The 55,251-nt window shown below is 67.3% G+C and carries 54 protein-coding genes and 3 pseudogenes (2 of these 57 running past the window's edge); 33 read left to right on the plus strand and 24 right to left on the minus strand.

Translation table 11 applies throughout. The features are described 5' to 3' along the window. The 4 genes and pseudogenes from J7024_RS37475 to J7024_RS09635 form a co-directional block, all read right to left on the minus strand. Positions 1 to 410 (minus strand): annotated as a pseudogene (locus tag J7024_RS37475) (TolC family protein); it reaches 1,114 nt to the left of the window's first position. Beyond that, complete coding sequence (locus tag J7024_RS09625; RefSeq protein WP_234745008.1) at positions 397 to 2,481, minus strand: FUSC family protein; 2,085 nt, start codon at positions 2,479 to 2,481, stop codon at positions 397 to 399. Before J7024_RS09625 ends, J7024_RS37475 begins: the two are co-directional and overlap by 14 nt. After that, a complete protein-coding gene (gene mdtN, locus J7024_RS09630; protein WP_124828377.1) occupies positions 2,462 to 3,511 on the minus strand; it encodes a multidrug transporter subunit MdtN in 1,050 nt (349 codons plus the stop codon). The genes J7024_RS09625 and mdtN overlap by 20 nt, the downstream gene beginning before the upstream one ends. Further along, on the minus strand, positions 3,508 to 3,801 hold the full coding sequence (locus J7024_RS09635) for a hypothetical protein (RefSeq protein ID WP_124828376.1): 294 nt from the start codon (positions 3,799 to 3,801) through the stop codon (positions 3,508 to 3,510). Before J7024_RS09635 ends, mdtN begins: the two co-directional genes overlap by 4 nt. Before the next feature lie 596 nt (positions 3,802 to 4,397). Here J7024_RS09635 and J7024_RS09640 point away from each other — a divergent pair. Next, positions 4,398 to 5,546 (plus strand): metallophosphoesterase, encoded by a 1,149-nt coding sequence (locus J7024_RS09640; protein ID WP_175750401.1) that lies wholly within the window; start codon positions 4,398 to 4,400, stop codon positions 5,544 to 5,546. A gap of 6 nt (positions 5,547 to 5,552) precedes the next feature. Here J7024_RS09640 and J7024_RS09645 read toward each other — a convergent pair whose 3' ends face one another. Next, on the minus strand, positions 5,553 to 6,155 hold the full coding sequence (locus J7024_RS09645) for a malonic semialdehyde reductase (protein ID WP_234745009.1): 603 nt from the start codon (positions 6,153 to 6,155) through the stop codon (positions 5,553 to 5,555). 241 nt (positions 6,156 to 6,396) lie between these two features. Between J7024_RS09645 and J7024_RS09650 the strand changes: the two genes are divergently transcribed. The 3 genes from J7024_RS09650 to J7024_RS09660 all read left to right on the plus strand — a co-directional run bounded on the left by J7024_RS09650 (position 6,397) and on the right by J7024_RS09660 (position 8,863). Continuing rightward, on the plus strand, positions 6,397 to 6,993 hold the full coding sequence (locus J7024_RS09650) for an alpha-ketoglutarate-dependent dioxygenase AlkB family protein (RefSeq protein ID WP_124828373.1): 597 nt from the start codon (positions 6,397 to 6,399) through the stop codon (positions 6,991 to 6,993). Positions 6,994 to 7,324: 331 nt separating this feature from the next. Further along, positions 7,325 to 7,531 (plus strand): hypothetical protein, encoded by a 207-nt coding sequence (locus tag J7024_RS09655; RefSeq protein WP_124828372.1) that lies wholly within the window; start codon positions 7,325 to 7,327, stop codon positions 7,529 to 7,531. Between the two features lie 387 nt (positions 7,532 to 7,918). Further along, positions 7,919 to 8,863 carry an IclR family transcriptional regulator gene (locus tag J7024_RS09660; protein WP_175759919.1) on the plus strand — a complete coding sequence of 315 codons (945 nt, stop codon included), beginning with the start codon at positions 7,919 to 7,921 and terminating at the stop codon, positions 8,861 to 8,863. Positions 8,864 to 8,963: 100 nt separating this feature from the next. On the opposite strand, the gene J7024_RS09665 is transcribed toward J7024_RS09660, so the two are convergent. Next, on the minus strand, positions 8,964 to 10,043 hold the full coding sequence (locus tag J7024_RS09665) for a porin (protein WP_124828370.1): 1,080 nt from the start codon (positions 10,041 to 10,043) through the stop codon (positions 8,964 to 8,966). Positions 10,044 to 10,490: 447 nt separating this feature from the next. Between J7024_RS09665 and J7024_RS09670 the strand changes: the two genes are divergently transcribed. From J7024_RS09670 to J7024_RS09740, 15 genes and pseudogenes are all read left to right on the plus strand, one after another. Continuing rightward, positions 10,491 to 10,808: a non-heme iron oxygenase ferredoxin subunit gene (locus J7024_RS09670; protein WP_014898924.1), complete on the plus strand. Its 318-nt coding sequence runs from the start codon at positions 10,491 to 10,493 to the stop codon at positions 10,806 to 10,808. Between the two features lies 1 nt (position 10,809). Then, entirely contained in the window at positions 10,810 to 11,121 is a 312-nt protein-coding gene (locus tag J7024_RS09675) for a recombinase-like helix-turn-helix domain-containing protein (protein WP_124828369.1), read from the plus strand. A 54-nt stretch (positions 11,122 to 11,175) separates the two neighbouring features. After that, positions 11,176 to 12,246: an aromatic ring-hydroxylating dioxygenase subunit alpha gene (locus tag J7024_RS09680; protein WP_124828368.1), complete on the plus strand. Its 1,071-nt coding sequence runs from the start codon at positions 11,176 to 11,178 to the stop codon at positions 12,244 to 12,246. Beyond that, complete coding sequence (locus tag J7024_RS09685) at positions 12,239 to 13,009, plus strand: SDR family oxidoreductase (RefSeq protein WP_124828367.1); 771 nt, start codon at positions 12,239 to 12,241, stop codon at positions 13,007 to 13,009. The genes J7024_RS09680 and J7024_RS09685 overlap by 8 nt, the downstream gene beginning before the upstream one ends. A 34-nt stretch (positions 13,010 to 13,043) precedes the next feature. After that, positions 13,044 to 13,571 carry a cupin domain-containing protein gene (locus J7024_RS09690; protein WP_124828366.1) on the plus strand — a complete coding sequence of 176 codons (528 nt, stop codon included), beginning with the start codon at positions 13,044 to 13,046 and terminating at the stop codon, positions 13,569 to 13,571. Between the two features lie 18 nt (positions 13,572 to 13,589). Beyond that, positions 13,590 to 14,487, plus strand: a pseudogene (locus tag J7024_RS09695) (alpha/beta fold hydrolase). Next, positions 14,484 to 15,341 (plus strand): IclR family transcriptional regulator, encoded by an 858-nt coding sequence (locus tag J7024_RS09700; protein ID WP_124828364.1) that lies wholly within the window; start codon positions 14,484 to 14,486, stop codon positions 15,339 to 15,341. Before J7024_RS09695 ends, J7024_RS09700 begins: the two are co-directional and overlap by 4 nt. Further along, on the plus strand, positions 15,338 to 16,135 hold the full coding sequence (locus J7024_RS09705; protein WP_124828363.1) for an SDR family oxidoreductase: 798 nt from the start codon (positions 15,338 to 15,340) through the stop codon (positions 16,133 to 16,135). Before J7024_RS09700 ends, J7024_RS09705 begins: the two co-directional genes overlap by 4 nt. Continuing rightward, positions 16,128 to 17,798: a thiamine pyrophosphate-binding protein gene (locus J7024_RS09710; RefSeq protein ID WP_124828362.1), complete on the plus strand. Its 1,671-nt coding sequence runs from the start codon at positions 16,128 to 16,130 to the stop codon at positions 17,796 to 17,798. Before J7024_RS09705 ends, J7024_RS09710 begins: the two co-directional genes overlap by 8 nt. Beyond that, on the plus strand, positions 17,791 to 18,630 hold the full coding sequence (locus J7024_RS09715) for an aspartate dehydrogenase (RefSeq protein WP_234745010.1): 840 nt from the start codon (positions 17,791 to 17,793) through the stop codon (positions 18,628 to 18,630). The genes J7024_RS09710 and J7024_RS09715 overlap by 8 nt, the downstream gene beginning before the upstream one ends. Before the next feature lie 97 nt (positions 18,631 to 18,727). Then, complete coding sequence (locus J7024_RS09720; RefSeq protein WP_124828360.1) at positions 18,728 to 20,218, plus strand: aldehyde dehydrogenase; 1,491 nt, start codon at positions 18,728 to 18,730, stop codon at positions 20,216 to 20,218. An 18-nt stretch (positions 20,219 to 20,236) separates the two neighbouring features. Beyond that, a complete protein-coding gene (locus J7024_RS09725; protein ID WP_124828359.1) occupies positions 20,237 to 21,199 on the plus strand; it encodes a VOC family protein in 963 nt (320 codons plus the stop codon). Beyond that, positions 21,196 to 22,440, plus strand: coding sequence for an NAD(P)/FAD-dependent oxidoreductase (locus tag J7024_RS09730; protein WP_124828358.1), 1,245 nt, complete (start codon positions 21,196 to 21,198; stop codon positions 22,438 to 22,440). Before J7024_RS09725 ends, J7024_RS09730 begins: the two co-directional genes overlap by 4 nt. Positions 22,441 to 22,478: 38 nt before the next feature. Further along, positions 22,479 to 23,879, plus strand: coding sequence for an MFS transporter (locus tag J7024_RS09735; protein ID WP_124828357.1), 1,401 nt, complete (start codon positions 22,479 to 22,481; stop codon positions 23,877 to 23,879). 146 nt (positions 23,880 to 24,025) lie between these two features. Continuing rightward, positions 24,026 to 24,577: a GNAT family N-acetyltransferase gene (locus J7024_RS09740; RefSeq protein WP_124828356.1), complete on the plus strand. Its 552-nt coding sequence runs from the start codon at positions 24,026 to 24,028 to the stop codon at positions 24,575 to 24,577. A gap of 98 nt (positions 24,578 to 24,675) precedes the next feature. Here the strand turns inward: J7024_RS09740 and J7024_RS09745 are convergent, their stop codons facing one another. Continuing rightward, the gene (locus J7024_RS09745; protein WP_124828355.1) at positions 24,676 to 25,602 is read right to left on the minus strand and encodes an ADP-ribosylglycohydrolase family protein; all 927 of its coding nucleotides are present in this window, start codon (positions 25,600 to 25,602) and stop codon (positions 24,676 to 24,678) included. A gap of 275 nt (positions 25,603 to 25,877) precedes the next feature. Here J7024_RS09745 and J7024_RS09750 point away from each other — a divergent pair. The 3 genes and pseudogenes from J7024_RS09750 to J7024_RS09765 all read left to right on the plus strand — a co-directional run. Next, positions 25,878 to 26,048 (plus strand): annotated as a pseudogene (locus J7024_RS09750) (hydroxylamine reductase); the annotation flags it as partial. A 170-nt stretch (positions 26,049 to 26,218) separates the two neighbouring features. Continuing rightward, a complete protein-coding gene (locus tag J7024_RS37480; protein WP_233410117.1) occupies positions 26,219 to 26,362 on the plus strand; it encodes a hypothetical protein in 144 nt (47 codons plus the stop codon). A gap of 93 nt (positions 26,363 to 26,455) precedes the next feature. Then, the gene (locus J7024_RS09765) at positions 26,456 to 26,857 is read left to right on the plus strand and encodes a PPC domain-containing DNA-binding protein (protein ID WP_124828354.1); all 402 of its coding nucleotides are present in this window, start codon (positions 26,456 to 26,458) and stop codon (positions 26,855 to 26,857) included. Between the two features lie 348 nt (positions 26,858 to 27,205). On the opposite strand, the gene J7024_RS09770 is transcribed toward J7024_RS09765, so the two are convergent. Both J7024_RS09770 and J7024_RS09775 read right to left on the minus strand, forming a co-directional pair. After that, on the minus strand, positions 27,206 to 27,454 hold the full coding sequence (locus tag J7024_RS09770) for an adhesin (RefSeq protein ID WP_124828353.1): 249 nt from the start codon (positions 27,452 to 27,454) through the stop codon (positions 27,206 to 27,208). Between the two features lie 608 nt (positions 27,455 to 28,062). Beyond that, positions 28,063 to 28,497: a universal stress protein gene (locus tag J7024_RS09775; RefSeq protein WP_124828352.1), complete on the minus strand. Its 435-nt coding sequence runs from the start codon at positions 28,495 to 28,497 to the stop codon at positions 28,063 to 28,065. A 393-nt stretch (positions 28,498 to 28,890) separates the two neighbouring features. Between J7024_RS09775 and J7024_RS09780 the strand changes: the two genes are divergently transcribed. Continuing rightward, positions 28,891 to 30,375, plus strand: coding sequence for an amidase (locus J7024_RS09780; RefSeq protein WP_124828351.1), 1,485 nt, complete (start codon positions 28,891 to 28,893; stop codon positions 30,373 to 30,375). A gap of 72 nt (positions 30,376 to 30,447) precedes the next feature. Here J7024_RS09780 and J7024_RS09785 read toward each other — a convergent pair whose 3' ends face one another. Then, on the minus strand, positions 30,448 to 31,941 hold the full coding sequence (locus tag J7024_RS09785; RefSeq protein WP_124828350.1) for a carbohydrate porin: 1,494 nt from the start codon (positions 31,939 to 31,941) through the stop codon (positions 30,448 to 30,450). On the opposite strand from J7024_RS09785, the gene J7024_RS09790 reads away from it, so the two are divergent. The 6 genes from J7024_RS09790 (at position 31,940) to J7024_RS09815 (ending at position 35,445) form a co-directional block, all read left to right on the plus strand. After that, entirely contained in the window at positions 31,940 to 32,107 is a 168-nt protein-coding gene (locus J7024_RS09790) for a hypothetical protein (protein WP_175750402.1), read from the plus strand. The genes J7024_RS09785 and J7024_RS09790 overlap by 2 nt on opposite strands. A gap of 165 nt (positions 32,108 to 32,272) precedes the next feature. Further along, positions 32,273 to 32,965, plus strand: coding sequence for a hypothetical protein (locus tag J7024_RS09795; RefSeq protein ID WP_124828349.1), 693 nt, complete (start codon positions 32,273 to 32,275; stop codon positions 32,963 to 32,965). A gap of 124 nt (positions 32,966 to 33,089) precedes the next feature. Next, complete coding sequence (locus J7024_RS09800; RefSeq protein WP_124828348.1) at positions 33,090 to 33,923, plus strand: arylamine N-acetyltransferase family protein; 834 nt, start codon at positions 33,090 to 33,092, stop codon at positions 33,921 to 33,923. Between the two features lie 113 nt (positions 33,924 to 34,036). Then, positions 34,037 to 34,213: a ribbon-helix-helix protein, CopG family gene (locus J7024_RS09805; protein ID WP_175786449.1), complete on the plus strand. Its 177-nt coding sequence runs from the start codon at positions 34,037 to 34,039 to the stop codon at positions 34,211 to 34,213. Position 34,214: 1 nt separating this feature from the next. Then, complete coding sequence (locus J7024_RS09810) at positions 34,215 to 34,565, plus strand: VOC family protein (protein WP_124828346.1); 351 nt, start codon at positions 34,215 to 34,217, stop codon at positions 34,563 to 34,565. A gap of 10 nt (positions 34,566 to 34,575) precedes the next feature. Beyond that, on the plus strand, positions 34,576 to 35,445 hold the full coding sequence (locus J7024_RS09815; RefSeq protein ID WP_124828345.1) for a class I SAM-dependent methyltransferase: 870 nt from the start codon (positions 34,576 to 34,578) through the stop codon (positions 35,443 to 35,445). A gap of 15 nt (positions 35,446 to 35,460) precedes the next feature. On the opposite strand, the gene J7024_RS09820 is transcribed toward J7024_RS09815, so the two are convergent. Next, positions 35,461 to 40,311, minus strand: a complete 4,851-nt coding sequence (locus tag J7024_RS09820; protein WP_175759923.1) for an NAD-glutamate dehydrogenase — start codon at positions 40,309 to 40,311, stop codon at positions 35,461 to 35,463. A 263-nt stretch (positions 40,312 to 40,574) separates the two neighbouring features. Here J7024_RS09820 and J7024_RS09825 point away from each other — a divergent pair, with 263 nt between their 5' ends. After that, a complete protein-coding gene (locus tag J7024_RS09825; RefSeq protein WP_233410019.1) occupies positions 40,575 to 41,633 on the plus strand; it encodes an SAM-dependent methyltransferase in 1,059 nt (352 codons plus the stop codon). A gap of 143 nt (positions 41,634 to 41,776) precedes the next feature. Here the strand turns inward: J7024_RS09825 and J7024_RS09830 are convergent, their stop codons facing one another. From J7024_RS09830 to J7024_RS09850, 5 genes are all read right to left on the minus strand, one after another. Beyond that, positions 41,777 to 41,998, minus strand: a complete 222-nt coding sequence (locus tag J7024_RS09830; protein WP_096501091.1) for a hypothetical protein — start codon at positions 41,996 to 41,998, stop codon at positions 41,777 to 41,779. 12 nt (positions 41,999 to 42,010) lie between these two features. Further along, positions 42,011 to 42,916, minus strand: coding sequence for a hypothetical protein (locus J7024_RS09835; protein ID WP_124828343.1), 906 nt, complete (start codon positions 42,914 to 42,916; stop codon positions 42,011 to 42,013). A 319-nt stretch (positions 42,917 to 43,235) separates the two neighbouring features. Next, positions 43,236 to 43,424 (minus strand): 4-oxalocrotonate tautomerase, encoded by a 189-nt coding sequence (locus tag J7024_RS09840; protein ID WP_014898956.1) that lies wholly within the window; start codon positions 43,422 to 43,424, stop codon positions 43,236 to 43,238. Between the two features lie 61 nt (positions 43,425 to 43,485). Then, positions 43,486 to 44,262: a class II aldolase/adducin family protein gene (locus J7024_RS09845; protein ID WP_124828341.1), complete on the minus strand. Its 777-nt coding sequence runs from the start codon at positions 44,260 to 44,262 to the stop codon at positions 43,486 to 43,488. Further along, positions 44,237 to 45,130, minus strand: a complete 894-nt coding sequence (locus J7024_RS09850; RefSeq protein WP_175750404.1) for an urea transporter — start codon at positions 45,128 to 45,130, stop codon at positions 44,237 to 44,239. The genes J7024_RS09845 and J7024_RS09850 overlap by 26 nt, the downstream gene beginning before the upstream one ends. A 45-nt stretch (positions 45,131 to 45,175) precedes the next feature. Here J7024_RS09850 and J7024_RS09855 point away from each other — a divergent pair, with 45 nt between their 5' ends. Both J7024_RS09855 and J7024_RS09860 read left to right on the plus strand, forming a co-directional pair. Then, a complete protein-coding gene (locus J7024_RS09855; protein ID WP_199568859.1) occupies positions 45,176 to 45,811 on the plus strand; it encodes a hypothetical protein in 636 nt (211 codons plus the stop codon). Positions 45,812 to 45,862: 51 nt separating this feature from the next. Next, a complete protein-coding gene (locus J7024_RS09860) occupies positions 45,863 to 46,417 on the plus strand; it encodes a putative glycolipid-binding domain-containing protein (protein WP_124828339.1) in 555 nt (184 codons plus the stop codon). Here J7024_RS09860 and J7024_RS09865 read toward each other — a convergent pair. The 8 genes from J7024_RS09865 to J7024_RS09900 all read right to left on the minus strand — a co-directional run bounded on the left by J7024_RS09865 (position 46,378) and on the right by J7024_RS09900 (position 54,321). Continuing rightward, positions 46,378 to 47,292: an alpha/beta fold hydrolase gene (locus J7024_RS09865; RefSeq protein ID WP_175750405.1), complete on the minus strand. Its 915-nt coding sequence runs from the start codon at positions 47,290 to 47,292 to the stop codon at positions 46,378 to 46,380. The genes J7024_RS09860 and J7024_RS09865 overlap by 40 nt on opposite strands. Positions 47,293 to 47,296: 4 nt before the next feature. Continuing rightward, the gene (locus J7024_RS09870) at positions 47,297 to 48,202 is read right to left on the minus strand and encodes a metal-dependent hydrolase (RefSeq protein ID WP_175750406.1); all 906 of its coding nucleotides are present in this window, start codon (positions 48,200 to 48,202) and stop codon (positions 47,297 to 47,299) included. Next, positions 48,199 to 49,137: an SDR family NAD(P)-dependent oxidoreductase gene (locus J7024_RS09875; RefSeq protein WP_175750407.1), complete on the minus strand. Its 939-nt coding sequence runs from the start codon at positions 49,135 to 49,137 to the stop codon at positions 48,199 to 48,201. Before J7024_RS09875 ends, J7024_RS09870 begins: the two co-directional genes overlap by 4 nt. A gap of 21 nt (positions 49,138 to 49,158) precedes the next feature. Beyond that, positions 49,159 to 50,736 (minus strand): flavin-containing monooxygenase, encoded by a 1,578-nt coding sequence (locus tag J7024_RS09880; protein ID WP_124828335.1) that lies wholly within the window; start codon positions 50,734 to 50,736, stop codon positions 49,159 to 49,161. Between the two features lie 246 nt (positions 50,737 to 50,982). Then, on the minus strand, positions 50,983 to 51,654 hold the full coding sequence (locus tag J7024_RS09885; protein ID WP_124828334.1) for a lysoplasmalogenase: 672 nt from the start codon (positions 51,652 to 51,654) through the stop codon (positions 50,983 to 50,985). A 233-nt stretch (positions 51,655 to 51,887) separates the two neighbouring features. Beyond that, positions 51,888 to 52,721 carry a MerR family transcriptional regulator gene (locus J7024_RS09890; RefSeq protein WP_124828333.1) on the minus strand — a complete coding sequence of 278 codons (834 nt, stop codon included), beginning with the start codon at positions 52,719 to 52,721 and terminating at the stop codon, positions 51,888 to 51,890. Between the two features lie 10 nt (positions 52,722 to 52,731). Then, positions 52,732 to 53,298 carry a GNAT family N-acetyltransferase gene (locus J7024_RS09895; RefSeq protein WP_124828420.1) on the minus strand — a complete coding sequence of 189 codons (567 nt, stop codon included), beginning with the start codon at positions 53,296 to 53,298 and terminating at the stop codon, positions 52,732 to 52,734. A 90-nt stretch (positions 53,299 to 53,388) separates the two neighbouring features. Next, on the minus strand, positions 53,389 to 54,321 hold the full coding sequence (locus J7024_RS09900) for a LysR family transcriptional regulator (protein WP_175750408.1): 933 nt from the start codon (positions 54,319 to 54,321) through the stop codon (positions 53,389 to 53,391). A gap of 131 nt (positions 54,322 to 54,452) precedes the next feature. On the opposite strand from J7024_RS09900, the gene J7024_RS09905 reads away from it, so the two are divergent. Next, positions 54,453 to 55,251 carry the 5' portion of a quinone oxidoreductase family protein gene (locus tag J7024_RS09905; RefSeq protein WP_124828331.1) on the plus strand. It continues 200 nt past the right edge of the window, so 799 of the gene's 999 nt are visible here — the first part of the coding sequence; its start codon is at positions 54,453 to 54,455; the stop codon falls past the right edge of the window.

Genomic DNA, 55,251 nt, shown 5'->3' on the forward strand with positions numbered 1-55,251 from the left:
CGTCTGGTACGCGCCCATTGCCGTCGCGGACAGGTTCGGCAGGTATGCGGCCTTCGCGATGCCGACCGCGAGCGCGGCGTTGCGCGCGACTGGATTTCCATGCGATACGGGTCAGCGGGTTCGTCGATTCGGCGAGATCGATCAGCTCGGGCAGCGTGTACGGGTGTGTCGAATCGAGAAGTGACGCGAGCGCGGGCGAGGCCGGCAGCGTGCCGTCGGCGATTGCGCGTTGCGCGGACGCCAGTAACCGGCACGATGTCGCCGGCGGCCGATGTTTGCGGCTGCCACAGGACGGTCAGGCGCTTTCCGGCGCCAGGTCGATTGACGACGTCGCGCAACCGGCCAGCGCGACGGCAGTCCTCGAGCGCTGCGGCGGCGAGCGACGGGACCGGGGGGTCAGGTACGGGCATGAGGGGGGGAGTCCTTCGAGGTGGCTTGACGGGCGGCGTCGGCGATGTGCGCGAGCCGCGTGTCGATCAGGTTCAGCAGCGCGGCGCGTGCGGGGTCGGCGGAGGTGGCGGCCGGCGGCGGAGCTGGCATGGCTGCTGTACCGGCGGTCGATGACGACGGTGCCGGCGTAGCTGCGTCGGCGGCCGGATCGTCGTCGCGCAGTTCGACCACGCGTGCGAGCCGCGCATCGATCGCCGCGTCGCCCGGTGTGCGTTCGGCGAGCAGGAACAGCGGACCTTCGAGCGCGCCGAGTTCCGCGAGCGCGCGTCGCCGGGTGCCGAGCCACGAGGCGGCCGGCCGCACCCACGACGGTTCGTAGTGGATCAGGCCGAGCTCCTGCGCGATCGCGCCATGGCGCGCGAAGGCTTCAGCGGCGAGGATGCGCCGCTCGGCCGGTTGCGCGATCTGCGCGATGCGGCGCCATTGATCGAGCAGTGCGGCCAACGCGGTATCGATCTGCTTGCCGATGCTGACCGGCCAGATGCGCGTGAACACGAGGTACACGACGATGTTGCCGAGCAGGATGCCGATCGTGCGGTCGCGCGCGAGCGTCAGGTCGAAGCCGGGGCCCGCACCCTGGATCACGCACAGGAAGAATGCGAACGCGACCTGGAAGCCCGCATATGCGATGCGCGGCGAACCGAATGCGACCCACGCCGACAGCCACGCGCCGACGAATACGAGCGCCATCAGTTCGCCGATCGACGACAGCGCCGGCACGACGAACACCAGTGCCGCGGTGCCGATCAGCGCGCCGACGATGCAGCCGGCGATGCGCAGCGTGAGCTTCTCGACGGTTTCGGCCGTCGAGCCGAGCGACACCATGTAGCACGTGATGAAGCACGTATGGATGCCCGACCAGTCGAGCTGCGAATACAGCAGGTAGCAGAACATCGCCGCGACGGTCGTTTTCAGTGCGTAGCGGACGTGGTCGGGGTTGGTGCGGGCGTCCGGCAGGAAGAAGCCGCCGCGCGGCGCGGGCGGCGCGGCGGCTGTTGAGGCCGACGAAGCAGACGTGTCGCGTGCCGCCGCGGTCGGTGCGGCAGATGCAGCGGGTGCGGCCGGCTCGGCGAATTGGGTGATCGCCGCGTGCAGGTCGGTTGCGACGACGCGTGCAAGCGGCGGCAGCGTATCGGCCGGCGGCAGCGCGAGCGTCACGTCGACCGGATAGCCGCCTCGTTCGAGGATGCCGGCCATCTCGTCGAGCGTGGCAGCGCCCGGTTCCGCGAACGCGGCGGGCAGCCGCGCATCCGGCTCGCGGTCGGCGAGGGCAATCGCGACGAGCAGCGCGGTGCTCGATGCGATGGCCTGCTTCAGTGCGGGCGCGTCGGCGGCAGACGTCGACCCTTCTAGCGTCGACAGCTTGAGCCACGTGAGCAGTTGCTTGTCGCCTTCGCGCAGGGTCGCGTCGAACGCCGTGCGCGCATCGTCGTCGCCACGCAGTCGCCGGGCCGCGAGTCGCAGCCGCTTCGCGAGTTGCCCGAGCGCGAGCTTGCGCGGCGACGGCGCGATCAGCAGGTTGACGACGATCGCGACGCCGACGGGAATCGCGACCATCAGCCATGCATAGAGCAGCGCGCGCGTTGCGGCTTCGCCGACCGGCGCGAGGCCGAGCTCGTCGAGCCCGAAGCCGACGATCATCGCGAGGATCGCGCCGACCGGGCGCAGCTTGCTCGCTGACGTGAGATACAGCAGTCCGACCGACAGCACGGCCATGCACGCGACGCGCAGTACCGAATACTCGATGCTGAAGATCGCGACGCCGATCACTAGCGCGATCACGAGCGTGACGAGCAGCAGCATCGCGACCGCGAGCACGACGCTCGTCACGCGGTCGGCACGGTTCAGGAAGAACACGACATACGCGGAGATCGCGGCTTCCGGCGTGCCGTAGCCGCTCGTCACGAGCACGACGAGCGCGCAGATCAGCGCGACCCGCGCGGCCATCGCGGTGCGTCCCGGAAACGGCGCGAGCAGTCGCAGGACTTCGCGCGGGCCCGGCGACCGAACCTCAGCGGCAGGCTGAGCCATGCCGGACCTCGACGATCGCGCTCGCGCCGACACGCACGAGCTTGCCGTCGGGTTCGTCGAGCTTCACGCGCACCGGAAAGCGCTGCGCGACGTGCACCCAGTTCACCGAGCGCTGCACGATCGGTAGCGCGCGCGGCAGGTTGATACGATCGCTGTCCGAGATGCCCGCGCCAATGCCGACAACCTTGCCTGTCAGCGGGCGGCTGCGGTCAATCATCGAATAGACGGTCGCGCAATCGCCGACTGCGATGCGGTTCAGCGACGTTTCGCGGAAATTGCCGACGGCGAACCATTCGTTCGCGTCGATCAGCGTGAAGATCGACTGGTTCGGCGCGAGGGTTTCGCCGGCGAGCACGGTCAGCCCCGTCACGAGCCCGTCGTGCGGCGCGCGCACGACCGTATCGTCGAGCGCGTGCTGCGCGCGGGCGAGTGCGGCTTCGCGCGCATGGAGCGTCGCGATCGCGTCGGCGTCGTCGCCGATCGTCCGGGCGGATGCGCGCTGCTGTTCCTGCGCCTGCGCGAGCGATACGGCCGCGTCGCGCTGGCGGACCTTCGCCTGGTCGAACTGCTGCGCGCTGACGTAGCCTTGCGCGGCGAGCGGCGCGAGCCGGTTCACGTCGCGCGTCGCGAGATCGTAGTTTTGCGTTGCACGCTTGACCTGCTCGGTGGCGACCGCCGCATTCGAACGCTCGCCGATCAGCGACCGGCGGCGCGTGTCGAGCGACGCGCGCGCGAGTTCGAGATCGGCCTGCGCCTGCGCGACCGTCAAGCGATACGGTACGGGATCGATTTCGTAGAGCAGGTCGCCTTTCGCGACGCGCTGGTTTTCGTGCACCGCAAGCTGCACGATGCGTCCGCCAACGGGCGACGCGACGTGTACGACGTCCGCGTCGATCGATGCGTCGTCGGTGGATGGATAGGCCGTCGTGCGGTGGTACGCATACGCGAGCGCCGCGATGCCGAGCGCGACGATCGCGAGCGCGATCACACGGCCTTTCGTCGAGGGGCGGGTGACGCCGGCGGCCTTCATGCGAACGGCCCCGTGCCGGTGAGCCAAACGATGACGGCAACCACGAGGCCGATCGCGGTGCATACGGCGAGCTGGTAGGGTACCGTGGCGGCCCAGCCGGTCGCGACGAACACACGATGCGCGACGATCGCGCCGACGATGCCGACGATCGCACTGACGAGCCAGAGCGGGAAATACGCGCCGAACAGCACGTACGACGGTGCGCCGCGCGATGTGCAGCCCGCGAGCGGCAGGGCGGGCGCCAGAGCGGCGGCAACGCGCAGGGGCGCGCGCGGCGTTGTTTTTCTCATGGTGTGGCGAGCTCGACGTTTGGGGTGGATGCCGGGCGCGGCGCAATGCGCATCGTCGCCGCGACGACGATGCCGTGATATGGAGCCGATGATAAATCAGCACGATGCGGACCGCCAGCCGTGCGGCGGCTGGCAGCCACCGTCGCGGCTGGCTCGGGATTTTGCCGGCGAATGCTCGTGTAGGGTTGCTAATGGACTGTGAAGGGTCGTCGGGCGAAACCGGGGCAGCGGCTTTTGTTTGCCAATGCGGCGAAATCGATGCGCGAATGCCGGATTGCTGCATCAACGCCAGTGAATCCGGTCGGCAGGGCCGGGCGAGGCGATCAACGACCTGCATTCGGCGCAGTGCCGTCGTCGCGCGGCGGCGTCGCACCGGGATGGTGCTGCCGGCCGATGCGCCGACGCTCGCCACCGTGCGGAACCGCGCGAAGCCTCCCGGCGCCGCCGGCAGCACCGCCCATCGTGACGGCCGGTATCTGTGTACCATCCTGCGTAGGTGCGCCGCGCGGCGCGGAGCGGAGCCCGGCGACACGCGATGCCACGGCCCTGCTCGCCGCGCAGCGCGGAAGCGGTATCGCCACGAGGATGAGTGTTCCATGCGCAGTTTCTTTGTCCGGTTCATTGCAATCGGCGTGCTGTTCCATCTGTATGTCGGGCTGCGGATCATTCCCGACGCGTTCGCGTCGCCGCTCGCGCGCACGGTCGCGGCGCTGGTGCTGGCGAGCTTCGTCGTGCTGATCCCGGTCGGGATGTTCTCGCGCCGCTTCGACGAAGGCTGGGCCGCGACGCTGGTCGGCTGGGCCGGCTCGCTCGTGATGGGGTTCTTCTCGTCGCTGCTCGTGCTGACCCTCCTGCGCGAACTGGTGCTGCTCGGCGTGCTCGCCTGGCGGTATCTCGGACATGACGGCGCGTGGAGCGGCGCGGCATCCGACACGGCGCTCGCCGTGCTGGCAGGCGCGGTGCTGGTCAGCGCGATCGGTTTCGTCGGTGCGCGCCGCACCGCGGCGGTCAAGCGCGTGTCGATTCCGGTCGACGGGCTGCCGGCCGCGCTCGACGGGATGACGATCGTGCAACTGTCGGATATTCACGTCGGGCCGACGATCAAGCGGCCTTATATCGAGCGGATCGTGCGGGCGGTCAATGCGCTGAATGCGGATCTCGTCGTCGTGACGGGCGACGTGGTCGACGGTTCGGTCAAGCGCCTGCGCGAACACACGGCGCCGCTCGGCCGCATGCAGTCGCGCCACGGCAGCTTTCTCGTGACGGGCAACCACGAGTACTACGCCGGCGCGCACGCGTGGATCGGCGAGTTCCGGCGCATCGGCTTGAAGGTGCTGCTCAACGAGCACGTGGTGATCGAGCACGACGGTGCGCGCGCGGTGCTCGCGGGCGTCACCGATTTCACGGCGGGCGGGTTCGATCCCGCGCATCGCAGCGACCCCGAGCAGGCGCTCGCGGGCGCGCCGCACGACGTTGCCACGAAGATCCTGCTTGCGCACCAGCCGCGCAGCGCGGAAGCGGCGAGCCGGGCCGGTTTCACGATCCAGCTGTCAGGCCATACGCACGGCGGCCAATTCCTGCCGTGGCCGCCGTTCGTGCGCCTGCAGCAGCCCGTGATCGGCGGGCTGAACCGGTTCGGCGCGATGTGGCTCTATACCAGCCGCGGCACCGGTTACTGGGGGCCGCCAAACCGCTTCGGCGTGCCGTCCGAGATCACGCTGATCCGTCTGGCACGCGGCCGGTAGCGCACGTCAGACGATGCGCGCGATATCGTCGAAATCGACGCGCGGGCTACGCGGGAACAGGCCCGCCGGGTCGCCGTAGCCCGGATTCACGAGGAAGTTGGTGGGGATCGAGGTGCCCGCGAAGAATTCGGCATCGACCTTCGCGGCGTCGAAGCCCGACATCGGGCCCGCATCGAGGCCGAGCGCACGCGCGGCGACGATTAGGTATGCGCCCCGCAGCAATGAATTGCGGAATGCGGTGGCTTCGATCAGCGCGTCGTTGCCGGCGAACCAGCTGCGCGCGTCGGCGTGCGGGAACAGGCGCGGCAGGTGCTCGTGGAACGCGAAGTCCATGCCGACGATCACGGCGACGATCACGGCCATCATCTTCGCGAGATTGCCTTCGGACAGCGCGGGCTTCAGGCGCGCCTTCGCTTCGGGCGACTTGACGAACACGAAGCGCGCGGGGCTCGCGTTCGCCGACGTCGGGCCGAATTTCGTCAGGTCGATCAGCCGGTGCAGCAGCGCGTCGTCGACGGATTTGTCCTGCCACGCGTTGTGCGTGCGCGCCGTGAGGAACAGTTGGTCGAGGGCGGAATCGGGGAGCGTCGTGGTGGGTCCGGGAAGCATTCGGCCGGATCGCGCCGGCGGGTATGGCGGAAGAAGGTCGCGCCCCGGATAAGGGCGCGCTGTGGCAGGCCATCGATGATGGCGTGGTGCGCGAAAACGCATCGGCTACGCGACCGGCGATTGGCGTTGCGCGCGCGAGCGTGTCACGCGCCGGAACGACAGCGCATGGCGGCGCGCGTCGCCGTTGGCTACCATGCAGACATGGTTCGATTGCACCGTTCATTTTCTGTCCGATCCCGACATGTCGACGCCCGATCTCTTTGCCGATACGCCCACGCCCGACGTGGACTGGTACCCGGACTGGCTCGCGCCGGCCGATGCCGATCGCGTGCTGGCCGCGCTGCTCGACGAAGTCGTGTGGCGGCAGGACACGATCCGCACGCCGCGCGGCCGCATTCCGCTGCCTCGGCTCACCGCGTGGCAGGGCGAGCCCGATGCCGTCTACGTGTATTCGGGGATCCGCAACGTGCCTGCGCCGTGGACGCCGGCCGTTCGAGACCTGAAGCGTGCGGTCGAGACGACGTGCGGCGCGGGTTTCAATAGCGTATTGCTCAATCGCTATCGCAATGGGCAGGACGGCCTCGGCTGGCATGCGGACAACGAGCCGGAGCTCGGCGACGCGCCGGTGATCGCATCGGTGAGCCTCGGCGCGATGCGCGTGTTCGACTTGCGCCATCGTGCGACCGGCGTCGTGCATGCGTACCGGCTGACGCACGGCAGCCTGCTGGTGATGCGCGGCCGCACGCAGGCCGAATGGCAGCACCGCGTGCCCAAGGCGCCGGCCGTGCAGGGCGAGCGTGTCAACCTGACGTTCCGGCGCGTGATATCGGCGGGGTGAGCTGCGCCCCATGCCGGCAGGCGAGCTTCAGTCGGGTCGTCCGATCATGCCCCGTTTTTCGGTCAATATATGCAATCGCCGCGTCCATGCGGCACGTTGCCGCACGGGAGGCGCACCGTCCGCCGGCCATGTGTCCGGGAGGCTTGTCGCATATGGGTTTCGGGTGGTTTCGATCGACCGCCTGGTTCCAATAGGCAGGTGAAAGCCCTGATGGTGCGTCGCAACATTTATTGACTAGACTAGCGAATGGCTGAAACGCGCCGCGAGCCGGCGCATCTTTTTGACATGCCCGAGCGCCGCCGATGCGACGCGCAGGGCAGGAGCACAACCCGTGACCGTACTGGACTCATCCCTCGAACCCTCGCTGCACGTCTTCGAACAAGACGGTGGATGGCAATGGGCGCTGACGGTGACACGTGCGTCCGGCGTCGGTGTAAAAGTCGTCGCATTCAGCACGGACGGCTTCCGCGGCGAAGCGGAGGCATACGCCGCCGGCCGGCTCGCCCGCGCCGAATATGACGACGCCGTAACGGCCTGACGCCGTCGCGCGCCGATCCCGCTCGCGGATCGGCGCGGCCGTTCGGTTCTCCACGTTTTCCCGCTCGTTTTCTGCCCGTGCATCGACCGCCGCTACGCGATGCGCTATCCCGCACCGGATGCACGCGTATCGGCGGAATGTGCGTCGCGCATTGCCGCAGACCGCCGTCCCCCCGGCGACGTTCCGATGGGCAGCCCCGTCTATCGCTGTTATTCTTCCGATCGCATCAGGCTATATGACAGTCCGGCTGGCCGGTCGGATGCGCCGGGCCGTCGGCCGCCCGCGCCGGATCGTGTTGATCCGGTCCGGTCGAAAATCCATAATCAAGCATTGCGGGGCTTTCGTGAACGCTTCCATTCCGTCCATGTGCGCAGGGTCAATTCAACGATGAGCGGTGCACCGAAACCGCCGGCGAAGCCGGCCAGCGCGCCGCGCGCGACAGCCAGCGACGACGCCAGCCACGACGCGTCGAAGCAGGCCGCGGGTGACGACGAATCGTCCGGGGGCGGGTCGTCGTATCTGGTGCCGGGGCTTGAACGCGGGCTGCGGATCCTCGCGGAATTCTCCGCGCGCGAGCCGGTGCTCGGCGCGCCCGAACTGTCGAAGCGCATCGGCATCCCGCGCACGACGACCTTCCGCCTGCTGCAGACGCTCGAAGCGCTCGGCTTTCTCGAGCGCGTGAACGGCGATCGCTACTTCCGGCTCGGCGTCGGCGTGCTGCGGCTCGGCTTCGAATACCTGAATTCGCTCGAACTGACCGATCTCGGCGCCCCCGTGCTCGAACGGCTGCGCGACGCGACGGGCCTGTCGACGCACCTGCTGATCCGCGACCAGCGCGATGTCGTGTTCGTCGCGAAGGCGCAGAGCAACACGTCGATGTTCGGTTCGGTGAAGGTGCACGTCGGCACGCGACTGCCCGCGCATGCGACCGTGCACGGCCACGTGCTGATGGGCGACCTCACGCGCGATGCGCTGCGCCAGCTCTACCCGGAAAAGCGCCTCGAACAGTTCACCGAGCGCACGCCGGGCACTGTCGACGAGCTGTACGAACGTGTGCGTCATTACGCGCGGCTTGGCTACGCGGTCAGCGAGGCCGCGTTCGAAAGCGGGATCTCGGCCGTGACCGCGCCCGTGCGCGACCATTCGGGCGGGATCGTCGCGGCGATCACGGCGACGGTGCCGCGCTCGGAAATCGGCGAGGCCGGCGAGAAGGAACGTCTCGTCGAAGCGGTGTGCGGTGCCGCGGTCGACCTGTCGCAGCGGCTGAACTATCGGCCGCTCGAAAGCGATCCGACGTTCGCGCATGCGCGCCACCGCGTCGCGATGTTCTGACCGGTCGCGCGGCTTCGCCGATAGCCAATGAAAAAGAGCAGCCCGCGGGCTGCTCTTTTCGTTTCCGGTGCCGGGCGCGGAGCCTGGCATCCGGCACCGTTCAGAACGAGTGGTGAATGCCGGTCAGCACGATCACCTGGTTCGCGGTGCTCGATACGCCGGCCGTGAAGAACGATGCATTCGCACCGCCCGAGCCGTGTTCGTACAGCACGTTCGCGTAGAGCTGCGTGCGCTTGGACAGTGCGTAGATGTCGCCGAGCTCGACCTGCGTCCAGCGGCGGCCGGCCAGCGTCGTCGTTGCCGCGCCGCCCGCGATCGTATTGAACGCGCTGCTCTGGTAGTTCACGCCCGCGTCGTAGCTCTGGAACGTGTCGGAGTAGCCGTTCGACTGCATCTTCACGCGCGTGTAGAGGCCGTGCAGCAGGAAGTCGCCGAACCGGTACGACGCGCCCGCGCCGATGTTCTCGACCTTGTTCGCGATGTAGCCGTTCGCGGTGTTCTGCCCCTGGAACGATGCGATGCCCGTCTGGCTGATCAGGATCGAGCGGTCGTGCTCGTTCGAGTAGACGGCCGACGCCTTGAACGGCCCGTTCGCGTAGTTCAGCGCGACGCCGACCGACTTGCCGGTCGAGAAGTTCGTCGTGTTGCCGAGCGCCATCGTCGCGGCGGCCGAGAAGCCCGCGAAGTCCGGCGAACGGTACTTGACCGAGTTGTTGTACGGCACGTTGCCGGTCGCGGCGAGCCCGTCGATGTTGCCCGGGTGGAACGCATACCAGCTCATCGCGAGGTAGGCCGTGCTGAGCGGATCGAGATAGTCGAACGTCAGCGGCGTCTGGCGGCCGAGCGTCAGCGTGCCGTAGCGATCCGAACTGAGGCCGACGAACGCCGCGCGGTTCCAGATCGTGTTCGCGGTCGCGAGCTGGCCGTTGTTCGTATAGAAGCCGTTTTCGAGCTGGAAGATCGCCGCCAGGCCGCCGCCGAGGTCTTCCTTGCCTTTCAGGCCCCATCGGTCGGGCTGCGTGTTGCCCTGGATCATCGCCCATTTTGCGTGACCGCCGACGTTGTTCACGTACGCGACGCCGGCATCCAGGCTGCCGTACAGCACCACGCTGCTCTGCGCCGATGCGCCCGACATGACGCCCATTCCGATGACTGCTGCTGCTACCGCATGCTTGACCATTTGATCTCCTGATTCTCCGAACCTGATGAAAGGTGCCGCGACGGCGGACGCGGGGACGGCCGGCCATCACGCGTTCTTCACCACCTGGCGGGCATTTTTTGTGTTCCATATAAGGAACAATGTGCCTCTGATGGAATGAAGTATAGGGGCGTCGTGGATGTGATCAAAAATAAATTTATCGGGACGGATGCATCCGACGCCACCGCGCAACACGGGGGCTGGCGTTCCGAAAAAGACGCTTAAATCCCTGCTGTAAAACAAAAATCCCCGTCCGATCAGGGGCACGACGACGCTCGCCGATCCTGCGGTCGGTGTTTTCCCTAGGGCATGCAGCTTTTTGTTTTACTCGCGGAAAGTCACTCCTATAATCACCATCCATAAACTGCCGTTCCGGATATGGAACAAATCCGGGGCAAACCCAGAGTCGATCAGAAGGAAGGGTGTGAGATGTCTGAACAATGGATTTGTGCCGGGCACGCCGGCGCGCTGTCGGAAGACACGCCGATCGAGTTCAAGCGGACCGACGGCGTCGAAATCGGGATCTACCGCGTCGGCGACGAGGTGTATGCGCTGGAGAACGTGTGCCCGCATGCATACGCGCTGCTGACGCAGGGCTTCGTCGACGAGGGCACCGTCGAATGCCCGCTGCATGAAGCCGTGTTCGACATCAAGACGGGCGAATGCCTGAAGGGCCCGGGCGGGCGCGCGCTGAAGCAGTACGCGGTGCGCCTGGCCGGTGAGGAAATCCAGATCAAGGTGGAATGACATGAAAGAAGCGACCGTCAACTTCAATCCCTTCCTGAAGCCGTGGGTGGCGCCGCAGCCGAACAACGTCGCGGGCAAGGGGCAGATCGAAATCCCGGGGCAGGTCGAGAACTGCGTGTGGCAGAACCGCAAGGCCGAGCCGACGCAGTACGAGAACGATCTCGGCGATGCGCTCGAACGCGTGTTCGAGAGCGGCGCGACCGAACTGGACGATGTCGTCGCGGGCCTGAACCGCATCGGCTTTCGCGCACCGGACGGCACGGTCTGGACGCCTGAGCGTTTCCGCGCCGAAATGGCCTCGCTGGCGGAATGAGCGCGCTTGCCGCGTGACCGCCGACCCGACGACAACCGCATCCGGAGCACACTGATGACGTCCCCCGCACAATACGAAGTCCAACACGACCCGATCCGCGACTACCTCGATCGCGGCATCAAGAACTACTGGTATCCCGTCGCTCCGAGCTGGCAGGTGTCGAACGCGCCCGTTGGCCTCACGCGCCTGTCCGAGCAGATCGTGCTGTGGCGCGATCACGAGGGCAAAGTCCACGCGCTGGAAGATCGCTGCCCGCACCGCGGCGCGCGCCTGTCGCTCGGCTGGAACCTCGGCGGCAACATCGCGTGCTGGTATCACGGCATCGAAGTCGACGGCGGCGGTACGGTCAGCCGTGTGCCGGCGGTGTCGAACTGTCCGCTCGAAGGCACGAAGTGCGTGAAGTCGTATCCGGTCGAAGAGAAGGCCGGCGCGATCTTCCTGTGGTTCGGCGACGAAGCGCACGGCGAGCCGGCGCCGCTGAACCTGCCGGAAGAACTGGTAGCCGACGAGTACGGCCACTTCCTGTGCGTGTCGAACTGGAAGTGCAATTACCAGTACGCGATCGACAACGTGATGGACCCGATGCACGGTGCGTATCTGCACGCGACTTCGCATTCGATGGCCGAAGGCGACAAGCAGGCCGACATGCGCGTGCGCAAGACGGAAACGGGCCTGATGTTCGAGAAGATCGGCCAGCGCGACGTGAACTTCGACTGGGTCGAACTCGGCGAAACCGGCTGCCTGTGGATGCGCCTCGCGATTCCGTACAAGCAGAAGTTCGGCCCGGGCGGCAACTTCGGGATCATCGGCTTCGCGACGCCGGTCGACGGCGACAACTGCCAGGTCTATTTCTGGCGTACCCGCAAGGTCAGCGGCTGGCAGCGCGACGTGTGGCGCTTCATGTACCGCAACCGCCTCGAGGGCCTGCACTGGGACGTGCTCGAGCAGGACCGCTACGTCCTCGAAAGCCTCGCGCCGCAAGCACGCGATCACGAATACCTGTACCAGCACGACGTCGGCATCACGCGCGTGCGCCGGATGCTGCGCCAGCGCGCGCAGGAACACCTGGCCGCGCTCGACGCGCACCGCGCGGCGCACGCCGCGGCGGAGCCGGCACATGGCTGAGTTCGCACCGGTCGTGTCGCTGCCGGGGCGCCGCGTGCTCGTGACGGGCGGCGCGCGTGGTCTCGGCGCGGCATTCGTGAAGGCGCTGGTCGAAGCGGGCGCGCAGGTCGCGTTCGGCGACGTGCTCGTCGAAGAGGGCCGTGCGCTGGCCGCGCAGCTCACGGAAGCCGGCCATGCCGCGCATTTCTTCACGCTCGACCTGGCCGATCCGGCGAGCATCGATGCGTTCGTCGCGCTGGGCGCCGCGGCGCTCGGCGGCATCGACGCGCTGATCAACAACGCGGCGATCACCAACTCGGGCGGCAAGCTGTCGACGGAACTCGACGTGTCGACCTGGGATGCCGTGATGAACGTGAACGTGCGCGGCGTGTGGCTCGTCAGCAATGCGGCGCTGCCGCACCTCGCGAAGTCGGGCCGCGGCGCGATCGTGAACCTCGCATCGGATACCGCGCTGTGGGGCGCGCCGAAGCTGCTCGCGTACGTCGCCAGCAAGGGCGCCGTGATCGCGATGACGCATGCGCAGGCGCGCGAGTTCGGTGCGCACGGCGTGACGGTCAACGCGATCGCGCCGGGGCTCACCGAAGTCGAGGCGACGGCCTACGTGCCGGCCGAACGCCACGCGTTCTACATGCAGGGCCGCGCGCTCACGCGTGCGCAGGTGCCGGCGGACGTGACGGGCCCGGTGCTGTTCCTGCTGTCGGACGGCGCGCGCTTCGTAACGGGCCAGCTGCTGCCGGTGAACGGCGGCTTCGTAATGAATTGAATTGTAGTTTTCACTCGGAATGAAGGAGAGGACGATGGCGGACGCAGATTTCGAACGCAAGTCGTGGGACCAGCCGGAAGACGCAAGCTTCGGCGACTGGATGGAAGGACGCGTCGCGCGCTACGCAACGCGGCGCTACGACTGGGACGCACTGAAGTTCCAGGCCGACTACGACCCGAAGTACCGTCGTGCGCAGATGCGCTACGTCGGCACGGGCGGCACGGGCGTCGCGAAGGACGTCAACACGGTGCCGGCCGGCAACTTCACGTTCTCGACGATGGTCATCCCGGCCGGCAACATCGGCCCGAGCCACATCCACATCGACGTCGAGGAAATCTTCTTCGTGCTGCGCGGCAAGATGAAGGTGATCTGCGAGCGCGACGGCGAGACCTGGGAAGCGATCCTCGGCGAGCGTGACCTGATCTCGGTGCCGCCGGGCGTGTATCGCACGGAAATCAACATCGGCGAGGAAGATGCGCTGATGTGCGTGATGCTCGGGTCGCCGAAGCCCATCACGCCGACGTATCCGCCGGATTCGCCGCTCGCGAAGATCAAGCGCTGAGACGGAGCGGAGCCAGCAATGAGTGTCATCGACAAACGTGAACGCGACCGCACCGCGGCGTTCGCCACGCTGCTCGGGCAGTTTCCCGAACAGCGCTGCGAGGCCGGCGCGGCGGGCACGATCGGTTATCGCGAGGCCGGCGCGCAGCATGCGGGCCACGCGTTGCCCGTCGTGCTGCTGCACGGGATCGGCTCGGGCGCCGCATCGTGGGTGCGCCAGCTCGACACGCTCGGCGCGTCGCGGCGCGTGCTTGCGTGGGATGCGCCGGGCTACGGCGTATCGACGCCCGTGCACGGCGCATCGCCGGCGGCTGCCGACTACGCGGCGTCGCTGAACGCGTGGCTCGAGGCACTCGGCATCGAACGCTGCGTGCTGGTCGGGCATTCGCTCGGCGCGATCGTCGCGGGCGGCTTGTCCCGTGCGGTGCCCGCGCGGATCGCCGGCCTGCTGCTGATTTCGCCCGCGGGCGGCTACGGCAGCGCGCCTGCGCAAACGCGCGACACGCGCCGCGACGCGCGCCTCGCGATGCTCGAGGAACTCGGCCCGGCCGGGCTCGCCGAGCAGCGCAGCGGCAACATGCTGTCCGGTTTCGCGAGCGACGAAGCGCGTGCATGGGTGCGCTGGAACATGGCGCGCATCGTGCCCGGCCGGCTATGCACAGGCCACGCATCTGCTCGCGAACGCCGATCTCGCTTCCGATCTCGCCGGCTTTCGCGGCCGCACGGCGGTGGCGGTCGGCGCGAACGACGCGATCACGCCGCCGGCTGCATGCGAGCGCATCGCCGCGGTCGCGCACGTCGGGCTGCAGGTGATTCCGCAGGCCGGTCATGCCGGTTACGTGGAGGCGCCGGCGGTCTATTCGTCGCTGATCGACGGCTTCTGCCGCCAATGCGATCGTCAGCGGGGGCTGGAATGAGCGAACCGTTGCAACAACAGGACGCGGAAAACGCGAAGTCCGAGGCCAACTACGTGGTGCCGGGCCTCGAACGCGGACTGCGGATCCTCGCCGAATTCTCGCCGCGCGAGCCGGTGCTCGGCGCACCGGAGCTGTCGAAGCGCCTCGGCATTCCTCGCACGACGGTGTTCCGGCTGCTGCAGACGCTCGAATCGCTCGGCTTCCTCGAGCGTGCGGACAAGGATCGCAATTACAAGCTCGGGATCGCCGTGCTGCGGCTCGGCTTCGAATACCTGAGCTCGCTGGAGCTGACCGATCTCGGCTTGCCGGTGATCGAGAGCCTGCGCGACGCAACCGGCTTCACGACGCACATCGTGATCCGCGACGGCCGCGACGTGGTGTTCGTCGCGAAGGCGCAGAGCCTGTCGCCGGTGTTCAGCTCGATTCGCGTGAATGTCGGCACGCGGCTGCCCGCGCATGCGACGACCCACGGCCACGTGCTGATGGGCGACCTGTCGCTGACGGAGCTGCGTGCGCTGTATCGGGAAGGCACGCTGAACCGGATGACGAGCGCGACGCCGGAGACGGTCGACGCGCTGTACGAAGTGATCCGCGAGGATGCGCTGCGCGGCTACGGCGTCAGCAATTCGTCGTTCGAGCGCGGGATCTCGGTGGTCACGGCGCCCGTGCGCAACGACACGCAGAAGATCGTCGCGTGCATCACGGTGACGGTGCCGCGCCCGGAGATCGACGCATCGCTGATCGCCGACGGGCTGATCGACAAGGTGCAGCGCGCGGCGGCGGAATTGTCACGGCGTCTCAATTACCGCTCGGATGACGAGCACACGTTTCTGAAGGCTTTAGGACTGCGATGATTCAGATCGATCTGACCGGGCAGGTGGCGGTGGTGACGGGCGGTTCGTCCGGCATCGGCCTCGCGACTGCCGAACGGTTCCTGCAGGCTGGCGCATCGGTCGCGATTTGCGGCCGCGACGGCGAACGCCTCGCACGCGCCGAGGCGATGCTCGGCGAAAGATATCCGGGTGCGCAACTGTTCGCCGTGCGCTGCAACGTGCTCGACGAAGCCGACGTGGCCGCGTTCGCGCAGGCCGTGTCCGACCGCTTCGGTCGCGCCGACATGCTGGTCAACAACGCGGGCCAGGGCCGCGTGTCGACCTTCGCCGACACGACCGACGACGCGTGGCGCGAAGAGCTCGAGCTCAAGTACTTCAGCATCATCCGACCGACGCGTGCGTTCCTGCCGCTGCTGCGCGACGCGGCCGCACCGTCGATCACCTGCGTGAACTCGCTGCTCGCGCTGCAGCCCGAACCGCACATGGTCGCGACGTCGTCGGCGCGTGCGGGTGTGCTGAGCCTGGTGAAGTCGCTCGCGACGGAACTGGCGCCGCAGCGCATCCGCGTGAACTCGATCCTGATCGGCATCGTCGAGTCGGGTCAGTGGCGCCGCCGCTACGAAGCGCAGGCGCAGGCCGGCGAAAGCTGGGAAGACTGGACGGGCGCGCTCGCCCGCAAGAAGAACATTCCGCTGAACCGCTTCGGCAAGCCCGACGAGGCTGCCTGGGCCCTTTTTTATCTTGCAACGCATCTGTCGTCCTATACGACGGGCAGCCATATCGACGTTTCTGGAGGTTTTGCACGCCATGTCTAAAAAAACCACGGTTGGCGAGCTGATTGCCGCCTTTCTCGAGCAGTGCGACGTCAAAACCGCATTCGGTGTCATCTCGATCCACAACATGCCGATCCTCGACGCGATCAACTCGCGCGGCAACATCCGTTATGTCGGCGCGCGCGGTGAAGCGGGCGCGGTGAACATGGCCGACGGCCTGGCCCGCGTGTCGGGCGGCCTGGGCGTCGCGTTCACGAGCACGGGCACGGCGGCGGGCAACGCAGCCGGCGCGATGGTCGAAGCGCTGACGGCCGGCACTGCGCTGCTGCACATCACGGGGCAGATCGAAACGCCGTATCTCGACCAGGACCTGGCATACATCCACGAAGCGCCCGACCAGCTGACGATGCTCGACGCGATCTCGAAGGCCGCGTTCCGCGTGCGCACGGTCGAAACCGTGCTGCCGACGATCCGCGAAGCGGTGCGCATCGCGCAGACCGCGCCGACGGGCCCCGTGTCGGTCGAGATTCCGATCGACATCCAGGCTGCCGAAATCGAATGGCCGGAAGACCTCGCGCCGGCGCACGTCGCGGTGCGCGAGCACGACGACGCACGCGTCGCGAAGCTCGCCGACGCACTGGCGGCCAAGCGCCGTCCGCTGCTGTGGCTCGGCGGCGGCGCGCGTCATGCGCGTGCGGAAGTCGAACGCCTGGTGAAGCTCGGCTTCGGTGTCGTGACGAGCGTGCAGGGCCGCGGCGTGCTGCCGGAAGATCACCCGGCGACGCTCGGCGCGTTCAACGTGCATGCGTCGGTCGAAGCGTTCTACAAGACCTGCGACGCCCTCGTCGTGGTCGGCTCGCGCCTGCGCGGCAACGAGACGCTGAAGTACAAGCTCGCGCTGCCGCAGCCGCTGTTCCGCATCGACGCCGATGCGCTCGCCGACAACCGCGGCTATCGCAACGAGCTGTTCGTGCACGGCGATTCGAAGCGCGTGCTGGCCGAGCTGGCCGACCGCCTCGAAGGCCGCCTGTCCGTCGATCCGGAATTCGCCGCCGATCTCGCCGCTGCGCGCGAGCAGGCCGTCGCGGACGTGTCGAAGGGCCTGGGGCCGTACAAGACGCTCGTCGACACGCTGCAGGCTGCAGTGGGCCGCGACTACAACTGGGTGCGCGACGTGACGATCTCGAACAGCACGTGGGGCAACCGCCTGCTGAAGATCTTCGAACCGCGCGCCGGCGTGCATGCGCTGGGCGGCGGCATCGGCCAGGGCATCCAGATGGGCATCGGCGCGGCGCTGGCCGGTTCGGCGGCGAAGACGGTGTGCCTCGTCGGCGATGGCGGCCTGATGGTCAACGTCGGCGAACTGGTGACGGCCGTGCAGGAAAACGCGAACGTGATGATCGTGCTGATGAACGATCAGTGCTATGGCGTGATCCGCAACATCCAGGACGCGCAGTATGGCGGCCGCCGCTGCTTCGTGCAGCTGCACCAGCCCGATTTCGCGCAGTTCTGCGCGAGCTTCGGCCTCACGCACTACCGGATCACGTCGCTCGACCAGGCGGAAGCGATCGTGCGCGAAGGGATCGCGAAGGAAGGGCCGGTGATGGTCGAAGTCGACATGCTGTCGGTCGGCTCGTTCGCATCGAACTTCGCGGGCCCGCCGGTCAAGAAGGAAGAAACGCCGTCGGAGCGGCAATATGCTTAACGGACGCCACCCGGGCCACGGACACGGGCATGCGCCCGTCGAAGTCGCGATGATCGGCTTCGGTGCGATCGGCGCCGCGGTGTATCACGCGGTCGAGCACGATGCGTCGCTGCGGGTTGCGCACGTGATCGTGCCCGAGCACCAGCGAGCCGCGGTGCAGGACGCGCTCGGCGGCGCGGTGGAGGTCGTGTCGTCGGTCGACGCGCTGGCCCGCCGCCCCGAGTTCGCGCTCGAATGCGCGGGCCACAGCGCGCTCGTCGATCACGTCGTGCCGCTGCTGAAGGCCGGCACCGACTGCGCGGTCGCTTCGATCGGCGCGTTGTCCGATCTCGCGCTGCTCGACGTGCTGTCGCAGGCCGCCGACGAAGGCGACGCGACGCTCACGCTGCTGTCTGGCGCGATCGGCGGGATCGATGCGCTGGCGTCGGCGAAGCAGGGCGGCCTCGACGAGGTGCTGTACGTTGGCCGCAAGCCGCCGCTCGGCTGGCTCGGCACGCCGGCCGAGGCGCTGTGCGACCTGCGCGCGATGACCGAAGAGAAGGTGATCTTCGAAGGCACCGCGCGCGATGCCGCGCGGCTGTATCCGAAGAATGCGAATGTAGCGGCGACCGTCGCGCTCGCGGGCCTCGGCCTCGATGCGACGCGCGTGCGCCTGATCGCCGATCCGGCGGTCGCGCGCAACGTGCACCGCATCACCGCACGCGGCGCGTTCGGCGAGATGTCGCTCGAAATGAGCGGCAAGCCGTTGCCCGACAACCCGAAGACATCCGCGTTGACCGCGTACAGCGCGATCCGCGCGCTGCGCAATCGCGCGGCCCGCTGCGTGATCTGAGCGGGACGGCAGGCCAACCCGGCATTCGGGCCATTGAACGCCCGCCTGCGCCACGGCGCGGGCGGCTGCGCAGAGACAGATTTGTGGGACTTGTGACATGACTCCTTTCGATACGAGCCTCGTACCCAACGGCGACATCCTGATCGGCGGCGAGTGGCGGCGCGGCCGTGGCGCGCCTTACGCGAGCATCTATCCGGCCGACCAGTCGCTGAACATGGAAGTGTCGACGGCGAACGCGGAAGACGCGGCCGACGCCGTCGTGGCCGCCGACGCCGCGTGGCGTCGCGCCGACTGGGCCGGCCTCAAGCCGCACCAGCGTGCGCTGGTGCTGTACCGGATCGCCGACCTGATCATGCAGCGTCACGAGGCGCTCGCGAACCTGCAGCGCCGCGACAATGGCAAGCCGATCGGCGAGACGCGCGTGCTGGTGGCGAGCGCGGCGAATACGTTTCGTTATTTCGCGGCGTGCCTGGAAACACTCGACGAAGAACTGACGCCGTCGCGCGGCGATTACCTGACGATGAGCGTGCACGAGCCGATCGGCGTGATCGCGGCGATCACGCCGTGGAACTCGCCGATCGCCTCCGACGCGCAGAAGCTCGCGCCGGCGCTCGCCGGCGGCAACGCGGTGGTGCTCAAGCCGGCCGAAGTCACGCCACTCGTGTCGCTCGCGCTGGCCCGCATCTGCGAGGAAGCCGGCGTGCCGAAGGGCGTGCTGAGCGTGCTGCCCGGCAAGGGCTCGGTGATCGGCGACGTGCTGGTGCGCCATCCGCTCGTGAAGAAGGTGTCGTTCACCGGCGGCACCGAAGTGGGCCGCGGCATCGCGCGCATCGCGGCGGAAAAGCTGATGCCCGTGTCGCTGGAGCTCGGCGGCAAGTCGCCGACGATCGTGTTCGACGACGCGGATCTCGATCATGCGGTGAACGGCGTGTTGTACGGGATCTTCAGCTCGTCGGGCGAGGCGTGCATCGCCGGCTCGCGCCTGTTCGTGCACCGCGCGGTGTACGACGCATTCATGCAGCGGCTGGTGGCCGGCGCGCGCAAGCTGCGCGTGGGCGACCCGACGCGTCCCGACACGCAGATGGGTCCGCTGATCACCGCGAAGCATCGCGAATCGGTGGAGCGCTACGTCGCGCTCGGGCTGGAAGAAGGCGGCCGCCTGCTGTGCGGCGGCGAGCGGCCGTCCGGCGACGGGCGCGAGAACGGCTTCTTCTATCAGCCGACGATTCTCGAAGGCTTGCCGAATAGCGCACGCATCTGCCAGGAAGAAATCTTCGGGCCGGTGCTGGTCGCGATGCCGTTCGACGACGACGCATCGCTGATCGCGCAGGCGAACGACAGCGTGTTCGGTCTTGCCGCCGGCATCTGGACGCGCGACTACAAGCGCGCATGGCGCACCGCGCGCGCGCTGGAGACGGGCACCGTCTGGATCAACACGTACAAGCTGTTCTCGATCTCCACGCCGTTCTCGGGCTGGAAGGAGAGCGGGATGGGCCGCGAGAAAGGGCGTCTCGGCATCCGCGAGTACATGCAACAGAAGAGCCTCTACTGGGGCTTGAACGACGCGCCGCTGCCGTGGGCAAACTGAGCGAAGGGGAATGACGCAATGAGCATCTTGGGTATCGAGCAGATCACGTACGGGGTCGACGACCTCGCGACGTGCAGGCGCTTTTTCGCCGACTGGGGCTTGAAGGAAATCGCGCACGACGACACGCGCGCCCGTTTCGAGACGATGAACGGCTGCACCGTGCTGGTCGTGAAAGGCGATGATCCGTCGTTGCCGCCTGCATTCGAAGCGGGTCCGACGCTGCGTGAAGTCACGTGGGGCGTCGCGACGCAGCAGGACGTCGACGCGCTGCGCACGAAGCTGGCCGGCCAGCCAGGCTATTACGCGCAGGACGATGCGGTCGGCTGCATCGATCCGAACGGCATGGCGATCCGCGTCGAAGTGACGCGCAAGCGCGCACTCGACATCACCGGCTCGCCGTCGAACGTGTGGGGCCAGACGGCGCGGGTCGACCAGCCAAGCCCGATCTATGCGCGCGCCGAGCCGGTCGAGGTCGGGCACGTGGTGTTCTTCACGAACTGCCTCGACGCGCAGGAGACGTTCTATCACGAGCTGCTCGGCTTCGAGACGTCGGATCGTTACCCGGGCCGTGGCGCGTTCATGCGCTGCGCGCCGCACGGCGGCCATCACGACCTGTTCCTGCTCGCGCTGCCCAACGGCAAGCGCGGCCTGAACCATGTCGCGTTCACCGTGCGCGACATCCACGAAGTGTTCGGCGGCGGCATGCACATCGACCGCTGCGGCTGGGAAACGCAGCTCGGCCCGGGTCGTCACCCGGTGTCGTCCGCGTACTTCTGGTACTTCCAGAATCCGGCCGGCGCGCTGATCGAGTACTACGCGGACGAAGACGTGCTGACGCCCGAATGGCAGCCGCGCGAATTCGAACCGGGCCCGACCGTGTTCGCCGAATGGGCCGTCGACGGCGGTCTCGACGGCAACACGCGCCGGCAGAAGAACGCGAAGGCGCCGGAAGGCAAGTTCATGACGGAGCGCAAATCATGACCGAAGCGAACACGCAGGCGCCGGCCGCGCCCGGCACCGTCGTCGTGATCGGCGGCGGCCAGGCGGCCGGCTGGGTGCTGAAGACGCTGCGCGCGGAAGGGTTCGCGGGCCGTCTCGTGATGATCGCCGACGAGCCGCACCTGCCGTACGAGCGTCCGCCGCTGTCGAAGGCCGTACTGGCCGGCGACGCCGACATCGAAACGGTGCGCGTGGTGCGTCCGGACGAATTCGACGCACTGAACGTCGACGCATGGCAGCCGGAGCGTGCGGCGTCGATCGACCGCGCGCGCCGCGTGGTGAAGACCGAAAGCGGCCGCGAGATCGAATATGACCGGCTCGTGATCGCGACCGGCGGCACCTCGCGTCGTTTGCCCGATGCGATCGTCAACACGCCGAACCTGCATTACCTGCGCACGCTTGACGAAGCGGCCGCACTCGGCGAGAAGCTGCGTGCGAGCCGGCGCGTGCTGGTGATCGGCGGCGGCTGGATCGGTCTCGAAGTCGCGGCCACCGCGCGCAAGCTCGGCGTCGACGCGGTCGTCGTCGAAGGCGCGCCGCGTCTGTGCGGGCGTTCGGTGCCGCAGATCGTGTCGGACTTCCTGCTCGACCTGCATCGCGCGAACGGCGTCGACGTGCGGGTCGGCGCGGCGCTCGCGTCGCTCGACGCGCAGCCGGGCGACGCGTCGAAGGTCCGCGCCACGCTCGCCGACGGCACGACGATCGACGCCGATTTCGCGGTGGCCGGCATCGGCCTCGCGCTGAACGCGACGCTCGCGAGCGATGCGGGCCTGGCGATCGACGACGGCATCGTCGTCGACGAATTCGGTGCGACCAGCGATCCGGCGATCTTCGCGTGCGGCGACGTGGCGAACCATCACAACGGCTGGCTGAAGCGGCGCGTGCGGCTTGAATCGTGGGCGAACGCGCAGAACCAGGCGATCGCGGCGGCGAAGGCCGTGCTTGGCGTGCGTGCGCCGTATGCGGAGATTCCGTGGTTCTGGTCCGATCAGTACGACGTGAATCTACAGATCCTCGGCGATCTGCCGGCCGACGCACAGGTCGTCGTGCGCGGCGATCTCGGCGCGCGACGCGCGACGCTGTTTTTCGTTGGTGAAGGGCACGTGAGAGGTGTCATCGCCGTCAACAACGCACGCGAGCTCAAGCTCGCGCGCAAGTGGATGAACCAGGGCCGGGCAGTGGATACGGAAGCCCTGGCAGACACGACCCAAGCGCTTGCCTGACCGGCCAACCCGGTAAAAAGATCCAGGAGACACCCCGCATGAGCACTTTCGACAACGTCGTGGCCGGCAGGGCCACGATGGAAGCCGCCGCCTCCACGCCCGGCGCGATCATCGCGCGGCTCGAGCGGCTTCCGGCCAACTCGATGCAGATCCGCGCGCGCGTGCTGATCGGCACCGCGACGTTCTTCGACGGCTTCGACGTGATCACGATCGCGGCGACGCTGCCGCTGCTGATTCACAAATGGGGGCTGTCGCCGACGCAGATCGGCATGTTGATCGCGTCCGGCGCGATCGGCCAGCTGATCGGCGCATTCCTGTTTCCCGCGCTGGCGGAGAAGCACGGCCGCGTGAAGGCGATTGCATGGAGCTCGGCCGTGATCGGCGTCACCAGCATCGCGTGCGGCTTCGCGCCGACGTTCGAGATATTCGTGCTGCTGCGGATCCTGCAGGGGCTCGGTCTCGGCGGCGAGTTGCCGGTGGCGGCAACGTACATCAACGAAATCACGCGCGCGCACGGCCGTGGCCGTTTCGTGCTGCTGTACGAAATCGTGTTCCCGATCGGCCTGCTGGTATCGATGGCGCTCGGCGCATGGCTCGTGCCGAGGTTCGGCTGGGAGATCATGTACTTCGTCGGCGGGTTGCCGCTGATCCTCGCGCTGCTGCTCACGCATCTCGTGCCGGAATCGCCGCGCTGGCTCGCGTCGCGCGGGCGGCTCGCGGAAGCCGGGCGTGCGGTGGGCGTGTTCGAATCGGCGGTGCGCGGCGAACTGCCGCCCGTCACGCAGGCGGCCGCGTTCGACGAGATGGTGCGCCAGCACCCGAAGCGCCGCATGAGCGACCTGTTCAGCGCCGCGTATCGCAAGCGCACGCTCGCGGTGGCGACGCTGTGGGCGACCTGCGGGTTCATCCAGTACGGGCTGTCCACGTGGCTGCCGACGATCTACAAGAACTTCTATCACGCGCCGCTGCAACTCGCGCTGAACCTCGCGGTGATCGGCTCGGTGATGGGCGTGTTCGGTTCGCTCGCGTCCGCGCTGCTGGTCGACAAGCTCGGCCGCAAGCCGGTGATCGTGTGGTCGTTCGTGTTGTGTGCGTTGTCGCTGGCGTTGGCGGGCATCTATCACGCCTCGTCGGTGTACGTCGTCGCGATCTTCTGCTCGCTGTCGCTCGGGCTGATGGCGTCGGGCTTCATCACCGCGTACGTCTATACGCCGGAACAATATCCGACGAGCATCCGCGCGTCGGGCTGCGGGCTCGGCAGCGCGTGGCTGAAGGTTGCGTCGTTCGCGGCGCCGATGATCGTGCCGCACGCGATCGTCGGCGGCAATCTCGCGCCGGCGTTCTACCTGATCGGCATCGTCCCGCTGATCGCGGCGGTGACCGTGCACTTCGTCGGGATCGAGACGAAGGGCAAGGTGCTCGAAGCGCTGGAAGCGTAAGCGCGGCTGGCAGCAACGGTCGACAGGGAAGGCCCGGACGATGTCCGGGCCTTTTTGCATTGGCGCGGATCGAACGCGCCGGGCAGCGTGCACGTGCGGCTTGCATGTTCTAATTCGCGGTCCCGTTTTTTTCGCCGGCCGTCGCCATGCCCTTGTTCCAGCCCGTCACGCTGCATACTTCCCGCCTCGTCCTGCGCCCGCTTCGCGAAACGGATGCGCATGCATTCTTCGACATCTGGTCGGATATGGAAGCCATGCGCTATTTCTCGTTTGCACCGCTCACCGATCCGGCACAGGCTGCCGAGCGCGTCGCGCGCAATCTGACTACGACCGCCAGCGGCCAGGATCTGGTTTGCGTACTCGAAGCGCGCGACACCGGCGATGTGCTTGGCGAATGCGTGCTGTTTCATGCGCATGAGCAATGCCGGCGTGCCGAGATCGGCTTCAGCCTGCGTCGTCGGTACTGGCGCGGCGGATATATGCGCGAGGCGGCAGCGGCCGTGCTCGAGCACGCGTTCGGCACGCTGCGCCTGAATCGCATCGAAGCCGACATCGATCCGCGCAACGTCGCATCGGCCGGGCTGCTCGAAAAGCTCGGATTCGTCAGGGAAGGCGTGCTGCGCGAACGCTGGATCGTCGGCGACGAGGTGTCGGACAGCGCGCTGTACGGGTTGCTCGCGAGCGATCCGCGCGGATAACGTGGCCGGGCACGCGGTATTGATCCGGCGATCGCGGACTTCGCGAATCTGCGGCCGCCGGGTTCGATTCGACACTCGGCCGGGGTGCTGCCACACGTTCATGCTTGCGTGAGCCAGCCCTCGACCATGTCCCTTCCACGCAGCATCGTGACCCATCGGTCCGGCAGCGCCTGCTCGCCATGCAGTGCGCCGGCGAGGCTGCCCGCGATCGCCGCGGTCGTGTCGGTGTCGTTGCCGAGCGCGATCGCTCGCTTCACGCAGTCTTCGTAGCTGTCCGTCGACAACAGGCAATGGATAGCCGACCAGAAGCTGTCGACCACGTAGCCCGAGCCTTGCGGTGCATCGAAGCGGCCGTCGAGCACGACCTTCAGTTCGAACGCGTCGACCGTGCCTTCGTAGCGCGTCAGGAGTTCGTCTTCCGCCGTGCGTACCGCATCGGGCGCGGGCTGGCCGTCGACGATTCCGAGTGCCGTCAACGCATACAGCGCGCAGCACAGCTGCGAGCGCGGATGCGCGTGCGTGACGACGCTCTGCTTGCGCGCAAGCCGGATCGCTTCGTCGCGTGACGCGGCGACCATGACGACCGGAAAGCAGCGCATCAGCGATCCGTTGCCGTTGTCGCGCTCATCGGCGGGGCCGGCCGCGGCCGAGGTGGTGCCGGCTGCCAGTGCGTGAAGCGCACGCTGCGTCTGCAGGCCGACGTCGAACACGCGGCCGTCCGGCGTGAACGCGCCGCGATGAAGCCAGTCCTGCAGGTTGCCGGCGAAGGTGTCGAGATTCAGGCCGCGGTCGTGCGACAGCGCATCGAGCAATGCGAGCGCCTGCGCGCCGTCGTCGCTCCAGGTGCCGGGCGGCACGCCGGCGTGCGTGCGCGCAAAGCCCGGTGGCGGCGTCATGTCGATCGCGGCGGGGGAGGGGAGTGCCGACGCGGCGTGGAATTCATACGGGACGCCCAGCGCGTCGCCGATCAGCAGGCCAAGCAGGCCGCCGCGCAGGCGGGATGGTCGGTTCGGAATGGGAGTCATCGGATCGTGTTCGGGTGGCCGGCGCGTGCCGCGCAAGATCGTGCAGACTAGACGAATCGCGTCCGCATGCCTAGGGTCAGCCCCATGCATGAATTTTCCAGAGCCGGGGGCGTGCCCTGGTCAACGCGGCGTGTGCGGTGCGAACGAATGTCGCATCGGTGCCGTTGCGCGGTGGACTGGCGTCGAACGGTAGCGTGCATGACGATACCGGGAAGACGACGAACGATGGCCATGAAATTTCCGCTGCATCCGGTACATCCGGAACGGATCCGCTCCGATTAACCATGACGGTGATGGAACTGCTTGGCAGCGCGAACACCGGGCGCTTCGTCGCGCAGCAGCCGAGCGCCGTGCATGTGACGCCGGTGGCGGGCAAGGCGATCCTCGTGTCGGGCCACGAGCTCGGCGATCTGCACGCATTGCCCGAACAGACGGCCGGCACCGGCCAACACGCGCAACTGGGACGGGTGCCTCGAATTCCTGATCCGGCTGCGGCCGGACGGCCGGTTCTCGACCTATCTGCGCGAGCACGCGCGGCCGGGCGATCCGCTGATCGTGCGCGTGCCGATGGGCGGGGGCGGATTGGGCCGGTTTTCGCGGCACACTGGTCGAGGCGTTGCGCGCGGCGCTCGCGCAGGGTTCGGTGCTGCCGGATATCTACGTGCGCAGGCCGCCGCCGCTGGCGGAGAGGGCGATGGAAGTCGCGGTCGGGGCCGGCGTGCCGGATGCGCAGTTCGCGAGCGAGCGGTTCACGGTGTGACGCGGAGGGATTCCTTCTGACCAGTGTCTTGCCGGATCGCATGGCCAAACGTACTCTTGGTTGAAACCCGGAACCGCGAGCACGTTACCGACCATGCAAGCCCATCCTCTGCGTCTTTCCACCGGCGACGATCTGCGCGCGTCGATCGAGCATGCGTTGCGCGGGCTCGACGCGCACGCGGCCTTCGTCATCCAGGGCATCGGCAGCCTGAACGTCGCGCAGTTGCGTTTTGCCGGCGTGGACGCGCCAACCGAACTGCGCGGCGACCTCGAGATCCTGACGCTCGCCGGTTCGGTATCGCCGGACGGTGCACACCTGCATATGTCGGTGTCGGATGCGCAAGGTCGCGTATCGGGCGGGCACGTCTCGAGCGGGTGCGTGGTCCGCACGACTGCCGAGATACTGCTCGTGCTGTTGCCCGCACATCGTTTCTCCCGCGAGCCCGATGCGGGCACCGGATTCAACGAGCTGGTGATTCGTCCGGAGGCGGGGTGAGCGGGCGAGAACTGTTACGGAAAGCAGACTTGTTCAGCACGTGTGGAAGCAGAGGGTGCAGGAGAGGGGGCGTGCGCAGCGCGCACGCGAACGACGTCGGCCCAAGTGCCGGGCCGCGACGGACGTTGCCGGGAGACACACACCCGGCGCTATAACGAGCGCATGCCCGACGTACTGCGGTGGCCGCTCACGTGCCGGCATTCGGGCCGATTCGACGGCGCGCTGCCGCTACCCGCATGTCAATGGTTGCGGCGGTGCACAACGGGAAAACGACGACGCGCGCTGACTGCGACCGGCTTCGATTAACCCGTTCGATGCGAGCGCAACCGACTCGGTTGTTGCTCTGCGTCAGCGGGACGCCATCGCGACATCCGGCGCACCGCGTCCGGTCACCAGGCAACCGGACATGAAGGCTTCGCTCTGGCTGCCGGCCGCCGCGTTGCCGAAGCCTCGGCTGAGCGCGTCGTACTTGATCTGTTCGGCAGCCTGCGTGCACGCCAGCGGGCTCGCGTCGCGGCCTTGCGCGTGCAGCATTGCACGGTCGCCGATCAGATAAACCAGCAGCGCGAAAAAAACGACGTGTACGGTTCGTCTCATGGTTCGTCTCCTAGTCGCTCAAGCGTAACGCGGACCGGTTCGAAGAAACACTTGGGGGTTCCCCCCGGTAAACGTCTGCTGAAACGCTGACCGTCAGCGGGGATCGTGTCCCATTTTGTTGCGTTCCAGCCGGGAAAAACAGGGGGGAGGCGGCGTAGCAGGCGCGCGATTGACGCGAATTTGACGAATATCAGAGTACGGACGGGGCGCGACGGTCGAGCTGCCGTTCAAAGCGATAGCATGAATACATGTTTTGACGGAGCGCGATGGGCGGCGAGCGATGAGCACATCGGTTCCTGGCGAAGCCGCTACGTATTGAACATCGCTATCGAAATAGTGAGGAATCCAAATGCTTGACGTGTCTTCCGTGTTGATCAGTCTGGCGCCGATGTGGGCAATTCTGCTGGTGGCGTCGTCCGCAGCGACCTATCTGGTGTTCTGGCGCAAGGTCATCAAGTAAGCGCCGCGCGACAGGAATCGCCCTGCTGTTGCGCGCTTCGATCCCGTGTCCGTTCGGGCCGGCACATCGGCGCTTCGGCAGCGTTTCAGTCGCGATGCCGCGCAGTGCGCGCCGCGACGAAACCCGCGACGCGAAGCGGGCGCACCGCTTATTGCACCGCGGTCACCGGCACATTCGAGATCCGCACGAGCCGCGCCATCATGCTGCGCCCGAACATCGACAGCAGCGAGTGAAGGGGATCGTGCCGCGGTGCGACGACGACGATTTCGTCGCATCCGGTTTCGGCCGCAACGGTCGCGATCGTATCGGCCACCGGCCCGACCTTCTTCACGACGCTGTAGCGCACGCCGGCTTCCCGCAGAATCTGCTCGGCCATCGCCAGATCGTCGCACGCGAATTTCTCCTCGATCGAGCGCAGCCGCGACAGCGGGTGAAAGGCCTCGAGCCGCGTCGCCTCGAGCGGCGCCTGTACGTTGATCAGCACGATCTCCGACGCGCAGCGTTCGCGGTACAGGAACGTCGCATGGCGGACCGCCTGAAGCGAGCGGGGTGAGTGACCGACCGGAACCAGCAGCTTGAGCATGGAGAATGCCCCGAAATCGAGATGTTTCCAGCGTAGCGGGGCGCAGGATCGCGCAATCTAAAGAGATCGGGCGGCCGCGTAAAAATGTCGTTAACGTCCCGCTGCGTCGGGCGGCGCCTATTAGAAATATAAGAAATTTAAGTTTATGCGCATAAACATTTTTATCGGCAGGCCCGGCGCGAACGGCCGCGCGATGGGGTAATCCGATCCAGCGGAGCGCCACATCGATTTAGTCGGATCCTCAATGAATCGCGACGGAAAATATCGAAGGTCGCCCGTCCGGCGTCGCGTAGAGTAGAGCATCATCGGCCGCGGCGCGGCCCGTTCCGGCCGCCGGGGCGGACTGCTGCCGTCACGCGGCCCGCCTACCATTCCGGTTTCAGGAGACCCCGCATGCCGCACGGCGCCCCGCAGCTTCTCGCCCCCGCATCCATCACCGTCGACCCGATCGTGCGCCTGTCGGCCGGCGAGCTCGCATCGGCGATCCGCAGCAAGACGGTGTCCTGCGTCGAGACGATGCGCGCGTATCTCGATCACGTCGAGCGCGTGAACGGCGCGGTGAATGCGCTGGTTTCGCTGCGCGATCGCGACACATTGCTCGCCGAAGCCGCCGAAAAGGATGCCGCGCTCGCACGCGGCGAGTATCAGGGCTGGCTGCACGGGATGCCGCAGGCGCCGAAGGATCTCGCGATGACGAAGGGGCTGCGCACGACCTACGGCTCGCCGATCTTTCGCGATAACGTGCCGCAGGCGGATTCGGTCGGCGTCGGACGGATGCGTGCGGCCGGCGCCATCTTCATCGGCAAGACCAATACGCCGGAGTTCGGTCTCGGCTCGCATACGTTCAACGAAATCCACGGCGCGACGCGCAATCCGTACGACCTGACGAAGAGTGCCGGCGGCAGCAGCGGCGGCACGGCGGCGGCGTTGGCAGCGCGGATGTTGCCGGTCGCGGATGGCAGTGACTTTGGCGGCTCGCTGCGCAATCCGGCCGCGTTCTGCAACATCTACGGTTTCCGCCCGTCGCAGGGTCGCGTGCCGCGCTGGCCGGGCGTCGACGTGTACATGCAGCAGCTCGGCATCGAAGGGCCGATGGGCCGCACGGTCGGCGACGTCGCGCAACTGCTGTCGATCCAGGCCGGCTACGATCCGAACGATCCGCTGTCGCTCGCGGAGGATCCGGCCGTGTTCGCGAAGCCGCTCGACAAGGATCTGCGCGGCGAACGCATCGCATGGGTCGGAGACTGGAACGGCTATCTGGCAACCGAACCCGGTGTGCTCGCACAGTGCGAAAAGGGCTTGGCGACGCTGCGCGAGATCGGCTGCGACGTCGATGCCGCGCTGCCGGCGTTTGCGCCCGACCGGATCTGGCGCCTGTGGCTCGCGCATCGTCACCTGCTGTCGGGCGGCGGACTGCTCGCGCACTATCGCGACCCGGCGCGGCGCGCGCTGTTGAAGCCTGAGGCGATCTACGAGGTCGAAGGGTTGCTCGCGATGCAGGGTGCGGCGGTGTTCGATGCGAGCATCGAGCGCACCGCGTGGCACCAGGCCGTGTTGAGTTTCTTCGATCGCTACGACTTCATCGCCGCGCCGACGGCGCAGGTGTTCCCGTTCGACGTCGAGCAGCGCTGGCCGACGGAGATCGCGGGCCGTGCCATGGATACGTACCATCGCTGGATGGAAACGGTTGTGCCGTGGACGCTGGCCGGCTGCCCGGTGATCAGCGTGCCGGTCGGTTTCAACGACGCGGGGCTGCCGATGGGGATGCAGCTGATCGGCCGGCCGCGCGCGGATCTCGCGGTGCTGCAACTCGCGCGTGGCTACGAACGGGCGGCCGACTGGGTCGGCCAGCGCGTGCCTGACTGGATGGCTGCCTGACGCGCGCCGCGCCGGGGTGGTCGACAAAGAGCGGCGGGCGCGCATGCCGATGCACGCTCGCCGCCGTGCACATTAGAACGCAATGTTGGTCCGCAGGCCGAGCACGAACGTATTGCGCAGCGACGCACGCGGATCCGACGGATTCTGGCCGGCGCCCGCATTGAACGTGTACTGCGCGTCGGCCTGGATCTGCCACCACGGCGCGACCTGATAGTTGTAGGTGGCTTCCAGTGCGGTCTCGCTGCCGCGCACGCCATACGGCGCGCCGTCGAATGCGAGCGCATCCCGGTCGAGCGCGCGCGCGTGACGGCCGACCTTGATGTAGGTGAGCGCGAGGCCCGCCGAGTCGTTGTCGCGGCCGGCGAACGGCGCCTTCAGCACGACGCCGACGTTGGCCGCCGCGCTGACGAGATTGCGGTCGCCCGGCGCGCCCATCACGCGCGCGAACACGCCGAGGCTGCGCGGGCTGTCGGGGCCGGCGCGCCACACCATCTGATCGGCCACCGCATATACGCTGTAGTCGCCGCGATGCGGCCGGCCGATCGCGCTCGAATCGGCGCTCGCGAGCGAGCGGCCCGTCGTGTCGTCGCGCTGGTCCGCGAAGCTGCCGCTGTGATACCAGACGCCGAGCTTGTAGGTGCCGGGCAGCCCGGCCGGCGTTTTCGTGCCGCCAGCGGCGCCTGCCTGGTTGATCGCGTATTGCAGCTCGCCGATGAAGAACGCGCCGTCGTGCAGGTTGAAGTTCGTGCCGCTGCGATTGTTCGGGTTGTTGCCGACCGGGTCGCCGTCGAACACGCCGGCGAGCGCCGTCAGCGACGGCGTGAGCTTCGCGCGCACCCGCACGCCGAGCGCGGACAGCGGATACGCGGGGCCGCCGCTCGGCAGGTCGTACGACGGCAGCGCGGGCCAGCCGAACATCGTGTTGAGGAAGAGCGACGAGTACTCGCTGGTCAGGAATTCCTGGTCGACGGCCTGCTGGCCGACCCGCACGTCGACGCGGTCGTCGAGCAGCGCCTGCTGATACCAGAGTTCCCACAGTCGCGTGGCGTCGTCGGCTTCGATGCCGCTCGCCGTGTTCAGCGTGCCGAGATAGTTCGGGCTGAATTGGCGGCCGTGGATCTGCAGTGCGCTGACGCTGAAATTGCCGCCTTTCCAGCCGAATGCCTTGTCGGTATCGACGCCGAGCGTCATCGTCGTCACGCCGTGGTACGCGACGCCGCGCTCGAGGCCGCCGCGCAGGTTGCCCAGCAACTCGCTCGTTTCGGTCAGCGCGAACGTGACGCCGTACTTGCCGAGCCACGGGCGAATGCCGCCCATGTCGCCGAGCAGCGTGTCGCGCGTCCACAGGCTGTCGGAGGCGGGCGCGTCCGCTTCGGGTTGTGGTGCGGACGCCGTCTTCGGCGCCTCTTGCGCGAAGGCCGCGCCGGCGATCAGCTGGGCGGCGCACGCGAGCGCGACGACGGACAGGCGGCGGGGCGTGCGACGGGAAATGCGGTGCGACGCGCGGCGTGACGAGCGGTCGGCCACGACGACGGGCGCGGGACCGGGCAGCGAAACAGGCGACATGAAATTCCTTGCGGGTAAGGCGATGAGCGCGTCGCGCGGCAGCGCGCGGGAAATTGAAAGCGGAAGCGGAGCGAATCGTAAGAAACACGCATCCCGTCGTCAATTGCCGGAACCCGAAATAAACGATATTGATGCGGAAAAGGAACGAATTTCGATGTGTGCTTGATATCGCGCAGCCGGTCCGGATGAATGCGCGACGCGAGGTAATGAGACGGCGGAATTGCAAGCGGCATCGACAGGCGATTTCGTTTCGATGTGTTTCAGTCGTTGCGGCGGTGCGCGACGCGCTTCGAAAATGTCGGCCTCAATCATTCCGGCACGAGGGAAACACATGGAGCACATTCGCGCGACGGGCAAGCGCCTGGCAGCGGCGGGCATCGCATTCGGCATCCTGCTTGGCGTGAACGGCACCGCGCATGCGCAACTCGACCTGCAGTCGATCGGATCGTCGCTGCTCGGTGGCGGGCAGCAACAGGCCGCGCCCGCGCAGGGCGGCGTCGCGCAATTGATGCAGGCGTACGTCGGCGCGAACCGGCAGGTGCTGGCCGGCCAGTCGTCGCTCGCATCGGCGATGGGGCTGACCGGCGCGGCCGGGCAGGCGCAGCAGGCTGCCGGCCTGCTGGGCGACGGCAACGCATTGACGCCGGCCGCGCTGTCGCGGATGGGCGGCGCGCAGCAGTCGGTCTCGCAGGCGCTCGGGCAGGCCTTCGCGAGCGGTGGCGCGACGCAAGGCCCGGTCGACAAGCAGGCTTTCAGCAGCGGCCTCGCGTCGCTCGGCCAGGGCCTCACGCAGTATTCGCAACTGCAGTCCGGGCTCGGCAATCTCGGTTCGACGAGCGCCGCGTCGCTGCTGCAGTCGGGCCTGAACCCGCAGAACATGCAGGCCGCGTCGTATATCGCGCAAAGCGCGCCGGGCCAACTGCAGTCGCTCACCTCGACGCTCAGCCAGGCCGTGCAGTTCGCGACGAGCCAGGGCATTGCGGTGCCGCCGGTCGCATCGTCCGCGCTGAAGCTGCTGCCGTAACGGCACCGCATACCGTGCGCGACGCGGTGCCGGCGTCGCGCGCGGCTCGCCAGGATGGCCCCGCGTAACATGGGGGTTTCGCTCGATGCTATCGTGGCGTGTCCCCTGTTATCGGTGCCGGTTCATGACTGACTCGTTCGACCTCCCGCGCTACTTCGCCCGCATCGGCTACGACGGCCCGGCCGAGCCGTCGCTCGACGTGCTGCGCCGATTGCATCTGCTGCACCCGCAGGCGATTCCGTTCGAAAACCTCAATCCGCTGACCGGTACGCGCGTCGCGCTGGACCTGCCCGCGATCGTCGACAAGGTGGTCCGGCACCGCCGCGGCGGCTATTGCTTCGAACTCAACAAGCTGTTCCATACCGCGCTCACGACGCTTGGCTTTCGCGTGACGCCGCTGATCGCGCGCGTGCGCTGGATGCGGCCGCCGGAGGCCGTCACCGCGCAGACGCACATGCTGCTGCGCATCGATCTCGACGGCGCGACCTGGCTCGCGGACATCGGCTTCGGCAGCGCGACGCTGACCGCGCCGCTGCGCTTCGTGCCGGGCGAGCGGCAGTCGACGCCGCACGGTGCGTTCCGCGTCGTCGACGCGCCGATCGACGGTGAGTTCGACATGCAGTTCGAGATCCCCGACGGCTGGCAGACCACCTACCGCTTTTCGCTGAAACCGGCCGAGTGGATCGATTACGAAGCCGCGAACTGGTTCACGTCGACGTATCCCGAATCGATCTTCGTAAACGACCTGATCGCGTGTCGCGTGCTGCCGGACGGCCGCGCGGCGCTGTTCAACACCACGCTGACGGTGCGCGATGCGGCGGGCGCGGGACGCACGACGACGTTCGACGATGCGGCCGGGTGGGGCGCGTGCCTGCGCGACACGATCGGCATCGATACCGCCGGCTTCGATCTCGACGCGCTGTTCGCACGGCTGGCGGCACGCGCAACCAGCATGTGAGCGCCCGGCGGTGTGGCGCCGGCGCCGGGCTGCGCGTCGTCCGTCGTGCCGTTGCGGTGGCGGGTGCCCGATTCCGGGTTTGACATTTGCTAGATTGCTAGCATACTAGTCCAATGACCGACGAAGAAGTGAGGCAATTCAACGTGTACCTGCCGCTGAGCCTGATCCGGCAGGTCAAGCATCGCGCCATTGAAACGGAGCAGTCGCTGTCCGCGCTGGTGGCCGACGCATTGCGCGCGTATCTGGCTGCCGCACAGCCGGGGGCCGGGCCGTCCACCGAGGAGGAGTGACATGTCATCCGAGCGAATCGAAGCCGTGTTCCTGACGACGCACAACTGGGGCAAGTCGGCAAAGTTCTTCCAGGCGCTGGGCTTCACGCTGGAATTCGAAACCGATCACCATTCGGGCCAGCTGAGAAGCGGCGACGGCCCGTATCTGTTCATCGCCGAAGTGCCGCCGAGCGAGGCTCCCGACATGCAGGTCGTGCTGAAGGTGTCCGCCGAAGAGGCGGTTCGCCCGCAGCCGATCGTCGACGTGGTCACGCCGTTCGAGGACACGCACTGGGGCACGCGCGACATGACCGTGCGCGATCCGGACGGCCGCGTCTGGCGCCTGCAGGCGCCGGGCAAGCCGCACGCGTGAGGTCACGGCGATGACCGATAAGCATCACGACGCGCCGGATGCCCCCGACAGCACCGCCGCGCGGGTCGCGCTGTGGCGTGCGCTGCACGTCGAACTCGATGCGCCGCCGCACGTGCTCGCCGACGAAGTCGGCCTGCGCCTGCTCGCGCCGGGGCCGGGCTGGCAGCAGCGCGGCGACATGGACCCGCAGTTCACGCGGCCGTTTCGCGCGTCGATCGTCGCGCGGGCGCGCTTCATCGAGGATCTCGTCGTCGAGCAGGCCGCGCGGGGCGTGAGTCAGTATGTGATCCTCGGCGCGGGTCTCGACAGTTTCGTGCAGCGCCGGCCCGAGATGGCATCGCGCGTCACCGTATTCGAAGTCGATCCGCCGGCGCCGCAGGCATGGAAGCGCCGCCGCCTGACCGAGACCGGTTTCGGCGTGCCGGACTGGCTGCGGTTCGTGCCGGTCGATTTCGAAGCGAGGCAATCTTGGCGCGACGCGCTCGTGCGCGCGGGCTTCGATGCGGGCAAGCCGGCGGTCGTGGTGTCCACCGGCGTGAGCATGTACCTGACGCGCGAAGCGAACGCGGCGGCGATGCGCGAAGTCGCGTCGCTCGCGCCGGGCTCGACGTTCGCGATGACGTTCCTGCTGCCGCTCGAGCATGCCGATCCGGATGTGCGCCCGGGCCTCGAAATGGCTGCGAAGGGCGCGCGCGCAAGCGGCACGCCGTTCATCAGTTTCTTCATGCCGTCGGAAATCCGCGCGCTCGCGACGCAAGCCGGCTTCGCGCACGCCGAACACGTATCGGCCGCGGCGCTCACACGCCGCTACTTCGCCGAGCGCACCGATGGCCTGCACCCGCCGAACAACGCGGAAGAACTGCTTGTCGCGACGGCGTAGCGCCGCGACTGCCGGTCACGCGCGTTCCAGCACGGCCATCTCGCGCACCACCACGAGCAGCACCGCGAGGCTCGCGCCGCCCGATGCGCGCAGGTCGGCAAGCAGGTGCTCGTAGCGCTGCAGCGCGGCCTCGCGGCGTTCGCGCCACGTGTGGACGATCGTCTCGGGCGCCGTCGAATCCGACGATTCCGAGAGTGCGCTGCTCGCCAGCGCGCGCTTGAGCCGCGCGACTTCCGCGAGCGCCGCCGCGCGCGCCAGCATGTCCCAGTGCGTCGGGGTCGGGAGTGCCGCCGCTCGCTCGCCGATCCATCCATAGTTGAGCAGCGTGCCGAGCGAGAAGTAGACGCCCGCGACGAGTTCGAGGCTGCGGTTGCAGGTTGCGGCCACTTCGGCGATGTCGAGCAGCGCGGCCGAGATGTCGCCGCTCGCGACGCGCACCGCCAGTGCGCCGTCGACGCCGGCTTCGACCAGCACGCGCTGCCGCTCGGACAGCGCGTCGAGCACGTCGGCCGGCAGCAGCGACGGCAGTTGCGGCGCGATGCGCTGTACCGCATCGCGGCAGCGCGCGATCACCCCGGTGACACCGCCGTCGGCCGCCGCGCCCGACTGCAGATGCCGCAGGAACCACAGCGCCGCGCGCTCCAGCAGCCGTGCGACGTCGACGAACATGCGCGCCTGCACGTCGTCGGCGACCCGGTTGTCGAGCGCATCGATGTCGCGCCACACAGCATCGAGATCGAACACGTCGCGCGCCATGATGCATGCGCGCACGATGTCGCCCGGCTTCGCGTCGGTTTCCTCCATCAGCCGGTGCACGAACGTGCAGCCGACGCGGTTGACGAGCGCGTTGGTCAGGTGCGTCGCCAGAATCTCGCGGCGCAGCGGATGGCGGTGCATCGGTTCGCCGAAGCGCTGTTGCAGCGGCTTCGGGAAATAGTCGACGAGCATCGCGGCGACGAGCGGATCCTCGGGCACGTCGGTTTCGAGCAGCGCGTCGTAGAGCCACATCTTGCTGTACGCGAGCAGCACCGCGCGCTCCGGCGACGTGAGGCCCTGTTTCGCGGCCTGCCGTTCGGCGATCTCGTCGTCGGTCGGCAGGAATTCGATCACGCGGTTCAGGCGGCCCGCGCGTTCGAGCCAGCGCATCAGGCGCGCTTCGGCATCGAGCAACTCGACGCTGTAGCGGCCGGCGATCGACAGCGCCTGCGTCTGGTAGTAGTTGTCGCGCAGCACGAGCAGGCCGACTTCGTCGGTCATTTCCGCGAGCAGGGCGTTGCGCTGCTTCTCGGTCATCTCGCCGTCGGTGACGACGAGCCCGAGCAGGATCTTGATGTTGACTTCGTGATCGGAACAGTCGACGCCGGCCGAGTTGTCGATCGCGTCGGTGTTGATGCGCCCGCCGCGCTGCGCGAACTCGATGCGGCCGAACTGCGTGCAGCCCAGGTTGCCGCCTTCGCCGACGACCTTGCAGCGCAGGTCCGCGCCGTTCACGCGTACAGCGTCGTTCGCACGATCGCCGACCTGCTGGTGGGTTTCGTGCGTGGCCTTCACATAGGTGCCGATGCCGCCGTTGTACAGCAGGTCGACCGGCGCCTGCAGGATCGCGCGGATCAGCTCGGTCGGCGGCAGCGCGTGCGCGTCGATGCCGAGCGCGGCCTGCACGGCCGGCGACAGCGGGATCGTCTTCGCGGTGCGCGGATAGACGCCGCCGCCCGACGAGATCGCGGCCGTATCGTAATCGGCCCAGCTCGAGCGTTCGAGCGCGAATATCCGCTGGCGCTCCGCGAAGCTCGTCGCCGGATCGGGGTTCGGGTCGAGGAACACGTGCCGGTGATCGAAGGCCGCGACGAGCCGGATATGCGGAGACAGCAGCATCCCGTTGCCGAACACGTCGCCCGACATGTCGCCGACGCCGACCACGGTGAAGTCGGTAGCCTGCGTATCGATGCCCATCTCGCGGAAGTGCCGCTTCACCGATTCCCATGCGCCGCGCGCGGTGATCGCCATTTTCTTGTGGTCGTAGCCGACCGAGCCGCCGGACGCGAACGCGTCGTCGAGCCAGAAGCCGTATTCGTGCGAGATCGCATTCGCGTAGTCGGAGAAGGTGGCCGTGCCCTTGTCGGCGGCGACGACGAGATACGGATCGTCGGGATCGTGCCGCACCACGCCGGGCGGCGGCACGATCGCGTTGCCGGCGAGGTTGTCGGTCAGGTCGAGCAGCCCGCGCAGGAAGGTCTGGTAGCACGCGATGCCTTCGCGCATCCACGCTTCGCGATCGCTCGGCGGCGGCGGGTTTTTCACGACGAAGCCGCCTTTCGAGCCGACCGGCACGATCACGACGTTCTTCACCATCTGCGCCTTCATCAGCCCGAGCACTTCGGTGCGGAAATCCTCGCGACGATCGGACCAGCGCAGGCCGCCGCGTGCTACGCGCCCGCCGCGCAGGTGCACGCCCTCGACGCGCGGCGAGTACACCCAGATCTCGAACATCGGCTTCGGTTCGGGCAGGCCCGGCACCTTCGCCGGGTCGAACTTGAACGACAGGTACGGCTTCGGTTCACCGTCCGCGTCGCGCAGGAAATAGTTGGTGCGCTCGGTTGCGTTGATCACGCCGAGGAACTGGCGCAGGATCCGGTCCTCGTCGAGGTTCGGCACCTGGTCGAGGGCCGTCTCGATCGCCTTCAGCAAGCGTTCGGCCTGCACGTCGCGCGTGCCGCCCGTGTCGCCGGTGGCCGGGTCGAAGCGCAGCAGGAAGAGTTCGACGAGCTGTCGCGCGATCGCCGGATTGCCGGTCAGCGCGCGCTCGATGTACGCGTCGCTGAACGTCGAGCCGACTTGCCGCAGGTATTTCGCATACGCACGCAGAATCGTGACCTCGCGCGCGCTCAGGTGGGCGCGCAGCACGAGGCGGTTGAAATCGTCGTTCTCGATCCGGCCGCTCCAGATGCGATCGAACGCGTCTTCGAACAGGTCCTTCACGCGCTCGATGTCGAACTCGGTATCGTCGGCAAGTTCGAGCCCGAAGTCGTGCACCCACGCGTGCGCGGCATCCTGCGTCTGGATCCGGTACGGCCGCTCCTCGTCGACGCGCACGCCGAGATGTTCGAGCATCGGCAGGCTGCGCGACAGCGCGATCGGGTCGCCCGCGCGATACACCTTGAAGCGGAACGCGCGCGGCTCCGCTTCGATCGGGCGGTACAGGTTCATCGCGAGCTGGCCTGATTCCTTCACGCGTTCGATCAGCTCGATGTCGCGCACGGCAGTGCGCGCCGGATAGTCGTCGCGATAGCCGGCCGGGAACGATTCCGCATAGCGCTGCAGCAGGCGGTTGCCTTGCTCCTCGCCGAATGCGTCGAGCAGCGCGTCGGCCAGATCGTCCTGCCAGCGGCGTGCGACCTGCACGAGTCGCGTTTCAAGTTCGCGCGTGTCGACGTCGGGCATCGTCCCCGGCTCGGCATGGACGACGAAGTGAATGCGCGCGATCGCCGATTCCGACAGCAGCGGCGTGAACTCGACGTTCACGCCGTTGTACGCGTCGACGAGCAGCTTCGCGATGCGCCGGCGCAGGTCGGTGTTGTACTTGTCGCGCGGCACGAACGCGAGGCACGACACGAAGCGGTCGAAGCGGTCGCGCCGCACGAACAGGCGCGTGCGCTGATGTTCCTGCAGCCGCAGGATGCCGAGCGCGATGTCGTATAGCTGGTCTTCGTCGGCCTGGAACAGTTCGTCGCGCGGATAGGTTTCGAGCACTGTCACCAGCGACTTGCCGAGATGTCCTTTCGGCAAGAAGCCCGCGCGCTGCACGATGTTCGCGCATTTGCGGCGCACGATCGGGATCTCGGTGTACGAGCCGAAATAGGCGGTCGACGTATAGAGCCCGATGAAGCGTCGCTCGCCCGCCACCTTCCCGTCGGGGCCGACGAGCTTCACGCCGACGTAGTCGAGATAGCCGGGCCGGTGCACGGTCGAGCGCGAATTCGCCTTGGTCACGAAGATCGGCCAGGGGCCGGTGATGATCTCGGCGGCGGCCTGCGGCAGCGGCGTCACGTCCGGCGCGCCGGACGGGCGCAGCGCGTCGCGCAGCAGCCCGAGGCCTGACCTTTCCATCCCGCGCAGGCCGAAGCCCGGCCCGTCGGACACCAGCGCGTAATCGCGCTGGCCGAGGAAGGTGAAGTGGTCGGCCACCATCCATTCGAGGAACGCGCGCGCTTCGATGTCTTCCGCGGTCGATTCGCGGGATTTCATGTCCTTGATCGTCGCGCGCGCGATGTCGACGATCTTCGGCCAGTCCTCGACCGACGCGCGCACGTCGCCGAGCACGCGGGCGATGTCGTCGCGCAGCGTGTCGAGCAGGGCGGCGTCGCCGCAGCGGTCGACTTCGAAATGGATGAACGATGCGAGTTGCGACCGGTTGTCGTCGGATGTTGCGCCGCCGGCGTCGACGCGCTCGATGCTGCCGTTGCTGCCGCGCCAGATGCGGAACACCGGATGCAGCGCGGAGTGCAGTGCGAGCCCCAGGCGGTTGACCGCCATCGTCACCGAGTCGACGAGAAACGGCATGTCGTCGTTGACGATCTCGATCACCGTGTGGTCCGAGTGCCAGCCGTGCTGTTCGAGGATCGGGTTGTACACGCGCAGCCGCTCGCTGCCGGGCACATATTTCCGGGCGGTTTGCCAGTGCGCCATTGCGGCGCCATACAGATCGGCGATGCTGCGATTCTGCAGATCGTCGGCGTCTACGAAATCGTAGTAGTGACGCAAGAACGGTTCGACGATCCGGAACGTCGCTTCGGGCAGCCGCCCGCGCGCGAACTCGGCGACGTCGGAGAGCAGGTGTGCGACGACTTCCTCGTTCTTCGCTTCCATGGCGGTCTCCTGTCGGGTGGCCATTGGCTGCTGCGTCTGTCCGGCATTATGCGCCGATTGCGTGACGGCACGATGTGCGGGCGCACAACGAAGGGGCATGCATGGGCCAGCCGCGGCGCCGGTGCAAGCCCGCATGATGGCGGCAGGTTACGATTTATTGCATGATGTCGTACCCGTTCCGGCCGGTCCCCGGGGTGCGAGCCCACATTCGACGGTATCTGACAGCAAGTACGCGGTAAGCCATCTTCGGAGAAATTTGATAGATGAACATCACGCGCATGACCCCGTTTCGTCAAATGACCCGCATGTATCACGCGGTGCTGGATATTCAGAATTCGCTGTCGCAGTTCGCCGTGTCCGCGCAAACCAGAAGCGATCGTCACCTCGGCGATATCGAAGCGCTCAACGCGCGAATTGCGCAGCTGGAATCCACGTGCAGGGAATTGACCGACATGGTCAGGCAGCCGCCGCGCGTCGTCGAACGGCCGTTCGTGCCGTCTCCGCCGTTTACCGCCACCTCGCAACCTGGGGAGTTCGCGCGGTATTCAACCTGCAGCGTCGCGGATTTCTACCATCCGCGCTTCCTCGAAATCTGCGGGATGCTGAATCACCACTTCGTGTTTCACCGCAAATTGTGGGAATGGGTTTTCGTGATCCACCATCTGCTGCAGTCGGGCGAGGTGAAACCGGGCGCGCGCGGGCTGGTATTCGGTGTGGGCAGCGAGCGATTACCGGCGCTGTTCGCGAAGCTGGGCGCGCGGATCGTCGCGACCGACGCACCGGAGGAAATCGGCGAAGCGAACGGCTGGAAAGCCACCGGCCAGCACAGCGCGGCGTCGTCGCAGATTCGCTACGAGGACATCGTCGACGGACGCCTGTTCGACGAGCGCGTGTCGTACGAAGCGTGCGACATGAACCACATCCCGGATCATCTGCGCGATTTCGACTTCAATTGGTCGTCGTGCTGCTTCGAGCATCTCGGCGATCTCGAGGCCGGCAAGCAGTTCGTCGTCAATGCGGTCGAAAAGTGCCTGCGGGTCGGCGGTGTCGCGGTCCATACGACCGAATTCAACCTGACCTCCGACGACGACACGCTCGACAGCGGGCAAACCGTGCTGTATCGCCGCCGCGACATGCTGGAACTGGTCGAGCGGCTGAGAAGCCGCGGGCACGAGGTCCGGCCGTTCGTCGTCGCGCCGGATGCGCACCCGCTCGATTTTCACGTCGACGCGCCGCCTTACAAGAACATCCCGCATCTGAAGCTGGCGTACGAGAAGTATGTGGGCACGTCGGTCGGGTTGGTCGTCAGGCGCGGGCGATAGTCGGGCGGGATGACGTTGAGTCTGGCGTTGCGTCTGTTCGGCGCCATGCACGCGACGGCGTGACGGCGAGATGTGCGGGCGCACAATGGAGTAGAGGGAAGCGCTGGGCGCAACGCCTGTTCGCGGCGTTGCGCGGGAGGATATTAAGCCAGACCCGGCGGCTTCAGGTCGGGGTGCCGCGCATAGAGCGGGTTCATGAAGTCGATCAGCATCGTGGCCAACACCTGCGACACGAATTCGCGATAGGCGACGAATTCCGAATCCGGACACGACGCCTTGACGGTCAGCAGGGAGCGATCCAGTTCGGCTCCCATTTGCAAGACCATGTCGTTCAGGGCACTTGCGATTTGTTTGTCAGAGATCATTGGGTCGCCCTTTTAGCATCCCGCCAACGCGTTGCAACTGTTGACGCAGTTCCAGAACTTGAATCCGAAGTTGCCGGTGGGCAAAGGCGTTGCAGAACATTTTTCCCGGCACATTGCTCGCCAGTGTGTGCAGGAGGAGGTATGCCGGGGCTGTGGTGTCGTGTTGAGGTCGTTCTCGCCGGCCTCGGGACCGACGAAGATGAAGTTTATCGACTCTCGTTCCGTCGTGTAGACGACAGCAAGATCTTCCGAAAATAGCAACGCGGCGTCAAATGCATGTCCGATCGTCGTCGGGCAGGACATCGTTGCCGGTGATAACGTCAAACGAGTGGTCTTATCCTGAGTGGACGACTTTATCTTTCCGTTCAGCCTGCATTTGCCAATATCGATGGACACGTCCACGAGGTTTGGAGCGATCAGGATTTGCATCGAAGTACCGGAAACTATTGCGGACCATTTCCCTGGGCGGATTCGGTCTCTTACCTTATGACGGGGCCGGTAGGGCCTCGCGACAAAGCTCGTGGTTTCGCCGTCGATGCTTAGCATGACACCGATTGATTGACTGCTTGTCCCTTGAATTCCGATCGTGACGTCGGACGAAATTGACGCCCACGGCACATACTCCGTACCGATCGGGCCGTTACGCTGGTCGTAGGAGATGTATCCTGAAATATTGTTATTGTTTCCGTAGGCGATTAAAAAACGCTCGTCTGAAACCTTAATGATTTTGTAGTCAGTGCCGTTTTCAACGGCTTCCCACACCTGGCTGGAAGGAGGGTTGGTTGCCGTGCCGGATCCCGCCTGCAACGGGCTGCCGAGACTGGCGTGCGAGAGGGACATCAACGAAAGCAACAGAGCGGAAAAGCAGCTTCTGAACGCCATGGTTTTCACCTGCGATGATAAGTTGAATGTCGGCATGGTCCTGCTTGCCGGGTTTCATCGCTGGCATTGACACCAAAAGACGGCGACTCGCTGGCTAGATTTTGTCGGAAGCTGAGGTAGCTGTTTTCGTGACGTGGGTTTATTTTTTGAAAAGAGGTGGTAGTCGATGTCGTTACGATCAGGAAAACTAATTGATGAAAGAATGGCTGACAATGCCAATATATTGAGATATCAAGCAGTTGCAGTATGTGTTGCGAGAAGATGAGGGCTGGAGCGCCGGCGCACTCACCACAACTCGACGGTCGGGCGCACACCGCTTGACGATTGCCCGACCGTCATTCGCTTGCTACCGGTATCAGCGCTCGTCGCTCCACAGCTTCCCGGCCGTCGCCCAGTTCTCCTTCTTCACGTCGGCAAGAATGATGTCGACCGAGCCCGGGTCGCAGCCGAGCGTCTCGCACGTGACGCGCGTGATCGCTTCGACGAATGCGCGCTTCTGCTCGACCGTGCGGCCTTCGAACAACTGGATATTGAAAGTCGGCATGACTGAATGCTCCGATGGTTGGGGGTGAACGATTCGTCGGGATAGTGGCGACGGCGGCCGGTCAGTCGCGATACGACCGGTCGATCCGGTCGAGACGGCGCAGCAGCGCAGGCCATTCCAGTGCGCCTTCGATCGCGCCGCCGTCGCGCAACTGCTCGGCCGTGCGGTCGGCGACAGCGGGTTCGGGCAGCACCAGCGGCCCGCCGCCTGCCTGCGCACGCACCTGGATGTCGCAGGCCTTGATCAGCGTATCCATCAGCACGTAAGCCTCGGCGACCGTGCGGCCGACCGTCAGCGTACCGTGATTGCGCAGCAGCATCGCGGATTTCGCGCCGAGGCTCGCGGTCAGTCGCGCGCCTTCGGCCGGCGAGAACGCGAGCGCTTCGTAGTCGTGGTACGCGAGGTCGCCATGAAACCTCAGCGCGTGCTGCGACGCGGGCAGTAGCCCGTCGCGCTGGATCGATACCGCGATGCCGGCGGTATTGTGCAGATGCATCACGCAGACGGCGTCCGGCCGCGCGGCGTGCACGGCCGCGTGCAGCGCGAAGCCCGTCACGTTGACCGCGTGTTCGCTGTCGCCGATCCGGTTGCCCGCCAGGTCGATCTTCACGAGATTCGACGCACACACTTCGTCGAACGTGAGACCGAACGGGTTGATCAGGAAATGGCCGGGCTCGCCCGGCACCGTCGCGGAAAGGTGCGTGTAGATCAGGTCGTCCCAGCCGTTCAGCGCGACGAGGCGATAGGCGGCGGCGAGATCGACGCGCAGCCGGCGCTCGGCGTCCGAGATCGGACCGCCGGGTTTCACGGCATCAGGACGGTGTGCGAATGACGACATCGGGTTCTCCGAGGGTAAAGCGGCGCGCGACGGCCACCGTGATCCACGACGCGAGCGCGAACGGCGCGGTGAGCGCGACGATGCCAGCCTGCATCGCGAACCACTGGATCAGCGCGGCCAGCGCGGCGGCCGCCAGCGCCGCGCGGGTGCCGCGCGACATCAGCGCGAGTGCGGCGAGCGCGCCGTTGAAGCCTAGCAGGCCGTCGGCGAACGTGGCGCCGCTCGCGCCGAGCGCGACCAGCAGCACGGTCGACACGATCGCGCCGGCCAGTGCGAGCGCGGCCGCGCGTCGCGATGCGGCGGCGATGCCGGCGGCGATCAGGACGCCGGCCCATGCGCCTTGCGCAAACGTGGTTTGTGCGACGCCCGACAGCAGTGCGGAGGCGAACGATTCGAGCGTCGGAGCGGTAGCGGCAGGCACCGCGCCCGCATGCTGCGCCGCGACAAACGGCAGCCACAGCGCGGTGGCGACGAGGCACGGGCTCGAATACGGACATTGCCGCCATTTCGCGAGCGGCGTGCGGATCGCGCGCTGCACGAGCCCGGCGCCGATCGCGGCGAGCGGCACCAGCGCGAGTGTCGCGAGCGAGGCCGGGGCGAATAGCGCGACCACCAGCGCGGCCAGCGCGCCGTTGAAGCCGTGCAGCCCCTGTTCGACGTCGCGGCGCGGTGCGCCGGTCAGCACCGCGACCAGGTTCGCGGCAGCCGCGCCGACCAGTGCCGCGCAGGCGAGCCGCAAGTCGGTCAGCGCGAGGGCGGCGATCAGCATCGCGCCCGTGAACGCGTTCGCCTGCAGTACGATCTGTCCGATGCTGCGCAGCAGGATGCGCAGGTCGATCGACGGCGAAGCGGAGCGGGCGGTAGGCATGGTGGCGGCGGAACAGGACGAGCCGCGAGCATAGGACACAATCCCATGCACCGGAATAGGGAATTCTGGATAGTCGGGATTTGCGGCGGGCGCCCTGAAGTGGGGCATTTTGAGTTCGGACTGAAGTATGAAGAGCTTCACTTCGAGTTTTTTGCCCGCCTGTTTGCCGTCGTTGGACCGGACTTTGATTTGAGCGCGGCATTGAGCGAGTCGGATCGCGCCTTCGGGTCATACATCCTGATGCGGACAGCCAGTTGGCTGACCTTCAAGGAGTCGCGTGCCAGCTTTCTCATCGAGAAAGAGGTGGATCAGGCGGACCGCATCCAGTGGTTTGCGTACGTCATCGCGCAATACCGCGGCCGTATTGACGCTCCACTAAGCGCGTCAAGCCTGCATACGCTGCAAGCCAGGCATTCTGGGCCACGATGCGTTTGGCTTGGGGTGCGGCGTTCACCTGTCTTCGTGGGGCAGGCTACGATGCGCGAAAACATCGTGCATTACATTGCCCCGGCGTTCGAGGATGTGACGCCGATGCTGGCGGGGCCTGGCGAATTCGAGGCAGCGACGCGAGGCGCCGAGCCGCTGGCACGGAGCCTATCCGACCGGCGTTTGAGGGGCCGGACATCGATGTCGAACACAAATGACGCGTGCTGGACTCGTCGACGGTGGCATTCCGGATAGCCAGGATTTGTGTGACGATGCCCGGACGTGCGGTAACCAGGAGACGGAACGATGCGGGAAGTGCGCTGGGCGTCGCTCGAGGGCGACGGGATCGAACACCTGACGTTCGAGCGGAGCGACGGCGGCATCGTCGTCGAAAGCGCGGTGGTCGGCCAGCGGTACGGCCGCGCGTACGGGCTGGCGTACCGGGTCGAGTGCGATCCGCGGTGGCGGGTGACTTACGCGGTGCTCAGGGTGATGGGCGGCGGCACGCTCGAACTGCGCGGCGACGGGGCGGGGCGCTGGCGCGACGGCGCAGGCCGTGCGCTGCCGGAACTGGACGGCTGCGTCGACATCGACATCGCGGCCACGCCGTTCACGAATTCGCTGCCGATCGGCCGCCTCGGCCTCGCGCGCGGCGAGCGGCGGCCGATCGACGTCGCATACATCTCGACGCCGGACCTGGCCGTGAAGCCGGTCAAGCAGGCCTATGCGTGCATCGAGCCCGGCCGGCGCTATCGCTATGAAGGGATCTTCCGGGATTTCACCGCGGAAATGGACATCGACGCCGACGGGCTCGTGATCGACTACGAAACGCTGTTCAAGCGCCTGCCGACGGTGCGCTGAACCGTCGCGGCCGCTGTCGTCGCGGCCGCCGGCCTTTCCTGCGCCGCCGCGAACCGATCGATCCGCGACGCGATCAGATCGGGATTGCGCAGCACGATCCAGTGCGCACCGTCGATTTCCTCGCGCACATGCTCACCGAGCCAGCGATCGAGATCGAGCGACATCTCCGGTGTCACATAGCGATCGCGCACCGGCACGAGAATCTGCACGGGCGCTTGCGCATGCCGTTCGCGCGGCTTGCTTGCCCGCGCGAGGAAGTTCGCGCGATAGAGTTTCAGCCCGTTCAGCGCATTTTTCAGCTGTGAAGGATCGCGCTCGGGCCGCACGCGTTCGGTGAGCTGCAGCCAGCGCGGCCACAGCGCGGCGCCGCCGAGCCGCCAGACCAGCGACGGCACGACCGGCAGATGAAAGAACGCGATGTACCACGATTTCAGACTCTGCTTGAGCCGCATCTTCGCGCGGAACACGTGATCGAGGCACGGGCCGGAGATCGACGTGTACGACGCGATCCGGCCGCGAAACGCCGGGTCGGTCACGGCCTCCCAGCACTGGATCGAGCCCCAGTCGTGGCCGACCAGATGGAACGGCCGGCCGCCGCAGGTCGCGTCGGCGACGGCTCGCAGGTCGTCCGCGAGCCGGGCGAGCGCGTAGTCCGCCCGGCGGCGCGGCGCATCGGACGCACCGGCGCCGCGCACGTCGTACGCGATCACGCGATAGCGCTTCGCGAGCCGTGCGCGGATCGGCGCCCACACGGCCGCCGAATCGGGGTAGCCGTGCACCAGGATCAGCGGCGGCGCGCGACGCGGGCCGCTGACGTAGACGGCGAGTTTCACGTCGCCCGAGCGGACGGTCAGCATCTCGTGTGCGCGCGCCACGGCGTCATGCCTGCGGAACCGGATGCAGCGGCACGCGACGCGGTGCGGCCTGCGCCGCATAGCGCGCATTGGTTGCATCGATGTTCGCGAGCAGCGTGTCGAGGCCCTGCAGATACTGGTGGTTGTCGTGGTCCCACGGATGGAAGCCCGGACGGAAATAGTCGAGCCATTCGCCCGCGATGCTCGGGAACACGCCGGTCTTCGGGCTGTACAGGTACTTCACGAGACGCCACATGCCGCCGAACCTGCCGTGCCTGCGACGATGCGACAGCATCAGGCGCACGTGGAAGTCGAACACGATCGTCCAGAACATCACGGTGGTCAGCAGCATCGTGGTGGTGCGCAGCAGGTAGCTGCCGATGCCCGGCTTCATCACGGCGTTCCATACGTCATACGACACCGCCTTGTGCTCGGTTTCCTCCATCGCGTGCCACATCCACATCTGCTGATAGCCTTCGACCGACCCGTCGATCCGGTGCTCGTGGCCCGACAGCAGCTGGTTCGCGAGAATCGCGGTGTAGTGCTCGAGCGCGATCGTGATCGCGAGCTGCATCGAGTGCGGCAGCACCTTCTTGAAGAAGCCGAGGATCGTCCACAGCCGCTTGTCGAGTTTGTGCGCGGGCAGGCCGGACGATTGCAGCAGGTCGTTGTACTCGATGTGCTCGCGCGTGTGCATCGCTTCCTGACCGATGAAGCCGAGCACCTGCTTCTTCAGTTCCGGATCCTCGATGCCGTCGCGATAGTTGCGCACCGAGTCCATGAAGAAGCGCTCGCCGGCCGGGAACAGCAGCGACAGCGCGTTCATGAAGTGCGTGACCGGCACGCCCTGGACGTGCCAGTCCTTTGCGTGTTCGGGCGGCAGCGCGAACCGGATGTCGCGTCGCACGGGCATCATGTGCGGTGTCGTCATGATTGTTCTCCTCCCTGATTGCCTGCGTTGTTGTAGGTGGCGTGAAGCGGGGCGGCCGCCGGCACGCCGTAGCGGGCGGCCGCGCGGCGGGCCTTCGCGGCTTCGCGGCGCGACTTCAGCACGACGAGCGCCTGATACGCGGCCGGCAGCACGCGCACCATCCAGTCGGCGGCCTTCGCGTCGCGGCCGATCAGCACGCGGCGCTTGTTCCTGCGCACGCCGGCGAGGATCGTGCGCGCCGCGTCGTCCGGCGTCGTGATGAAGAACTTTTCGAAGTCGTCCTTGCCTTGCTGCTCGCTCTCGATCATGAAGCCGATCATGTTCTTCGCGATGCGGCTCGACTGCGCGATGTTGGTGCGGATGCCGCCCGGATGCACGCAGGTGGCCGACACGCCGCAGCGCTGCATGTCGAGCTCCTGGCGCAGCGATTCGGTGAAGCCGCGCACCGCGTACTTGGTCGCGTTGTAGCCGCTCATCCCCGGCTGCGCGAAGATCCCGAAGATGCTCGACGTGTTGATCACGTGGCCGTCGCCGGTCGCCTTCAGGTGCGGCAGGAATGCTTTCGTGCCGTGCACGACGCCCCAGAAGTTGATGTTCATGATCCACTCGAGATCGCTGTATTCCATGCCGTCGATCGTGCTCGACAGCGCGACGCCCGCGTTGTTGAACACGAGGTTGACCTTGCCGTGTTCCTTCGCGGTTTCGTCGGCCCACGCGAACATCGCGTCGCGGTCGCCGACGTCGAGCACGCGCGTCGAGACGCGCACCTTCGGTGCGATCGCGCGGACGATCCGCTCGGTTTCGGCGAGGCCTACGCCGTTCTTGTCGGCGAGCGACACGTGGCAGCCGGCCTGCGCGAGCTGGACCGCGAGCGAGCGGCCCATGCCCGAGCCCGCGCCCGTGATCGCAGCGACCTTGTTGGCGAAATCTCTCATGTCGGTGGCTCCTTGTCTGACTCAGGCCGCTTCGATGGAAGCGGAAGCGGCGGGCGTGGCGACGGGCCGCGCGCTCGTGTCGTTTTGCGGCGCGCGATACGCGTGGTAATCGGCGATCGAGAAGTGCGCTGTCGCCTGGCGGAAGCGCCAGGTGAAGCCGGGCCACAGCGTCGTGTTCTTGCCGGTGCGCGGATCGAGATACCAGCTCTTGCAGCCGCCGGTCGACCAGATCGCCTTCTTCAGCTTGCCTTGCAGATCGCTGTTGAACTGCGCCTCGACGAGCGGGCGCACCTCGATCGCATCCGCGCGCTCGCGGCGCATCGCCTGCAGCGCGCCGAGGATGTATTCGATCTGCGACTCGATCATGAACACCATCGAGTTGTGGCCGAGGCCCGTGTTCGGGCCGACGATCATGAAGAAGTTCGGGTAGCCCGGCAGCGTCGTGCCGAGATACGCGTGCGCGCCGTCGCGCCACGCATCGACGATGTCGAGGCCGCCGCGGCCGATGATCGCGCCGCGCGGGTACGGGTCGGCGACCTGGAAGCCCGTGCCGTAGATCAGGCAGTCGACTTCATGGCGCTTGCCGTCGGTCGTCACGACCGCATCGGCTTCGATGTGGTCGATGCCGGTCGTGATCACGTCGACGTTCTTGCGCGACAGCGCCGGGTAGTAGTCGTTCGAGATCAGCACGCGCTTGCAGCCGAGCGTGTAGTCCGGCGTGACGGCCTGGCGCAGCTCCGGATCGGGAATCTGCTTGCGGATGTGGCGCAGCGCGAGCTTCTGCACGTTCTTCATCAGCCCCGGATGGATCGCGAAGCCGAGCACGCGCGATTCGAGCATCCAGTAGATGCCGCTGCGCACGGCCTTCTGCGTGAACGGCAGCGTACGGAACAGCCACTTCTCGAAGGCGCTCAGGTTGCGGTCGGGTTTCGGCATGATCCACGGCGGCGTGCGCTGGAACAGCGCGAGCTCCTTCACGCGCGGCGCGATCTGCGGCACGAACTGGATCGCGCTCGCGCCGGTGCCGATCACCGCGACGCGCTTGCCTTCGAGCGCGTAGTCGTGATCCCACTGCTGCGAATGGAACGCGCGGCCCTGGAAGGTTTCGACGCCGGGAATCGCCGGCAGCGCGGCGCGCGACAGGCCGCCCATCCCCGACACCAGCACGCGCGCCGACAGCCGCTTGCCGTTCGCGAACGTGAGGCGCCAGCGCTGCGCGGCTTCGTCGTATTCGGCGCGCTGCAGCTCGTGATTCAGGCGCAGGTGCGGGCCGACGCCGAAGCGCTGCACGCAGTCTTCCAGATACGCGCGGATTTCCGGCTGCGGCGCGAACATGCGCGTCCAGCGCGGGTTCGGCGCGAACGAGAACGAATAGACGTGCGATTGCACGTCGCATGCACACCCGGGGTAATGATTGTCGCGCCAGGTGCCGCCGACCGACGCCGCCTTTTCGAGGACGACAAAGTCGGTGACGCCTGTTTGCCGCAGGCGAATGGCCATTCCGAGACCGGCGAAGCCGGTGCCGATGATGGCGATGTCGGTGGTTTCGTCCGGGCCGTCATGGCCGGGCGGGCCGAAAGGCAACGTGCGAGCATTCATCCGGGTGTCTCCGATTTGGCTCATTTCTGAATGTTACATTGTTTGATGTAACGATAGTGGGTGAGCCTGGAAACCGCAAGAGGCTAGAAGCGGCGCTCTAAGGGCCGGAAGCCGCGCGGGAAAAAGCTGAGCGGGGTTTGGAACGGTTCGGTTTCCGCATCGCGGGATGCGCGGAAATGGCCGTCGGCAGGGCGTGTGACGAAGTGGACGAGGCCGCCTGCATGCGGCGGCCTGTTTGAAACACAATCAGGGACGGATCGAGCGGGCGGCCGTCTCATGGAAAACCCCTGCCACGATCGTGACCTGCGCGAGCGCGTAGAGCCCCCAGACCAGGTAGTCGATGCCGGGAAAGCCGCCGAGGAAGCGGCCGACGCCGATCAGCGTGTCGGAACCGACGAAGATCAGGCTGCCGACAGCGACCAGCGGGCCGCGCGTGCGGGCCGCGAACGCGAAGCTTGCCATCGCGCACAGCACGAGCATGTAGACGGCGACCGGCGCGAGCAGTTCGCCCAGGTGCGGCAGGAACGCGGCGTAGAACGCCGGCGCGGCGATCCACAGCGCGATCAGCGCGACGACGCGCCAGCCGTGCGGCCGCGCGCGCCAGCGCAGGAAGATCGCGCAGTAGCACAGATGCGTGAGCAGGAAGGCGCCGAGACCGAGCACGAACGACAGCGGCCAGTCGGGCAGCGCGAGCAGCACGTCGCCGAGCACGGCCGTCGCGAGCGCCGCGCACAGCCACGTGCGTTCGCGCGGTGCGGCGCAGGTGCCGCCGGCCGCGAGCAGCAGGATGCCCATTGCCGCCTTCGCGGCCGCCTGGCCGGGATAGGGGGCGGCCGCGAGCGACAGTCCGTACAGCAACGCGGCGGCGACGGCGAGCGGCCAGAGCCGGCGATAGGTGGCGGGAAGCGTGGCGATCAAGGCGGGTGTCTCCGGTTTGTTGTTGTCTGCGGTGGACGGATGCGCCGTCGCGGGCGCGGCTGCAGGCCATTATCCGGAACAACGGGCGGGTGAAAACCGGCGAACCCTTCTAGTGCGCGGCGGGATCGAAAAATGAAACAGCCGGCGGGCATGGCATGCCGCCGGCTGTTTCCCCGAGCGCTGCGCGTGCTTGACTTCGCGGCGCTCGCGAACGCGGTGTGGCCTGCCCGCGTTCAGCCTTCGCCGTCTTTCGGCGAAGGCGTGCCGGACTGTCGCGCGGCCTCGTCGCTCAGCTTCTTGTCGAGAATCGTCGCGACACGGCCACCGAGATAAGCGCTTGCCGCAGTTTCGAGCGCACGGTTCGTCTCGCCTTCGACGAACACGGCCGCGAGCGGGCGCAGCCGCCAGATCGCATCGACGAGTGCGGGCACGTCATTGACCGGCGGCAGCGTGCCTTCGTCATAGCGGTCGAGCCGCTTCACGACGAGATCGACGAGCAGGCGCGCGATCGCGTCGAAGTGCGGCCGCGCGAGGCTGATCACGTCGAGCAGTTCGCGTGGCGGGATGCCTTCCTTCGTCATCGCGGCCGCCGCTTCGAGCAGCGCGGGGCTCTTCGCGACGAACGACAGGCCGCGGCGTTCGAGCAGCCCGAGCTCGGTCACGCGCGACAGTTGCGATGCCGTCTGCGGGCCGAACATCTGCGCGAGCGCGGCGAGCGAATAGGTTTTCGGCAACTCGTGCGACCAGCGGCCGCCGATCGCGTTTTCCAGGCCGAGGATCGAACGCAGGTCGTGACCCTCGTCGATCGCCATGATCAGATCCTGGATGTTCGACAGCGTGTAGCCGCGCGCGAGCAGATGGTTGATCAGCTTCAGCCGAGCGACGTGCGTGTCGTCGTAGATGCCGACGCGCCCGCGCTTTTCCGGCGGCGCGAGCAGCCCGCGATCCTGGTAGGCACGGACGTTGCGCACGGTCGTGTCGGACACGCGCGCGAGCTCGTCGACCGTGTACTCGTTGCGGGCATCCGCAGCGGCCTCGTCGGTATGGGTTGGAGTCTGTTTTGACATGCGGCCCATTCTAGCGCGACGCGACAGGCTCGGGCGAGGCGGGGAGCGACCGCGAGCCGTCGCCGAGCGTGCGCTGCATCAGCGCGGAATCGATCCAGCGGCCGTGCTTGAAACCGACCGCCTTCAGCACGCCTGCCGGCTCGAAACCGAACGCGCGGTGCAGCGACGTCGAGCCGCCGGTGCCGCCGTCGGCGATCACCGCGATCATCTGCCGCCACGGGCCGGCCTCGCAACGCGCGATCAGCGCCGCGAGCAGCGCGCGGCCGACGCCGCGCCCGCGCATCGTATCGTCGATGTAGATCGAATCCTCGATCGTGTAACGGTATGCGCTGCGCGGGCGGTACGGCGTCGCATACGCGTAGCCGGCCACGCGGCCGTCGCATTCGGCGACGAGATACGGCAGCCCGTGACGCAGCACCGCGTCGCGGCGTGCGCGCAATTCGTCGACGCCGGGCGGGATCTCCTCGAACGACGCGACGCTGTGGCGTACGTGGTGCGCGTAGATCGCGTGAATGGTGTCGAGATCGGCATCGGTCGCGTCGCGGACGACGCAGGCGGGAGCAGGGGCGGCGGACATGGTGGCGGACATGGTGACGGAGCGGGCGGACGAAACCGCTACTATGCCGGTCGCCGGGCCGAGCGGTAAAGGTGGCGGGCCGCCTGCAGGTTACAAATGGCCGTCCGCCGTGCGAACCGCATCCGCGATCGCGTCGGCGACGCGTTGCACGCGCGGCGACCGGCGTACGTCCGGGTGGACGACCAGCCAGATCTCGCGCTCGACGTCACAGCGCGGCGCGACGGTCAGCTCGACGAGCGGAGCGGGCACCGACGCTGACGCAGCGGGGGCGGCCGGTGCGCCCATGTTCGTATCCGCATCCGCTGCGGTCTGCATCGGCGGATCGTCGACGAGAAACCGCGGCAGCAACGCGATGCCCGCGCCGGCCATGCACGCGCGATGCAACGCGGCCAGATCGTTCGCGATGAACGCGAATCGGCGGCCAGCCGCGAAGCGTTCGAGCCACTGCTGCTGCGGCATTTGCGCGAGCGCATCGTCGTAGCCGAGAAACGCCCATGTGTCGGGCGGTGCGGCTGCCCATTCAGGCGATGCACACAGCGCGAAGCGCATCGTGCCGAGCCGGCGAGCGGCCAGCCCTGGCTCGCTTGGCCGCGACAGGCGCACCGCGAGGTCCGCTTCGCGCGCGTACAGGTTCGCCGCGTGCATCTCGCCCATCAGGTCGATCCGCAGCGCCGGCCATGCACGCTGCGCACGGGCGAGCCGCGGTGCGAGGAAGTGACTCGCGAACACCGGCGACGCCGACACGCGCACGACGCCGTCGAGCGTCGCCGCGCCCTGCGCGGCGCGCGCGAACGCATGCACGTCGGTTTCGACGCGCGCGGCATGCTCGGCGAGATGCAGTCCTTCGTCGGTCGGCGGCCAGCCGCGCGGCAATCGGTCGAACAGCCGGATGTCGAGCGCGGACTCCAGCGCGTCGATGCGCCGGGCGACCGTCGAGTGCTGGACCTGCAGCGCCCGCGCGGCGGCTGACAGGCTGCCGCCGCGCATCACCGCGAGGAAATAGCGCAAGTCGTCCCAGCTCATCGGCAATGGAGATGCCGCAACGGGATCTGGATCGGTCGAATTTTGCACGGTAGATGGGCGTGAAACGGGAATTCCGATCGATTATGCACGATGGGATGATCGTGTCACTTCATTCGATTGCGAGGAACGTCATGACCCAGACTGTTACTGCCACCCGGATCGGGATCGACCGCTATGGCGATGCCGGCGTCCTGCGCCGCGTCGATGCACCCGTGGGGTTGCCGGGCGCCGGCGAGGTCCGGATTCGCCAGACCGCCGTCGGCGTGAATTTCGTCGACATCTATTTCCGGGAGGGCGCGCACCCACTGCCGGCGCTGCCGGATGCGCTCGGTGTCGAAGCGGCCGGCGTGGTCGACGCGGTCGGGCCCGGCGTGACGGACCTCGTTGCGGGGCAGCGGGTCGCGTATGCGGGATTGCCGACCGGCAGCTACGCGAGCGTGCGCACGCTGCCTGCCGAACGCGCGGTAGCCGTGCCCGACGGCGTGAGCGACGACGCGGCCGCCGCCGCGCTGCTGAAAGGGATCACCGTCTACATGCTGCTGCACCGTGTGCGGCAGGTCGGCGCCGGCGATACCGTGCTCGTGCATGCGGCGGCCGGCGGCGTCGGGTTGCTGGCGACGCAGTGGGTGCGCTCGCTTGGCGCACGGGTGATCGGCACGGTCGGTTCGGCCGCGAAGGCGGCGCTGGTGCGCGCGCATGGCGCCGACGCGGTGATCGACTATCGCGAGGAGGATTTCGTCGCGGCGGCGCGCGCGTTCGGCGGCGGCGCGGGCGTCGACTATGCGATCGACGGGATTGGCGGCGATGTGCTGACGCGCACGCTTGGCGCGGTGCGGCCATTCGGAATGGTCGCGAGCATCGGGCAGGTTGCCGCGATCGGCGCGCGGCAGACGATCGATCTCGACGAACTCGGTCCGGCCCGCTCGATCG

It is taken from the genome of Burkholderia sp. WTPI3 (genome assembly GCF_021483755.1).
In the GTDB taxonomy this organism is placed as follows: domain Bacteria; phylum Pseudomonadota; class Gammaproteobacteria; order Burkholderiales; family Burkholderiaceae; genus Burkholderia.

What these genes read in the sequence shown, in the direction of transcription:
- J7024_RS09780 (WP_124828351.1), top strand. Translation starts at nt 28,891, where the DNA reads ATGCCGCACGGCGCCCCGCAGCTTCTCGCCCCCGCATCCATCACCGTC.
- J7024_RS09685 (WP_124828367.1), top strand. Translation starts at nt 12,239, where the DNA reads ATGGCTGAGTTCGCACCGGTCGTGTCGCTGCCGGGGCGCCGCGTGCTC.
- J7024_RS09860 (WP_124828339.1), top strand. Translation starts at nt 45,863, where the DNA reads ATGCGGGAAGTGCGCTGGGCGTCGCTCGAGGGCGACGGGATCGAACAC.
- J7024_RS09690 (WP_124828366.1), top strand. Translation starts at nt 13,044, where the DNA reads ATGGCGGACGCAGATTTCGAACGCAAGTCGTGGGACCAGCCGGAAGAC.
- J7024_RS09710 (WP_124828362.1), top strand. Translation starts at nt 16,128, where the DNA reads ATGTCTAAAAAAACCACGGTTGGCGAGCTGATTGCCGCCTTTCTCGAG.
- J7024_RS09625 (WP_234745008.1), bottom strand. Translation starts at nt 2,481, where the DNA reads ATGGCTCAGCCTGCCGCTGAGGTTCGGTCGCCGGGCCCGCGCGAAGTC.
- J7024_RS09840 (WP_014898956.1), bottom strand. Translation starts at nt 43,424, where the DNA reads ATGCCGACTTTCAATATCCAGTTGTTCGAAGGCCGCACGGTCGAGCAG.
- J7024_RS09735 (WP_124828357.1), top strand. Translation starts at nt 22,479, where the DNA reads ATGAGCACTTTCGACAACGTCGTGGCCGGCAGGGCCACGATGGAAGCC.
- mdtN (WP_124828377.1), bottom strand. Translation starts at nt 3,511, where the DNA reads ATGAAGGCCGCCGGCGTCACCCGCCCCTCGACGAAAGGCCGTGTGATC.
- J7024_RS09675 (WP_124828369.1), top strand. Translation starts at nt 10,810, where the DNA reads ATGAAAGAAGCGACCGTCAACTTCAATCCCTTCCTGAAGCCGTGGGTG.
- J7024_RS09705 (WP_124828363.1), top strand. Translation starts at nt 15,338, where the DNA reads ATGATTCAGATCGATCTGACCGGGCAGGTGGCGGTGGTGACGGGCGGT.
- J7024_RS09725 (WP_124828359.1), top strand. Translation starts at nt 20,237, where the DNA reads ATGAGCATCTTGGGTATCGAGCAGATCACGTACGGGGTCGACGACCTC.
- J7024_RS09825 (WP_233410019.1), top strand. Translation starts at nt 40,575, where the DNA reads ATGAACATCACGCGCATGACCCCGTTTCGTCAAATGACCCGCATGTAT.
- J7024_RS09790 (WP_175750402.1), top strand. Translation starts at nt 31,940, where the DNA reads ATGAAATTCCTTGCGGGTAAGGCGATGAGCGCGTCGCGCGGCAGCGCG.
- J7024_RS09895 (WP_124828420.1), bottom strand. Translation starts at nt 53,298, where the DNA reads ATGTCCGCCGCCCCTGCTCCCGCCTGCGTCGTCCGCGACGCGACCGAT.
- J7024_RS09635 (WP_124828376.1), bottom strand. Translation starts at nt 3,801, where the DNA reads ATGAGAAAAACAACGCCGCGCGCGCCCCTGCGCGTTGCCGCCGCTCTG.
- J7024_RS09800 (WP_124828348.1), top strand. Translation starts at nt 33,090, where the DNA reads ATGACTGACTCGTTCGACCTCCCGCGCTACTTCGCCCGCATCGGCTAC.
- J7024_RS09660 (WP_175759919.1), top strand. Translation starts at nt 7,919, where the DNA reads ATGAGCGGTGCACCGAAACCGCCGGCGAAGCCGGCCAGCGCGCCGCGC.
- J7024_RS09645 (WP_234745009.1), bottom strand. Translation starts at nt 6,155, where the DNA reads ATGCTTCCCGGACCCACCACGACGCTCCCCGATTCCGCCCTCGACCAA.
- J7024_RS09730 (WP_124828358.1), top strand. Translation starts at nt 21,196, where the DNA reads ATGACCGAAGCGAACACGCAGGCGCCGGCCGCGCCCGGCACCGTCGTC.
- J7024_RS09680 (WP_124828368.1), top strand. Translation starts at nt 11,176, where the DNA reads ATGACGTCCCCCGCACAATACGAAGTCCAACACGACCCGATCCGCGAC.
- J7024_RS09665 (WP_124828370.1), bottom strand. Translation starts at nt 10,043, where the DNA reads ATGGTCAAGCATGCGGTAGCAGCAGCAGTCATCGGAATGGGCGTCATG.
- J7024_RS09770 (WP_124828353.1), bottom strand. Translation starts at nt 27,454, where the DNA reads ATGAGACGAACCGTACACGTCGTTTTTTTCGCGCTGCTGGTTTATCTG.
- J7024_RS09845 (WP_124828341.1), bottom strand. Translation starts at nt 44,262, where the DNA reads ATGTCGTCATTCGCACACCGTCCTGATGCCGTGAAACCCGGCGGTCCG.
- J7024_RS09870 (WP_175750406.1), bottom strand. Translation starts at nt 48,202, where the DNA reads ATGACGACACCGCACATGATGCCCGTGCGACGCGACATCCGGTTCGCG.
- J7024_RS09795 (WP_124828349.1), top strand. Translation starts at nt 32,273, where the DNA reads ATGGAGCACATTCGCGCGACGGGCAAGCGCCTGGCAGCGGCGGGCATC.
- J7024_RS09810 (WP_124828346.1), top strand. Translation starts at nt 34,215, where the DNA reads ATGTCATCCGAGCGAATCGAAGCCGTGTTCCTGACGACGCACAACTGG.
- J7024_RS09890 (WP_124828333.1), bottom strand. Translation starts at nt 52,721, where the DNA reads ATGTCAAAACAGACTCCAACCCATACCGACGAGGCCGCTGCGGATGCC.
- J7024_RS09740 (WP_124828356.1), top strand. Translation starts at nt 24,026, where the DNA reads ATGCCCTTGTTCCAGCCCGTCACGCTGCATACTTCCCGCCTCGTCCTG.
- J7024_RS09815 (WP_124828345.1), top strand. Translation starts at nt 34,576, where the DNA reads ATGACCGATAAGCATCACGACGCGCCGGATGCCCCCGACAGCACCGCC.
- J7024_RS09745 (WP_124828355.1), bottom strand. Translation starts at nt 25,602, where the DNA reads ATGACTCCCATTCCGAACCGACCATCCCGCCTGCGCGGCGGCCTGCTT.
- J7024_RS09875 (WP_175750407.1), bottom strand. Translation starts at nt 49,137, where the DNA reads ATGAGAGATTTCGCCAACAAGGTCGCTGCGATCACGGGCGCGGGCTCG.
- J7024_RS09715 (WP_234745010.1), top strand. Translation starts at nt 17,791, where the DNA reads ATGCTTAACGGACGCCACCCGGGCCACGGACACGGGCATGCGCCCGTC.
- J7024_RS09855 (WP_199568859.1), top strand. Translation starts at nt 45,176, where the DNA reads ATGCACCGGAATAGGGAATTCTGGATAGTCGGGATTTGCGGCGGGCGC.
- J7024_RS09700 (WP_124828364.1), top strand. Translation starts at nt 14,484, where the DNA reads ATGAGCGAACCGTTGCAACAACAGGACGCGGAAAACGCGAAGTCCGAG.
- J7024_RS09670 (WP_014898924.1), top strand. Translation starts at nt 10,491, where the DNA reads ATGTCTGAACAATGGATTTGTGCCGGGCACGCCGGCGCGCTGTCGGAA.
- J7024_RS09880 (WP_124828335.1), bottom strand. Translation starts at nt 50,736, where the DNA reads ATGAATGCTCGCACGTTGCCTTTCGGCCCGCCCGGCCATGACGGCCCG.
- J7024_RS09650 (WP_124828373.1), top strand. Translation starts at nt 6,397, where the DNA reads ATGTCGACGCCCGATCTCTTTGCCGATACGCCCACGCCCGACGTGGAC.
- J7024_RS09820 (WP_175759923.1), bottom strand. Translation starts at nt 40,311, where the DNA reads ATGGAAGCGAAGAACGAGGAAGTCGTCGCACACCTGCTCTCCGACGTC.
- J7024_RS09830 (WP_096501091.1), bottom strand. Translation starts at nt 41,998, where the DNA reads ATGATCTCTGACAAACAAATCGCAAGTGCCCTGAACGACATGGTCTTG.
- J7024_RS09765 (WP_124828354.1), top strand. Translation starts at nt 26,456, where the DNA reads ATGCAAGCCCATCCTCTGCGTCTTTCCACCGGCGACGATCTGCGCGCG.
- J7024_RS09835 (WP_124828343.1), bottom strand. Translation starts at nt 42,916, where the DNA reads ATGCCGACATTCAACTTATCATCGCAGGTGAAAACCATGGCGTTCAGA.
- J7024_RS09775 (WP_124828352.1), bottom strand. Translation starts at nt 28,497, where the DNA reads ATGCTCAAGCTGCTGGTTCCGGTCGGTCACTCACCCCGCTCGCTTCAG.
- J7024_RS09720 (WP_124828360.1), top strand. Translation starts at nt 18,728, where the DNA reads ATGACTCCTTTCGATACGAGCCTCGTACCCAACGGCGACATCCTGATC.
- J7024_RS09785 (WP_124828350.1), bottom strand. Translation starts at nt 31,941, where the DNA reads ATGTCGCCTGTTTCGCTGCCCGGTCCCGCGCCCGTCGTCGTGGCCGAC.
- J7024_RS09850 (WP_175750404.1), bottom strand. Translation starts at nt 45,130, where the DNA reads ATGCCTACCGCCCGCTCCGCTTCGCCGTCGATCGACCTGCGCATCCTG.
- J7024_RS09900 (WP_175750408.1), bottom strand. Translation starts at nt 54,321, where the DNA reads ATGAGCTGGGACGACTTGCGCTATTTCCTCGCGGTGATGCGCGGCGGC.
- J7024_RS09640 (WP_175750401.1), top strand. Translation starts at nt 4,398, where the DNA reads ATGCGCAGTTTCTTTGTCCGGTTCATTGCAATCGGCGTGCTGTTCCAT.
- J7024_RS09805 (WP_175786449.1), top strand. Translation starts at nt 34,037, where the DNA reads ATGACCGACGAAGAAGTGAGGCAATTCAACGTGTACCTGCCGCTGAGC.